This is a genomic window from Blautia sp. AM28-27, from assembly GCF_003480905.1.
GTDB classification, from domain to species: domain Bacteria; phylum Bacillota; class Clostridia; order Lachnospirales; family Lachnospiraceae; genus Fusicatenibacter; species Fusicatenibacter saccharivorans.
Genome location: NZ_QUJK01000018.1, coordinates 1 through 57,671 on the forward strand (window position 1 = coordinate 1; position 57,671 = coordinate 57,671).

Genomic DNA, 57,671 nt, shown 5'->3' on the forward strand with positions numbered 1-57,671 from the left:
TAAGTTTGTGGGATAAGTTTGTGCAAAATTCGATATTTGCTCATTTATAGTTATAGAAAAGAAAATTATGCATAAAATTAAAAAAAGAAATAATGTAAAAAATAATGTCATAAAACGTCGAAAGCCGTCGTGAAGCGTCAATAATTGTCGAAAAACGTTTATCAAAAAAGAAAAAAATTTGACGATTTCTTGCATTTACAAGTGAATTAAATTATAATAAAAAAATAGCACAGATAAGGAAATGATGTAATGGAAGAACAAAGGAAAAACAGTTACGATCCGAACGAAGATATCGTGGACCGTATGTGGAAGAGGTCAAAAAACAGCATCAATCTGGTCATCGTCGTATGCAATATTCTGGTATTCCTTGCAGTCACACTGACCGGAGGGACAGAGAGCTCCAGACATATGATGGACTGCGGTGCGGCGTATGCGCCGCTGATTGAGAGCGGAGAATACTATCGCCTGTTTACGAGTATGTTTCTTCACTTTGGCATCCAGCATCTGATCAACAACATGCTGCTTCTTTTGTTCCTTGGGGATTACCTGGAACGCGCAGTTGGAAAGATCCGTTATCTGGTCATCTATCTGGGCGGCGGACTCGTCGGAAATCTGTGCTCGTATCTGCATGAACTGTCCCTGATGAAAACAGGGGAAGCACCGGCAGTTTCCGCCGGCGCTTCGGGAGCGATTTTTTCTGCTGTCGGAGCGATGCTTGTTCTTCTGGCATTTCGGAAAGGAAGGCTGGAGGATCTCACCTTCCGGAGGATGGCCGTCATGGCTGTCCTTTCGCTGCTGGTCGGATTCCAGTCTTCAAATGTGGACAACTTCGCACACATCGGCGGTTTTCTGGCAGGTGCAGTCCTGATGGCGGTTCTCTATCCGGGAATGGCAAGGATCAGGAAAAGGGGAAAACGACCGTAAAGGTGCTTCCTTCCCCGGGAACGGAAGAAACGGAAATCGTGCCGTCGTGTGCGGTTACAATTTCCTTGCAGATGGCAAGTCCAAGGCCGGTTCCGTTTTTCTTATGTGTGACAAAAAGGTCAAAGAGAGTCGGCAGATCCTCGGCGGGGATTCCGCAGCCAGTGTCCTGCACACGGATGGTCAGAAAGTCACCGTCGAAACAGAGAGAGATTTTGATCGTTCCGCCGGAAGGCATTGCTTCCGCCGCATTTCGGATCAGGTTCAGAAAAAGCTGACGAAATTGCGTGGTATCAAGGGCAAAGCGCGGAATGGCAGATTCCTTGACAAGTTCAATGGAAACCTGTTGTTTTTCGAGGAGAACGCCGGTATCGGCACAGAGATTCTGGAGCAGAAGATAAGGATTCACGTAAGCGCGTACCGCCCGATATGAATGATTATAGCAGGAGAGCTCATCGAGCAGGGAGTTCAGAAAAGCCATATTTTCCTGGATTTTCTGAAAATAGAGATCGTTGGAAAGCTCCGGATGCGCTAAAAGAAGAAGCTGATGAAAGCTGTGGATAACCGCAACAGGATTTCGAACCTCATGTGAAATCCGGGAAATCATAGCGTGACATTCTTCCGATAAGCCCTGTGAATTGGTTGTTGGTTCTTTTGACATAGCCGTATCCTCCTTATGATGCGTAGGTAATGATTTTTGATTAGGCAAAAGTTTAGCATTGAAAAGGGGGAGCGCGCAACAAAAAGCGTTCTGCATTATTTGACATTTTTCGACAAATAGTGAGAAAATAGAGTTGTTCGGAACCGTGCAGAACGGGATTCGGAACAACAGAAGAATTAAAAAAAGTAAAGGAGAAAAAGATCATGGATTGTATTTTTTGTAAATTAGCAAACGGAGAAATTCCAACCGCGACATTGTATGAGGACGATGAGTTCCGTGTCATTCTGGATCAGGGACCGGCAACGAAAGGACATGCGCTGATTCTTCCAAAACAGCATTTTGCAAACATTTATGAAATTCCGGATGAAACCGCAGCGAAAGCAATGATTCTCGGCAAAAAAATGGCGACGGCCATGACGAAAGCGCTTCATTCTGATGGCTTCAATCTGGTACAGAACAATGGTGAGGCAGCAGGACAGACGGTATTCCACTTCCATATGCATCTGATTCCAAGATATGAAGGTGACAATGCCGGTATTGCTGCATGGAAGCAGGGAACTCTCGAGGATGCGGTAAAAGAGCAGATCATTGAGAGCGTGACGGCAGAGCTGAAGGCCTGAGAAAAGGCTGTCAGCAGCCAGAAAAAGAATCAATGACAGACGAACAGGGGCGGAGAACAATGGACAAAAATAACTTTTCAGAAATATATAAAAAGTATGTAATGACAGCCTATTCAGCCGCAATGCAGGTGGTACACAATGAAGCCGATGCGGATGATATCGCACAGGAAACGATGGTGAAACTGTACCTGAATATTGATGCGCTGGATGAAGACAGAGTAGAAGGCTGGGTCCGTGTCGCTGCAAAGAATCTGGGAATTGATTATCAAAGAAAAGCACAACGTTTTGACTGGAACGAACTGGATGAGGATCTTCGGGCGGAAGAGATGGAACTTCCGACGCTTGCAGAGGAAGAAAAGCAGGAGAGAAATCATTTTTTTCGGGAAGTGATGGATGCACTGAAAGATCATGATGAATCGGGTTATTATATTACGCGTGAAATCAAGGTGCATGAGCGTTCGGAAAAGGAAGTAGCATCCGAAATGGGTATCACCATAGGAAATCTGCGGGTGAAAATGACCCGGACGAAAAAATGGCTTTGCCAGCACTTTGCTGACAAAGCCAGAGAAAGGGGATTTCTGTAGTTACTATTTGCGTTCGCATTCCTGGATCAGGGAAAGGATGCGGCCGATGGAATCGGTGTGGCTGCTCTTCTTCATCGCATTGATGTAGGTCTGACGGTTTTCGTAAACCTCACGGATTGCGGACTGAAGAGTCTGCGCATTCACGGATTCTTCTTCCAGAACTTTACTGTAACCCTGACGCTCAAAGGAACGCGCATTTAAAATCTGGTCTCCGCGGCTGGCATTGGCAGAAAGCGGAATCAGAATGTTTGGTTTTGCCAGAGCACTGATTTCGCAGATCGCATTTGCGCCGGCGCGGGAGATGATCAGATCTGCTGCGGCGAAGAGATCCGGGAGCTCATCTTTGATGTACTCGAACTGAACGTAACCTTCGGTACCATTTAAGGATGCATCCAGTTTATCTTTACCGCAGAGATGAATCACCTGGAAATCTTTCAGAAGTTCTGGTAAAATAGAACGGACCGCATTATTGACAGCGACGGAACCGAGGCTTCCTCCGATGACGAGAATAACCGGTTTTGCGGCATTGAATCCGCAGAACTTCAGGCCTTCCCGTGCATCGCCGGACAGCAGTTCCTGGCGGATTGGCGTTCCGGTCAGAACGGCTTTGTTTTCCGGGAGACATTTAACGGTTTCCGGGAAATTACAGCAGACCTTTGCAGCGGACGGAATACACAGCTTATTTGCCAGGCCAGGCGTCATATCCGATTCATGGATGAGCGCCGGGACTTTACATGCTTTGGCGGCAAGGACAACCGGTACCGAAACGAAGCCGCCTTTGGAGAAGACAACGTTTGGTTTCAGCTTTTTGAGCAGTTTTTTTGCTTCAAAGTAGCCTTTTACGACGCGGAATGGATCGGAAAAGTTTTTCGGATCGAAGTAGCGGCGCAGCTTTCCGGATGAAATTCCGTAATACGGAATGCCGAGATCTTCGATCAGCTTGCGCTCCATACCGTCGTAGGAACCGATATAAGAGATTTTATAACCTGCTTCCTTTAATTTTGGAATCAGGGCAATATTCGGGGTAACATGGCCGGCGGTACCTCCGCCTGTCAGAACAATATGCTTCATGAGAATTCCTCCCTGGAATTTGATAATATCATTTGGCTTTTATTATCCCCTCAAGAAGAAAAAAAGTCAAGAGCGGTTACAACATGGAAAATGCCGAGGAACGGAAGAAGATGAAAAAGATAGAAAAAGAAGAACAGCTGAAAAAGAAACTGGAGCAGACGATGGAAGAAAAAATGGCTGCGGATTCGAAAACGGTGGAAGGGGAATCGGCAGTTGTAAAGGCAGAGGAAGGAAACACAGCAACAGAACAGGAGGCTGCGCCTGCGCTTTCAGAGGAAGAACTGAACGCAATGTACGAGCGCTTCCAGCAGCGCCTCCAGAAGGAAGGACTCGCGGACGCGGAAGGGAATCCGACAGAAAAAACACTGGAGATCCGCCGCCAGATCGTGGAGAGAAAGGCAGAACGCGAAAAGCAGGCGGAGAGACAGAAGAAGATTGCGAAGAGAGCGAAAACAACAAAACACTGGGTACGGACGGCGAAAGCGGCTGGTGTTGTGTTGGTTGTGGGGGCTTGCGTTTTTGGAGCTAGTATGACGAGCGAGGCGAATCGGATTCGACTGGTGGAGAGTGTACATGGAGTTTGGAATGCAGGGAGTTCAACAGGAACAGACAATGGTGAGACGAGAAAATATTCGACGGGAAGTTTAGATGAAGCACAGAAGGAAATAAGGGAGAATTTGCACATAGAAGTTCCAGAATTTTATTACATTCCAAAGGGCATGGAGTATAACAGAACATACATATCTAAAGAAACTAAGCTGGCTATAATCCAATACAAATATGGTGAAAAAGAAATTTATTTTCGATTATCAGCAAATGAGAATGATTTGTCACAAAGTGATTGGCAAGATAGTGAAAATGTTGAGGTAGAAACGTTTGATAACATATTGGATATTGAAATGGGAACAATATCTGAAAATGATGAAAAGAACTATTATGTAAAGTGGCGTTATAAAGATGTTTATTATGAATTGAGTGGGCAAATTGCGAAAGAAGAGTTATTAAAAATATTGAATGAAATGCAGTATAACTTGTAATAATTATATGATTTACACGTATATAAAATGTAGATGAGGACGAGGGGAAAGAGGAAGTATGAAAAAGGTTATGAACTTGAAGAACTTACTCTTTTGTGTAATGTTTGTTTTGTCTTTAACATTAAATACCATCAATGTGCAAGCAGGAACATTGGATTATTTAGGAAATACAATAGATGGATCCATTTTAACAAATGAAGAGGAGTCATCAGGAGAATATCTTAGCGTAGCTAGAAGTACGTATTTACATCAGGGAACTGTAAGAATTACTAACAATGGAAATGGTTATGTAGGAATATTTGGTGGAACAGAATGCAATGTAAGTTGCAACACAGTAAAATTAAATGTATATTTAGAACGCTCTAGTGGAAGTGAGGATTTTTATAGTTACAAAAAATGGGAAAATGTAGACTATAATACAAATTCTCTGTATTTCAGTAAAGAAGTAAAAGTAGAAAAAGGCTATTATTATCGTTTAAGAGGATATCATTCCTGCACAAAGAATGGAGTCACTGAAAACGGAGGTAGTAGAACCAACGGTATTTATATTGGATAACGAAATATCTAAAAATTAAACAAAACAAACAAATCATTGTTTTATGAGCACAAGAGAGAACTGCAAACAAATAAAATCAATTTTTAAACCAGTAATTTGTAACTCCCTCATCCCTTTAAAACCCCACGGGGCCAGTCCCCTATAGAAACCTTATAACAATGAATATATTAAGACGAAAACGCAGATCTTTCAGGATTTTCAACGCGTCGAAATTCCTTTTTCCAACCACAACACAGATCTGAGTCATCATGTGTTACTATGTTCAGCGTGTGAGTGATCATACGGAACATCGGCTGGCCCCGATAAGTGAGGCATCGGTATTACTGCAGGAATACCGGTGCCTCTTTTCTATGCACTTCCGGCGGCCGATGCCCATAATTGAACAAAAATATCAAGATTGTTGTGCAATCTGCCTTAAAATTCCGTTGGAATCTGCCAGATATTATGCTATAATAATCAAAAAAGAGAGAATAAGCATAAAATACAAAAGGAATTTCAGATTATTTTCGCGGACAACGCGTCAAAGACCATGCTGGCATGAGAACTTGACGACTGCCGCGATAACGGGCCAAACGCATAACGCGTGATTTGACCCGCAGTGACAACATTTTGTCCCCGAACAAAACGGGAGAACAGGAGGCATCTTATGCGTCTTACATTTCTTGGAGCAACACATGAAGTGACGGGCAGTTGTTATTATCTGGAGGCTGCCGGGAAGAAGTTTTTAGTGGACTGCGGTATGGAGCAGGGACCGAATATTTATGAAAACAAGCCGATTCCGGTTCCAGCATCCCAGCTGGATTTCGTATTGATCACGCACGCGCACATCGATCACACCGGAAATCTGCCGCTGCTGTATGCACACGGCTTCCGCGGTCCAATCTATATGACCCCGGCGACGGTAGCGCTTTCGGACATCATGCTCCGCGATAGCGCACACATTCAGCTCGCCGAGGCCGAGTGGCGGAACCGCAAAAACCGCCGGGCGGGAAAAGAAGATTACGTCACACCATACACAATGGAGGATGCCCTCGGCGTGATCCGCTTACTGGAGGGCATTCCGTATCATCAGCGTGTGACACTATCGGACGGCATTCAGATCCGTTTCCTCGATGCCGGTCATCTGCTCGGCTCCGCATCCATTGAGCTGTGGCTGACAGAGGACGGTGTGACGAAAAAACTGCTCTTCTCCGGTGATATCGGAAATATCCATCAGCCGCTGATCAACGACCCGGAGTACCCAGAGAGCGCTGATTACGTGATTATGGAATCCACCTACGGTGACCGGAGCCACGGTCCGAAACCGGATTATGTACCGGAGCTGGCAAAAATCATTCAGGAAACGCTCGACCGCGGCGGCAACCTCGTGATCCCGTCGTTTGCTGTTGGAAGAACGCAGGAGATGCTGTACTTTATTCGTGAAATTAAGGCAGAACATCTGGTTCACGGCCACGGCGAATTCCCGGTTTACGTGGACAGTCCGCTTGCCGTTGAGGCAACCAATATTTTCCGCGATCATCAGAAAGAGTGCTACGATTCCGATGCAGCTGCGCTCCTTGCGCAGGGCATTAATCCGATTCTGTTTCCGGGCTTAAAGCTCTCGATTACATCCGATGAGTCGAAAGCCATCAACTTCAACGAAACCCCGAAGGTCATCATATCCGCGAGCGGCATGTGCGATGCAGGACGAATCAAGCATCATCTGAAGCACAACCTCTGGCGGCAGGAGAGTACGGTTCTCTTCGTCGGCTATCAGGCCGTCGGTACACTGGGACGGGCGCTGATCGGAGGCGCGAAGGAAGTGAAACTGTTCCAGGAAGAGGTTCATGTGAACGCGCACATCATCCAGTTCCCGGGCATGAGCGGCCACGCAGATCAGGAAGGACTGCTCAAATGGGCGGGCAGTCTGCGGGCAAAACCGGACCGCGTTTTCGTGACGCACGGAGAGGATAAGGTGACGGAACTTTTTGCAGAAAAACTGTGGGATGAATTCCGCTACCCGGCGATGGCTCCGTTCTCCGGAACCGTATTTGATCTGAAAGAAAATGAATTTATCGAGAAAACTGTCGGCATTCCGATCCAGAAGGAAACAACGGCAAACGCAGGAACACTGCGCACGAGAAGCAGCGGAAATGCCGTCTTCGATCGTCTCGTTGCGGCTGGTCAGCGGCTGCTCACCGTCATTACAAGAAACAAAGGCGGTGCTAACAAAGACCTTTCGAAATTTGCCGATCAGATCAACAGTCTCTGCGACAAATGGGACAGATAAAACTGTTTCAGCGACCGGAAGGAAGAAAGACCGCGCTATTATATATAGAAGAAAGAGCGGCAGAAAGCAGGCGGCAGGGAGGCTGTGCTGCATCAGAAAAGAAAAAACAGAAGTGCATAAATTACAAAATCCCCGGGTGAGCATTCCCGGGGATTTATTATAAAAAAGAGCAAGCGTTAAAAAGAGTTATTTCTGAATTGCCTGTTCCAGTGCTTTTGCAAGCTGGTCTGGACATGATGTTCCGCGTCCGTTGCAGTCGATGCCTTTCATGCGGGAGATGGCTTCGTTTACGTCCATGCCCTCAACGAGTCTTGCAACACCCTGTGTGTTTCCGTTGCATCCGCCTACGAACTGTACGTTGTGTACTTTACCGTCTTCTACCTCAAACAGAATTTTTCTGGAACAGGTACCTTTTGTTGTATATTCCATCGATAAGATCCTCCTTTGTGAATAAAAAATTAGAACATTATCGTGAACTTCAGCCACGATAATTCTTCGGTTCCTGCTATTATACCATAGATTACGAAAACAGCAAAGAAAAAAGATACCACAGATCCAAAATTTATTGTATACTGTAACAGGAATTACAAAGAAACCAGAAGGAAAAGAAAATGGACTCCCGGAGTTTTCCGTTCTTACTTTAGCGGCTGACCGCTGACAAAAATGATTTCATAAAAGCAAGAACAGAAAGAATCGGGGAGTACATGTAAAGTTATTGGAGGATATCATAAACATGAAGTTAATCGGAATCATCGGTGCAATGGAAGTTGAAGTTGCAAGCTTAAAGGAAATGATGACGGATGTTACAATCCGCACGAAAGCATCCATGGAGTTCAACCACGGTTACCTGAACGGAAAAGAAGTGGTTGTTGTGCGCAGCGGAATCGGCAAAGTAAATGCCGGTATCTGCACCCAGATTCTTGTAGATGATTACGGCGTGGACTGTGTCATCAACACCGGAATTGCAGGCTCCCTGCGGAATGAAATCAACATCGGCGATATCGTCATTTCGACCGATGCTGTTCAGCACGACATGGATGTGCGCATCTTCGGATACCCGCTCGGCGAGATTCCGCAGATGGGTGTTTTAAGTTTCCCGGCAGACGAGCACCTCGCAGAGGTGGCAGAGGAAGTCTGCAAGGAAGTCAATCCGGAAATCCAGGTATTCCGCGGACGCGTGGTCAGCGGTGACCAGTTTATTTCCAGCAAAGAAGTGAAAAACCGTCTGATCGAGGAATTCAACGGTTCCTGCGCCGAGATGGAGGGCGCTGCGATTGCGCAGGGCGCTTATCTGAACAAGATTCCATACGTCGTACTCCGCGCCATCTCCGACAAAGCAGACGACAGCGCAACAATGGACTACCCGACCTTTGAGAGCGAGGCAGCCCGCCACTGTGTCAACCTGCTGCAGGAAATGGTAAAACGCCTGTAATCTAAAAAAAGCAAGAAGAAAAAATCGACAAACGGGCAGGCGAAAACCAGCGAAACCACGCGAACCGGCACGAAAGCAGTCCCCTGAAGGAACGAAAAATAAAAATTCACGCGAAAAAGCACAGAATCACAAAGAATTTGACGAACGTTTTTTGTTTCCAAATTTTTCCGGCAGTGCTATACTGTGGCACATCGGAGGAGGAGACGTCCTTCTGTCCGATATGCCAGCGGAAGAATCCTGTGCGCGCAAATTCTGCCGCGGCATCCGCCGATGCACCGCAACGGAACGGGAGCACCGGCATATGATCATGACAGGCAAATTCAAAAATCATCAGGGGGAATAAGAATGCTGGAGTTTTGTGTGAAACAAAATGTGTTCTTATACGCAATGATAGCAGCAGGAATCGCCGGTGTGTGGTGCCTGTTCTGGAATAACCGTTTCTACACCCGGGCCATCCGCGATCTCGGAAGGCTGAAGGAACCAAAGTCGAAATGGACCAGGTCGGTGCTGGAAACGTGTCAGAGAAAAGCGCATCCCTTTTCGAATGCCGGGGCGTTTATGCGCAGCCAGATTGCACAGGGCAGGTCAGCGGGAATGGCAGTCCCGACGCTTCTGCGCGGAAGCCAGAATATGATCCTCACGGTTCTGGCGCTGTCGATTCTTTCGCTGTGGGCGATCTACCGATACCGTTATGGAGAGGCGGAGCTGATGCGCTACCTCGGAACGGGCATCGCGCTCGCCGGATGCCTTGTCTTTTTCCGGCTCTGTCTGGATTTCGGCGGAAAAGAGGAAATTCTGCTGAACGGCTGGACAGACTATCTGGAAAATGAGTTTGCAGCGACGAAACAGAGTGCGGTGCTGGAAACCGTACAGCAGACCGAATGGCAGCCGGTGCAGGCGGAAACCATGGCACAGGAAGGAACCGGAGCGGCGAAAGCAAAACCGCAGACTGCGGGAAGCGAGTCCGCCAAAGAGCGGAATGAACTGTTCGCAGACCCGGAAAAAGAAGCGAGGATTTCGAAAGTCAGGGAGGGCATCCGCCAGACCGCCGCGGCCGAGAGCAGGTTTGCCGGAATGCTGACGCCAGAGGAAGAGAAGCTGATGAGGGAGATTATCAGCGAATACGTGTAAATACCAGGGGATCAGGCCGGGGAGCATGGCATATCGACATGACCATATTTCCGAATCGGCAGTCCGCAGGTATCTAAGATAAAAATATTTCAGGCAGTGCCGTCTTTCAAAACAGACAGGCGGCACTGCTTTCCCGGATAAAGCAGAATCATCATCTGCAAAAGGAGGAACCAACATGAGACTTGTAATTCTTGAGGCAGAGTCACTGGGAAAGGACATGGATCTGTCCGGCTTTTCCCGTTTTGGAGAAGTGACAGTATATGAAAAAACAACGGAGGAGGAATGCCCGGAGCGTGTGCGGGAGGCGGATATTGTCATCTGCAACAAGGTGCGCATGTGCAGCCGCACCCTGTCCGGCGCGGAGAACCTGAAACTGATCTGCGTCACCGCAACCGGCATCAACAACATCGATCTCGATTATGTGAAGCGCCACAACATCGCCGTGACGAACGTCGCCGGCTATTCCACCGTCAGCGTGGCCCAGCACACCTTTGCGATGTACTTCTATCTGGCAGAAAAACTCCGTTATTACGATGATTACGTAAAAAACGGCAGCTACGCCGCCAGCAGCCTTTTCACCTGCATGGACAGACCGTTCACCGAGCTGGAGGGCAAGACGTGGGGCATCATCGGCCTTGGCGCGATCGGCAGAAAAGTGGCTTCGATTGCACAGGCATTCGGCTGCCGTGTGATCTATTACTCCACCTCCGGTGCACACGACGATCCGGACTACGAGCGGGTCGATCTCTATCGTCTGCTGAAGGATTCTGATGTGGTTTCCATCCACGCCCCGTTAAATGAGGCGACCGAGAACCTGATGAATATCGAAACGTTTGCCAACATGAAGCGGAACGCAATTCTGATCAACGTCGGCCGCGGCTCGATCGTGAATGAGCGTGACCTCTGCTGTGCCCTGCGCGAAGGCCTGATCGCCGGAGCAGCGCTCGATGTACTTTCCAGCGAGCCGATCCGCAGTGACAGTCCGTTGCTGAAAATGGCGGACGACGACCGCCTGTACATCACGCCGCACATCGCCTGGGCATCGAAGGAAGCCCGCACGCGCCTGATCGGACTGGTGCAGAAAAATATTGCTTCGTACCTGGAAGGCGGCATGGAAAACCGCGTGGTATAAAAGGGATACAAAGCCAGGGACAAAATACATAAAAAGAGCCGGACATCCGACGGAACCGCAGAGGGGACTGTAAGAACAGCCGCTCCCAAGTTCCGCCGGATGCCCGGCTTTTGCATTTGCTTTATTCGCTGCAAAAACGAGAGAACATTATTCCTCTGTAATCTGAATTTCCAGATAATCAAACTCCAGCGATTCAATAAAATTATCCTGTGTGAACCGCGTTTTCGATCTCCGTTTAAACTCCGAAATATTCGTATCGAGCCAGATCGGCTTCGCCAGATTCCAGGCATCACAGATTTCATCGAGCGCACGGAAGACCTTGTGCGTTCTGGTATCCTCATCGTCGATGCAGACGGTAAGATCCTGAAGAATATGATTGTTTTCCACTAATTTTCCCCACATCTGAAACATATTAAAAATCCTCCTGAAAAGTACAAAGTGAACAGTGCATTTGGAACGACCGTGTTAATCGCTGGTAACGGTATGCAGTTCTTTAAAATCCTTCGGCGAGATTCCGTACTCTTTTTTAAACGCGCGGTAAAAACTCGAATAGTCGTGAAATCCGAACAGCAGATACACCTTCGTGACCGGTACATCGCCGAGCAGCGCTTCACGGCACCTTGCCAGCCGCTTTTTGGAAATGTACTGGTGGATCGACATGCCGATTTCATCCTTGAAAACGTGTGCAATGTGATATTTGCTCACAAAAAGTTCCGCCGCCAGCCGTTCGAGCGACAGATTCTCGGACAGGTGCTCATCAATATAGAAACAGAGCTGTTCATACAGCGAGAGCTGTGCTTTCCGGGTGAGCGGGTGATGCTGCTCATACACCGTTCGGTTGATCTGCATCAGCAGGTCGCTGACGTAGAGAAAAATCTGCGTCTCTTTTCCAAAATGATCGGACCGCATTTCTTCGATCAGGCGGATGGTGCGGTACTGGATCGTGTTGAACTCGACGGAATCGAGCGGGAACAGATATTTCTGATTTTCGGCAGCGTATTCCATCAGGTAAACGTAGTCGGCGGAACGGGCGCGGAGCTGCTCTGCAAAAGCGGCGCTGACCCAGAACACAAAGCGGCGGTACGGCACAGACAGGTCGTGCATCACCAGATGATGCGGCACGCCGGGCGGAATCAGAAGAAGATCGCCGGGCGTCGGTGTGTAGAGCACTCCGTCGATTTCTAGTGAGATCGCCCCTTCGAGAAAGAGATAGAACTCATAATGCGTATGCGTATGTTCTTTTACGCCGGGCACATCGTCGGTGCTGTAATAGTATAACTCAAACGTATCCGAAATCATGTACTGCCGGGTGGCAAATTTCGTCTGCAGTTTTTCTTTCATAATAAAAGCATCCTTGCAAAAAAATGATATTTTTGAACCATAACAACAATTCCCAGCATATCACAAAACAGCAAGTTTTACAATGTATTCGGCAATTCGCACAATAGAAAAAAACAACTTGTCCGGTTATGATACAAGGGAATAAAATAAAAACAGAATGCAGAATAAATTTCAGATAAAGATCAAAACGGAGGAACAGCTATCATGAATCAGATTCTCGAACAGCTTGGAACATACGGCATTGTGCCGGTTGTCGTTTTACAGGATGCAGCAAAAGCAGAGCCGCTTGCCGAAGCTCTCTGCAAGGGCGGACTTGCCTGCGCCGAGGTGACCTTCCGCACCGATGCGGCAGAAGAATCCCTCCGCATTATGAGCGAAAAATTCCCGGAGATGCTGGTGGGAGCCGGAACTGTGCTCACAACCGAGCAGGCGGACCGCGCCGTGAAAGCCGGAGCAAAATTTATCGTCAGCCCGGGCCTCAACCCGGAGGTAGTAAAATGGTGCCAGGCACACGAAGTACCAGTGATCCCGGGCATCGTGACCCCGACTGAGATGGCGCAGGCAATCGGTCTTGGGCTCACCATGGTGAAATTCTTCCCGGCAGAACCGGCAGGCGGACTGAAATACATCCGTGCCATCGCAGCACCGTACACCATGATGAAATTCATGCCGACCGGCGGCATCAACCCGCAGAATGTAAGAGAATACCTGGCATACGACCGCATCGCAGCATGCGGCGGAAGCTGGATGGTAAAAAATACGATGATTGAAAACAACGAATTCGACCGCATCGAAGAGCTGGTGAAAGAGGCGGTTGAGATCGTAAAGGAAAGCCGGACGTGACGATATCCTTCCCGCAGCCGCTGGGCACCGACCGTTGACCTCGAGCGTGATCCGAGATGGGGAAGAAACGAGGAGGGCTACGGCGAGGACCCTGTGCTGACCGGAAAAATGGCCGGCGCTTACATCGAGGGAATGCAGGGCGACGATCCAAAATATCTGCGCTGTGCATCAACCCTGAAACACTTCTATGGAAACAACACCGAGGTCGGCCGCGGCTGGAAGAACTCTTCGATTGACCCGCGGAATAAATATGAGCTGTATCTCGAGCCGTTCCGCAGATGTATTGAGGAGAGCGGTGCAGAGGGCATCATGACGGCGTACAACAGAATCAACGGCACCGTCGGCGGAATGGTCCGGGAAAACATGGAAATCTCGGAATCCGTCATCATGAAACAGGCGGACCAGAAGATGTATGAAAATAAAAAAAGTTCACGGTGAATCGCCGCAATGGATTGTCCCCGCGGGTCTTTTCGTGGTACAATGAAACATAACCGATAAAAAGAAAAACGAGGGCAGAACATGAACGAATTATATGAAATGATTGAAAAGAAAATCAAAGAATCCGGCTATCCGCGGCCGATTTCGGGAAGCGATGTTTACGATGACATCTGCGACCAGATCGAGGGAAAAGAGAACGGTTCCTATGTGGTATTATCGAAATTTGATGATGATGTGATTTTCGAGTACCACATCACGGTGATGGATGATGAATTCAACCTCGGCGTGCTGACGATGCGCACCCCGGAGGGCGTGTTTGAGACTGATTTTGACCAGTAAAAGAGAAAAGAAAGAGGTTGTTACTTATGCCGAATGTTGAAAAAATCACAAAACAGACGGAAAATCCGTTCGTAAATCTTTACCTGGTGGAAGGGACAAACAAAGTAAACCATCACTTCCGCTATTACGTGGCTTCCCGCGCAAAATCCATCGAGCAGATGAAGATTAAAACAAGGAAAAATACGCCGGACGGTGTGCTGATGTACAGTCTGTACGGGGAAAAACGCGACAAAATTGTCCTGGTGCGCCAGTACCGCGTTTCCATTGATGACTACATCTACGAATTCCCGGCAGGCCTGGTGGAACCGGGCGAGGAGTTCCATGAGGCTGCCGTGCGCGAGATGCATGAGGAGACCGGTCTTACGTTTCACCCGTTGAAAGTAGATCCCTGCTACGAGAAACCGTTCTTCACCACAATCGGCCTGACCGATGAAGCATGCTCTGCCGTTTACGGCTGGTGCGAGGGCAAGATCAGCCGCAAATACCTCGAAGAGAGCGAAGTGATCGAAGTTGTCCTTGCTGACCGCGAGGAGGCAAAGAGAATCTTAAAGGAAGAAAATGTAGCAATTATGTGTTCTTATCATCTGATGCATTTTATTCATGATGAGGAGCCGTTTGCATTCCTGAAATAAGTGGAGGGGAGCCAGAAAAACACAACCCCTGGAAGTTCTTAGCACGAACTGCCAGGGGTTGTGTTTTTCTGACTCCCATTTACGTTGTGGGGGACGGGATGGTGAGGACTCAGGTGTAGTATTGGGCCTGGGTTTCGTAAAGATTGGCGTAGATGCCGTGGTTTGCGAGGAGGGTGTCGTGGGTTCCGTCTTCGGCGATGCGGCCGTGGTCGAGGACGATGATGCGGTCGCAGAATTTGCAGCTGCTCATGCGGTGGGAGATGTAGACAGCGGTTTTGCCGGCGGTCATCTGGCTGAACTGTTCGTAGATTTCAGCCTCAGCGATCGGGTCGAGGGCTGCGGTCGGCTCGTCGAGGATGACGAACGGGGCATCCTTGTAGAGGGCGCGGGCGATGGCGGTGCGCTGGGCCTCGCCGCCGGAAAGGTCGACACCGGAGCCGTTGTTGTTGTAAAGGCGGGTGCGGACGCCCTGCGGGAGTTGCTGTACACGGTCGGTGAGACCGACTTTTGCAAGAGAGGATTGCAAAGCAGCTTCATCAATCTCGGTTCCGGCGGCGATGTTTTCGTCGAGCGGGAGGGAAAACAGGTGGAAATCCTGGAAAACGACGGAGAATGCCTGCGTGTACTCTTTGTAGCTATATTTGCGGATGTCAATGCCATTCAGGGTGATGTAACCTGAAGTTGGCTCATACAGGCGGCAGAGCAGCTTGATGAGTGTTGTCTTTCCGGCTCCGTTACGGCCAACGAGGGCGGTTTTTCCGCCGACGGCAAAGGACAGTGTCACATGTTCGAGTACCGGAATATTCGTACCGGGATAAGAGAATGAGACATCGTGGAACGCAAATTCGTACTGGCCGTCGTCGCGTTTCTCAATCGGCAGTGTACCGTCGTAGGCCATAGACGGCTGCGCAATGAAATCCTCATAGGTCGAGAGATAGGAATTGATATAGTCGAACTCCGATCCGGTTGCGAGAAATGTCTGAAGATCACTCATGGCGCGTGTCACGGAACCGGCATACAGAAGAACATCCCCAATGGGGAGAACGCCGTACAGAGCCCTGGCGCCGATCACAAGGTACGCAGCGAAATTGGAAAGGAGCGAAAGCAGCGCGTTTTTTCCGTCTGTGATGGCGGAGAAGCGGGCGAAGTCGAGGTACATCGGCAGAAAGTGTTCCATGGCTTTTCCAAACTGTACGTCGAGAAAATGATCGAGATGACCGATGCGGATATCGTCCGCGCGCCGTTCTTCAAGCATCACATTAACGAGATAATTGGCAACCGAGTTGGAATGGTCGTTGCCCTGGTTCAGCTCTATCTTTTTCTGCGTACTCCTGCGGTTGATGCGGGAGGAAAGTGCAAGCTGCACACCACAGAGCAGGAGCAGTGCAAGCATCGAAAACGACGAGGTGAAAAAGTTATTCCTGCTGCTGTCGGACAGAAGAAACAGACGGAGCAGGAAAAACAGGGCATAGAGAACCGAGAGCAGGGAAGTGATCAGCGTATGAATGACAATGAGCTGGTCACCCACATTTCCCGATCCCATGGAGGAGACGTTGGTGCGCCGGATGGCATCCATCGTCTCTGTTTTTTCGAATTTCTCAAACTCCAGCTCCAGCGCCTTTGCGGTGATTTTCTGTTCCGTGCGTGCAAGACAGAGCTCCTTCTGGCCGTTGAGATACTGGCGGCAGATTTTTTCAAACAATCCCAGCCCATACTGCGTAAGCAGAAAGACGACAACAGTATACAGACAGGCGCGGTACGACTTTGCAAGCAGTAAATTCAAAATTCGCGCCGAGAAAAACAAGGAGAGATACGGCAGCGTTGCAGCTGCAAAAGCGCTTCCGAGAAGCCAGAACAGCACGCGGTGATTGCCCTGGCTCACCATAGTTAAAAAGCGGCAGATGGCATGAAACCGTTCTTTCATTTTCATCAGATATCTTCCTCCGTTTCCTGATAATACTGGCTCTGCACCTCAAACATATGCGCATACGATCCGCCAAGGGCAATCAGCTCATCGTGGGTTCCGCATTCTTTGATCTTTCCGTTTTCGAGAAACAGGATCGTATCGCAGAAGCGTGTCGATGCAAGACGGTGCGAGATGAAAAGCGCAGTCTTATTTTTCAGCAGTGTGCTGTAGGTTTCGTACATTTTATTTTCCGAGATTGCATCGAGCGCAGCCGTCGGCTCATCGAGCAGGAGCAGATGGCAATTTTTATAGAGTGCCCGCGCCATCATCAGTTTTTGCATTTCACCGCCGGAAAGCGTAATGCCGTCGTCCGCCATATCCTTGCCAAGATAGGTTTCTTCTTTCTGCGGCAGACTTGCAATTTTTTCCCAGAGTCCGGCGCGGATGAGTGCTTCTCGGCAACGGTTACGATCGGTCTCTTCCAGTGGGGAGCAGCTCACATTTTCTGCAATCGAAAACGAGAGTGCAAACGGGTCCTGAAAGACCGCCGCGATTGCTTTGTAATACTGTGCCGGATTCAGACTGCCAAGGGGAATGCCGTTGATGGTGATATTCCCTTCCGTTGGCTGATATAGCCCGCAGATCAGCTTGACAATGGTGGATTTTCCGGCGCCGTTGATGCCGACAAGTGCCGTATGCTCGCCCGCATGGAGTGTAAAACTGACATCATCGAGGATCCTTTTATCGCCGCCCGGATGGGAAAACGAGACGTGGGAAAAGCAGATTTCCAGCGGTTTTTCTTCCGCAAGTTCCGGCCGGAACGGCAGCGTGTGGCCTGCAGGGAACGGGAGATCGAAGAATTCCCGCAGCCAGCGGATCTGCTCGAGACAGAGCACGGATTTGGAGAGCGCGGCGGTGATCTCGTTAAAATATGAAGAAAAACCGGAGACGGCACCGAGCGCAAGCACAAAGCCGGATACGGTCATCGTGCCGTGGGATAGACGGTAAATCAGAAAGCCATAGCAGATTCCGTCGCGCAGAAGCTGTAGTGTAAGTGTCAGCAGATCATTTGCAAAGTAGGCGCTGCGGATGCGGAACAGAATTTTCTGATACCGCTTGTTGAGCTGGCGATAAACACCATCGAGCCATCCGTTCAGCTGATACAGACGGATATCCTTTCCGGCGGATGTGTTGTACGACTGTTTCTGGAAATAGCGCTGCGATACTTCAATTTCAGACAGATCGTCTCTGCGGCGGACTTCGTAAGAAGCCGCGCGGCGGTAGCTGAGAAACTGCAGAACCGAGAGCACAAGCAGCAGAAGAATGATAGCCGGATGGACGGTTCCGATCAGTCCTGCGTAGAGAATCAGCCCAAGAAACGAAGAATAAATTGTGACATCGTATCGGAACATGCCTTCCACGCCGACCCAGTTGCTGCAGGTGGCTCCGACGGCTTTTTCGGCGAGCTGCAGCGTTTTTGGTTCTGTCAGAACCGCATAATCTATCTGCATGAAATGACAGAGAAGGCGGCGCGTAAAAAAGCCGGTCCGGAATTCGGTATACTGCCAGGCGTTCCGCGATTGCAGAAAGGTGTGGCTGACAAAAACAACGGCATAGCAAAGAAAGAGAACGAGCGTTCCAAGTGCAAATCCGGAAAAGCCGCTGCTCTGTTCCAGAAACAGGAGAATCCCGGCAGGAAGCAGAATCCCGAAAAAGCCGGTGAGCACCTGTGAGACGATTTCGAGTGCCTGAAAGAGAAACGGCTTTTTGCTGTAATGCCACAGCTCCCGATGAATATAAATGTAGTTAGACCATAATGAATACATAAAGACCTCCTCTGTCACATGTCTTTCGTGAACTGTAGTTATCCTACCATATTCATGCAAAACACGGGGGAAAAGTACGTAAATGGAACAAAAAAGAACGCGAACAGCAAAAAAAGTGTTCACGTTCTGCAAAATTTTTCTGTAGAATCATCGGACAAAATCAAAAAATTCTGGAAAGAGCTTTTTACAGCGGCAGCATAATCTCCGTCACGAAAACGCCGGGCTCGTTCTGCCGGTTGATATATCCTTCGTACTTTTCCACAACAAGATTGATCCGTTTCAGCCCATGCCCGTGATTTCCGCGCTTCGTGGTGATATACTCGCTGTCCAGCTTCCGCACAGTATCCTTTGTTGCATTCGTAACGGAAATATACAGCTGGTTTTTCAGCACACCAATATAAAGCCGGATATAGGGATCCGCAAGGCCCTCGCATGCTTCCACCGCATTGTCAATCAGATTTCCGATCAGCGCGCAGAGATCAATATCACTCACCGTAAGATTGGCCGGGCAGGCTGCCTTGTAATCCACGCGGATGCCGTTCTTTTCGGCGAGTGAAATTTTGGAATTTAAAATCGCATCGAGATTCACATTCCCCGAGTCGCAGAGCTGGTTGACCTGATCGAGATCATTTTCGAGCAGCCCGAGATATTCCTGCAGCTTATCATACTGTCCCATCTCAACATATGCCTTCATTGACTGCAGATGATTGTGGTAATCATGGCGCCAGCCGCGCATTGTCAGATAGATATTCTGCACTTCCTCGACCTGGCGGGCGAGAAGCTGGTTCTGGTATTCGATATTTTTGCGTTCCAGATAATGGGATAAAAATGGAATGTGCGCCATGAAACATCACCTCGGTTCGTTCGGAATTGGAAATTAAAAAATGCAAAACCTTTAAAACGCATTCGGCCGGTAAAACTGCAGGAACGCATGGTTGAGTGATGCATAGCATCCGCGGCTGACCGGAATTTTTGTTCCGTCCGACAAGAGACATTCCGTCCGCGTGATCCGCTCCACATGAGCGAGATTCACAAGATAACTCCGGTGTGCGGCCGCAAAACATTCCCCCGTCTCACCAGAAGCCTGCCATGCGGCAGAAAGTTCTTCGCGGAACTCCGACAGATTTTTCTTAAAAGTTTCCATTCCGGCGGCTGTATGCAGCGTCAGATAATGATTATCGGATTCCACAAAAAGCAGGTCGGAGAGAAACAGCTTCTGCGTCTCCCCGCCAAGTGAAAGCAGCAGATGCGGCTTTTCCTGTCCGCGCATCGCCTGCAGCTCCTCGAGCAGCGGAAACAGTGTATCCTCTGTCACCGGCTTTAAGAGATACCGGAACGCCTGCACCTCATATCCTTCGAAAACATATTCTTTATGATTCGTCAGAAAGAGAATCGGCACCTCACTGTCCGTTTCACGGATTTTCCGCGCCAGCGCCATGCCGTCCATTCCGCCGAGATCAATATCGAGAAAGATGAGATCAAACGGATACGAGCCGGGATACTGGAACAGAAAAGCGGCGGAGTCTGAAAAGGCTTCCACGGTCAGAGGAAGCCTTTTTCGCTCCGCAAAGGTGCGGAGCAGCAGTTCCATCCGGGAACGCTGCGCCGGTTCATCTTCGCAGTAAGCAATTCTCATGTTATTCACCCAAACATTTTTTGAAGAAGTTATCGTAAACGGTAATCATTTCCTCGGTCCAGAATGCGGCACCGCCGTGGTCTGCGCCGCGAAGAAGATACAGCTGTACATCTTTTCCGGCATCCTTTAATGCGTGGTAGAGATCGACACTCTGCTGGCAGAACACCATCGTGTCCTTGGTGCCGTGTGCGATCAGCATCGGCGGGAAATCCTCGTTCACGTATGTTTTGGAGCAGGCTGCCTTAGCCTCCTCAAGATGCTCGGTAATGTCATAGCCCATCAGCATGCCCTCCGGGCTGTCTGGTTTCTGATGGTTCAGCGTTATCGGATAGCCGTACGGCAGTGTCACATCAACAGCTCCGTACAGATCGATAATACCGCATACCTCGCAGCTTTCCTCATTGATCGGCTCGTCAAGTTTTCCGCTCTTTGCGGTCATGCCGGCAACGGAAGAAACCTGTCCGCCGGAAGAATCTCCCATCAGGAACATCTGCGATGGATTCAGCTTGTATTCCTCCGCATGCGCACGCAGAAAACGTACCGCATTTTTTGCGTCGATGATCTGCGCTGGGAAATGTGCGATTCCGCTGTGACGGTATTCGACGATTGCAACAACGTAGCCGCGCTGCGCCAGACGGGCGATCATGCCGACCTTCTGGTAGACATACTGTTTCATCCAGGCGGATCCCTGAATAAATGTGATGCACGGCCAAGTGCGCTCCGGGTGCGCCATCTGGAATGGTGTGAAAATTTCCAGATGAAGATTGTGCGCCTCGTCGTAGACAACTTCATGCGCATAGCGGATCTCAATTTCCTCTCCGGTCACCGGAATTTCCACGGCGCCGTCTACCGCGTCTGTGTAGTCCGGCATTGTCTCATACGTGTAGTTTGATGGTTCAATGATCATGTGTAAAAACCTCCTTTTTCAAAAACCCATTTTTCGGTCCGAAACAGCAATCCACAGGATTTACGATTTCTTCGACTCCTCATATGATTTTAACTCGGAAAGCGCCTCACCTGCAAGTGGATACAGTGCAATAATGTTGAAAATTGTCATCAGCCCGATGCCGACATCACCAAGATCCCACACAAAAGTGTATGCGGCAATACCGCCGATAAACAGCATTACAAGTGCAAGAACCTTGTAAGCGGTCTGGAAACACCACTTGTCACCGAACAGGTAGGCAACGTTGCTTCTGGCATAGAACAAAATGCCGAGGAACGTGGAAAAGCTGAACAAAAACAGCGTAAGTGCAATGAAAATCACACCGAATTTTCCCAGATGATACTGCATGGCGGTCTGCAAGAGATCCATGCCGGAAAGGCCATTAATCAGATCCTTTGGTGCAAGCAGCATAATCATTGCGGTGCAGCTGCAGATGACGATTGTGTCAACAAAAACGCCGAGCGCCTGTACAAGGCCTGCTTTGGCCGGGCGGTCACATTCTGCGGCGGCAGCGGCGCATGGAGCGGAGCCGGAACCGGCTTCATTCGAAAACAGACCACGCTTTACACCGTTCATCAGAACAGCACCAAAACCGCCGGCTGCCATCTGACGAAGTCCGAAGGCTTCCTCAAAAATGCGTGCAAACACAGAAGGAATCTGACGGAGGTTGACTGCGATGATAAACAGTGTGATAAAGAAATAGCAGACTGCCATGACAGGAACTATAAAATCCAGCACCTTTACGGTTGCATTTTTCCGCAGTACGATGATTGCAGAAAGAATCACCAGCATGATACTGGTGTAAAGCGGCGGAATGGAAAATGCATTTTTAAAAGAAGAAGCCACGGAGTTGCTGATTACCTGACTGATACCGCACCAGCAGATCAGACCGGCAATGGCAAACAGAACAGCCGGCAGAACGTATCGTTTTTTCTTCTTGAGGTGGTCTTCAACCAGATCGTGAATGTAGTAGGCAGGACCGCCGCGGTAGCCGCCGTACAGAGGATCTTCTTCTTTGTGAAGCTGTGCGAGCGTAGCTTCGATAAACGCGGTAGACGAGCCGATGATAGCCGTCACCCACATCCAGAACACAGCACCTGCGCCTCCGGCGGAGACTGCAGCGACAACGCCGACCAGATTTCCCATACCGACACGCGTTGCGGTGGAAACGATCAGTGTCTGAAAAGAAGAAAGGCTGCTTTTTTCATTTTTCTTTTCCGACAGGGCACGGATCATGTCCGGGAACAGACGGATAGGAAGAAAACGTGTCCGGATCGTAAAATAGATGCCGGTTGGGATCAGCAGAAGAATCAAAAGGGAGATTCCGAGACTGCCGCCGCCCGGGAGCGGAATCGTAAAAAGATCGCCCCAGAGAAAGTTGTAGACTGTGGTGATGAGATTGACAATCATGTTTTCAAAAACCCTCATTTCAAAATATTTGCGGCACTGTGAAACGTCAAAGCATAAAAGCACCGTTACCTGCTATTATATCGGTTTCTGTTTGGAATGTAAAGAAGGGAAGAGAAAAGATAAGAGGCAAATATCAGCTTTTTCCGAAACCAGAAAAAGTTGATATCTGCCTCTTAAAAATTTTTCAGTCGTATCAAAAGATCAGCCTGCGAGATGCAGCATCTCGATCAGGAACAGCCAGCTCAGGCCATAGAATGTAACGACAGCGACAAGGTCGTTGACCGTCGTGATGAGCGGACCGGAAGCAACCGCCGGATCGATGTGGATCTTTTTGAAGAACAGCGGAATGCAGGTGCCGACGGCACTGGAAATCAGCATTGCCAGCAGCAGTGCGATGCCGATGCAGGCGGAAACGGAAAATGCGAACATCATGGTCTTTCCCTTGAATAAGAAGATGAAAAGTCCGATGACAGCAAAGGACAGAACACCAAGCAGAAGACCATTGCAGAAACCGATGCGCATTTCCTTGAAAACAAGCTGTAATTTCTGTTTTCCGGTCAGGGACTCATCCATCAGGACACGGATGGTAACAGCCAGGGACTGGGTACCAACGTTTCCGGCCATGTCAAGGATCAGGGACTGGAAGGTCATGATGATCGGAAGGGTTGTGACAACCTGTTCGAAAATACCGACTACAGAAGAAACCAGCATGCCAAGACCGAGCAGGATGATCAGCCATGGAAGACGTTTTTTCATACTGTCTTTTAACGGCTCTTTTAAATCCTCCTCTGCGGTCAGACCTGCGAACATCGCGTAGTCCTCACCCATCTCATCATCAACCAGGTCGATGATGTTTGATGATGTGATGACACCGAGTAGGCGGTTGTCATTGTCGAGGACCGGAATAGAATCCTCGGAATAATCCTTCAGTTCTTCGATACACTCGTTGATCGGCTCCTCTGCATATACGTACGGGTAAGAAGTTACGGTCAGATCCTCGAGCGTCTCGTCGCGTCTTGCGATGATCAGGTTTTTCAGATCGATCGCTCCGTAAAATTTCTGCTGCGCATTGACAACAAAGATGGTAGAGATGTTGTCGTTCTTTGCGGCCTGATCGATCAGGCTGCTCATCGCCTGTTTGACATTCAGATCCTCGCGGATGATGATGCAGTTTGTCGTCATGCGGCTACCGATTTCATCTTCATCGAAGGAGGCGATCATCTCAATATCGTGGCGTACTTCCGGATCGAGCAGTTCGATCAGAAGTTTTTTCTTTGCTTTGTCGAGTTTCTGCAGAACCTCGGCCAGTGCATCGGTCTCCATTTTGGAGAGGATGGAAGCGGCTTTTTTGACATCCATCTCTTCGAGGTACTCGGCTACGTTGTCGGATTCAGCATACTCAAAAATATCGGACAGCATGTCCGTGTCCAGAATGCGGTACAGTTTGCATCGCTCCGGAACCGTTAAAAGCGGCAGAACATCTGCCAGGTCATTTTCGTGGTAATCTTCCAGGCGGCTGCCCATGACAGCCGGAGAAGAGTTACTGCGGATTGTATCCAGGATCTCCTGGGTATAATCCTGTACTCGTTTTTCCATTTTTTCGTTATCCTCCATTCTTTTTTTGACAGCAGAAAAAAACATGCGTGCTGTCGGTGCGAAAAAGCATGTTGGAACCCTCACAGGGCAGTAAAAGCACACGAAAAAAGAACCAGAGAATTACGTTTCAAAACTGGTTTGGATCATGTGTCTTACTTCGGGTTTTCATAGGATAAGAAGGGAAAATATTTAAGATTAAAGCAGGACAGAAGGATGGCCGTCATCCTGCATATTTTCCGGTTCCCGTCCTATGCTGGTACTTCGCCCATGAGAATCACAACTATCCATTCTGTTCACCTGCCTTTTTTTAGAAATTTTTTGATCAAACAGCCGTTTTTGCCGGTCTGTTTCGCTTGAAATACGGGATTCAAAAATCATCCCTCAAGTATTCTAACTGCTTTCCAGAAAAAAATCAATTCCTATTTTGGTAAAATTTTCGCAACATTCTTATCTCGTTTCTGTTTCTCCTCGTAAAGCATTGCATCCGCATGCGCGAGCATCTCCGGAAGTGTGGAATCCATGTCTTTCGGAAGCAGATAAAAGCCGGTGGAAACGGTAATATTATATGCTTTTTCGCTCGTTCTATTAAAAATGTCGAATGCGGAGTGCAGCGTCCGGTACAGATCCCTGGACATTGTTTCGTCGGAACACGGAACAAGACATGCGAATTCATTGCCGCCGATGCGTCCGCAGACACCGCGTTTGCCGATGGAATCCTGCAGAAACTGTCCGACAAGGCGGATGGAGAAGTCCCCTTCTTCATGCCCGTACCGGTCGTTGATGATCTTTAAATTATTGCGATCCGCATAGACGGCAAGCAGGGATGTGCTAAGAAAATAATTGCAATTGTCTAAAAAATGTTTGAGCTCTGAATTCACAGACAAAACTTTATAGAAACTTAAGATTTTCCTTTGCGGACCTAAAGATTCCTTTGGTACAGTAAGGATGAAAACAAAAGACATCTGGCAACTTGAGGGAATTTGCGGTACAATCATCTTTGAATCATGTGGGAGGTCCGGCGCGGAAAAAAAGTGCCGGAAAAGAAAAAATGAAAGGTGGAGAAAGAAGAAATGTACAACATTTTAGTATGTGATGATGATAGAGAGATTGTAGACGCCATTGAGATTTATCTGACCCAGGAGGGCTATCATGTGCTGAAAGCATATGACGGCATGCAGGCCATCCAGATGCTCGAGAGGGAGGAGATTCAGCTGCTGATTATCGACGTCATGATGCCGAAACTGGACGGCATCCGTGCGACGCTGAAAATCAGGGAAAAGAGCAGTATTCCGATCATTATTCTGTCCGCAAAATCAGAGGATGTGGACAAAATTCTGGGACTGAACATCGGCGCGGATGATTACGTGACGAAGCCGTTTAACCCGCTCGAGCTGGTGGCGAGGGTGAAATCTCAGCTGCGGCGCTACACGAAACTTGGAAATCTTCCGGCGGACGACGGAGAAAATGTGTATCAGGTCGGCGGGCTTCTCGTCAATGACGATTTAAAAGAAGTCAGCGTCGAGGGCGAACCAGTCAAACTGACCCCGATCGAATACAACATTCTCCTGCTGCTGGTAAAAAATCCAGGCAAGGTATTTTCGATTGAACAGATCTACGAGAGCATCTGGAACGAGGAGGCGATCGGTGCGGACAACACCGTTGCGGTCCACATTCGTCACATCCGTGAGAAAATCGAAATCAACCCGAAGGAGCCGCGCTATCTGAAAGTTGTATGGGGAATTGGGTATAAGATTGAGAAACAATAATAAGGAGTGAATAATTGTGAAAGAACGAAAACTCTACAGCCTGACGGGGAAGCTGATCGTTTTTCTTCTGCTGATCGTTTTTGCCGCCAGTGCGCTGTTCGGGGGCATTCAGACACTGATGCTTTCCAGCGTCGGCCTGACGCCGAATGCGGCAGCAAAAAAGTATGCGTTTGAAGAAACCACCGCATGCGGCACACTGGTGCAGCGGCAGCTTCATAACGTCATGAGCTACTATAATGATATGAGTAAATTCGGCACAAACGGTCGATACGACGGAACAAAAGAGATTGATTACCGTGCCTTTGCAACCGATGGAGAGGGAAGCGGCGGGATAAGTACAACGTACACCATTGACCAGCTTGTCAAGATGTACGATGACGGCAGCAGCGCAGACCTCAATGAGGTGGCAGCGTATACTGCGGACAATTATGCGACGAACGATGCCGGAATTGACAAAGAAGCCTATCTTGCATACGAAGATGGAACTGACGTGAGCCAGGAAACAGAAGAGACGGATGTAGCCGCACTCACCGAAGAAGTGAGCGCGGCAGATGCAGAGACGTTTGACAGCTTTTCCCCGGACGGCGAGGTCTACTTTCCTTCCGATAATGCAGTGAAAAGCCTGAAAGAGAAAAAAATTGATCCTGCTGATGTTTCCTCCCAGTTTTTGTATCTATACGATCAGGGAATGAGCCTGGAAACGCAGAAAACGAAAGCGGGAACGTACCTCTATGAGTACGCGGCGGCAAATCTGAAAAAGGTATCCATCCGCGATCTGTATATGACACTTTCCGGGGTCACGGAAGAAGTTGCTGCTTTTAAAAACCAGGAGAGCGGCATCAGCGTCGATGCGGACGATGACAATCTCTGGTACTGTCTGGAGGATAAAGAAGGAAATATCTATACGAATGTGGATTCCTGGAAAAATAGTTACACAACAGCCATTGCGCAGAAATCGCCCTATCCGTTCGCCTTTGCTGTTGACCGGACCGGCGGTGCCGACAAAGTCCGTTCTTATGCAACAAGAAAAAACAGCCCGGCCGTGGAAGCAGCGAGAAGCTATCTACTGAACAATCAGATTGCAGATAATTATCAGAAGATCTTTGTTGCACTGGATCCGGATCTGGCAGCAAGCGACTATTTCTCCCAGTACAGTGAGATCTACAGCCAGTGGCTTCCGAAAATGCAGCTCCTTCTTCTGATGATTGCAGTTGGCGGAATCGGAACGCTGGTCTGCCTGGTCCTGTTCACACTGCAGGCAGGAAGAAATGGAAAAAACAAAGAAATCCGCCTTTACTTTTTCGATCAGTGGTACACGGAAATCGCAGCTGCAGCCGCCATCCTGATTGTGATGGGAGCAGTTGGAATCGTTGCTGTCTGCATCGAACTTTCCTACGGCGGCGTTCATTATATCCAGAATTTTGACGGAAACTACATCTACAGCGGATCCTATGGAAATGAAGCAGATACATGGCGAAGCCTGGTGGCCGCATCGGGCATCCTCGCCGGATTTCTGATCACACTGATTCCGTACTGCTCACTGGTGCGCCGGATCAAAGCACGCAACGTCTGGAAACAGTCGTTTTTGTACTGCGTCGGCCACCGGATCGTGTCTGCCGGAAGAACCTTCTATGAAGGCAGACAGGAGTCGGAGCGAACGATCCTTATGTTCTGCGTTTTCTGCGGCGTGCAGATCATTCTCTGCTGCGGCTTCGGAATGTTCGGCGTATTCCTTACCCTGGTGATGGATGCCGCAGTGCTGCTTCTTCTGCTGCGCGAGGCATCCGGAAGAAAACAGATTGAACATGGCTTAAAAGAGATTGCTGCGGGCGATCTGGATTACAAGATTGACCTGACGGAGCTGCAGGGGGAAGACAACCTTCAGCTTGCCGGAATTGTCAATTCGCTCGGAGAGGGAATGAAAGCGGCAGTGCAGGAGCAGATGAAGAGCGAGCGCTTAAAAGCGGATCTGATCACCAACGTATCCCACGATATCAAGACACCGCTTACTTCTATTATTAATTATGTCGATCTGCTGAAACGGGAAAATATTGAAAACGAGAAAGCGAAAGATTATATCCGCGTACTCGACGAAAAATCACAGCGCCTGAAACAGCTGACGGAGGACCTTGTCGAGGCATCGAAGATCAGTTCCGGAAATATTAAACTGGAATTCATGAACCTGAACCTGAATGAACTGGTACAGCAGGTGAACGGAGAATTTGCGGAGCGGTTCGAAGGCCGCAATCTCGACCTGATCTGTATTCTCCAGCCGGAACCGCTTCTGATCCGTGCGGACAGCCGCCGCATCTGGCGCGTGCTTGAGAACCTGTACGTAAATGTCTGCAAATATGCCATGCCGGGAACACGGGTTTATGTGGATGCCATCAAAAAAGACGGAAAGATTCAGCTCTCGATCAAGAACATTTCCGAGAACCCGCTGAACTTCCAGGCAGATGAACTGACGGAGCGTTTTATCCGCGGCGATGTCAGCCGGAGCACCGAGGGCAGCGGCCTGGGTCTTTCAATCGCAAAGAACCTAACGGTATTGCAGCATGGAAGCTTCAACATTTATCTGGACGGCGACCTGTTCAAGGTTACGATTACGTTTGATGAAGCTGTAAAGGAGAAAAAACCGATGCCTCCGATGATCGTACCGGAAGCGGTACAGGAGGAAGCACAGCAGGATGCCTGAGAAGTGTTGAAAAATAAAAGAGAATAGAAAACGACAACTCCCCGCCGGGAAACACGCAGCAGATGCGGTTCCCGGCGGGGAGTTGTTTATGAAATGCAGTTTATTTATTCGTTTGTTTCGTCTGTTTCTGTCTGTTCAGCCGGGCTTGCAGATTCCTCTTCCGAAGCAGTTTCTGCAGCATCGGTAGTTTCAGCCGGAGCAGCGTCATCGGAACGTTCAGTCAGCGGGCTTGGTCTGTCCATTGCTTCGAGTGCCCGTAAGGATTCTTCTTCCGGTGTCAGAACCTCGTTTTCTTCCTCAGGCATATAGAATGGGAAGATTTTGTTTACGAAGAACCAGGAGCATCCAAGCGCTACCGTGGAAAAGCCCAGAAGGAACATCAGAAGAATCAGATAGCTGACAATCTTTGTCGTGGAGAATACATAGATCAGCAGCGGACAGAGATTGACGAGCAGGATCATGATGGTCCACGGCAGGTGGCGGATTGCCATCAGGATGGAGTTCTTGATCGTGTTTTTTACAGTATTGTCAAAGCGGCTCAGTACCGGAAATACATAGGAAAGTACCATGGCCTCGAAAAAGATCAGTACCAGGAAAACAAAACGCAGGTAGGTGATGGTACCCGGCATTCTCATGACCAGCAGAAGATCAAGAATCAGAACAATCAGAACCGCCAGCAGGATGAGCCAGATGGCAGTTGCCTGCTTGAAGTTTTCGCGGAAGGATTTCCAGTAGGTACGGAAGATATACGTCTCCTCATTTTTGATCATCTTCAGCGTGACGTAGTACATTGCTGTGAAATTGGCGCCGATTGTCACAATCGGGATACACATAATAAGGAAAATAATGTTCAGCATCATCAGGTCGAAGACACGGCCCATAATCTGCGAGAACTTACTGTCCAGGCTGAAAAAACTCATAATTTGTTCCTCTTTTCTGTTGAATTAAGTGTGCCGCCGATTAACGTTCCGGCTGGCAGACATCATAGAAAAGTATAGCGAATTTTTCAGAAAAATGCAATGAAGAGAATATAAACTTTTCGTTTCGTCATTTTGTATAAGAGTGAACATTTTGTTTGTGCAAAGTGGACAGAAGAGAACGGTTCGAGAAAATCCGAAAGCAGAATTGCCAATCTGCCGGAGGAAAGTTTGTGTAATTGTGGCATGGTCGAATGCGGGTAGAAAAGGTATACTAATCCCATAAGCAAGAGAGATGCAAATGCAAAACTCATAATAAAACGCATGATGTTCATTTAGGGAGGATTCAAAAATGGCAAGTTTATCTTTACAGCACATTACAAAAAGATATCCGAACGGTTTTGAAGCAGTAAAAGACTTCAACCTGGAAATCGCTGACAAAGAGTTTATCATCTTCGTAGGACCATCTGGATGTGGTAAATCTACAACACTTCGTATGATCGCAGGTCTTGAGGAGATCTCCGATGGTACTCTGAAAATTGACGATAAAGTAGTAAACGATGTAGAGCCGAAAGACCGTGATATCGCAATGGTATTCCAGAACTACGCTCTGTATCCACACATGACCGTATATGATAACATGGCATTCGGTCTGAAACTGAGAAAAGTTCCGAAAGATCAGATCGACAAACAGGTTAAAGAAGCAGCTAAAATCCTTGACCTGGAGAAACTGCTTGACCGTAAACCGAAAGCTCTTTCCGGTGGTCAGAGACAGCGTGTTGCTATGGGACGTGCAATCGTACGTGATCCTAAAGTATTCCTTATGGACGAGCCTCTGTCAAACCTGGATGCAAAACTTCGTGTACAGATGCGTACCGAGATTTCCAAACTGCATGAGAGACTGGGCGCTACCATCATCTACGTAACACATGACCAGACCGAGGCTATGACACTTGGTACCAGAATCGTTGTTATGAAAGACGGAGTTGTTCAGCAGGTAGATACCCCGCAGAACCTGTACAACGCACCGGGCAACCTGTTCGTTGCAGGATTCATCGGATCTCCGCAGATGAACTTCCTGGATGCAAAAGTAAAAGTTAACGGAAACGACGTTACTCTTACTGTTGGTAAATACAACATGAAACTGCCGGCTTCCAAAGCAAAAGCTGTTATCGACGGCGGATATGACGGAAAGACCGTTGTTATGGGTATCCGTCCTGAGAACGTACATGATTCTCAGATGTTCATCGAAACTTCCAAAGACAGCGTAGTTGAGTGCAAGATCAACGTATACGAGCTGTTAGGTGCAGAAGTTTACCTGTACTTCGATTGCGAAGGCTTCCCAATGACAGCCCGCGTAGATCCTCGTACAACTGCAAGAAGCGGTGATACCGTTAAATTTGCTCTGGATATGGAGAAAGTTCATCTGTTCGACAAAGAGACAGAGATCACCATTACCAACTAATCCATATGAACATCAGCGCGTATGCGCAAACATAGAGAAAAGGATCGGCATCCGTTCGGATGCCGGTCCTTTTTGCATATGCACCGCCCTCCTTTTGCGAAGCAAAAAATAGTTGCCAATGAGAAAAAAATAAGCTATAGTTATAGATAAGACGCACCCTGGAGTAAAATACGCCAGGAGAAAGGAAGTGGCAGATTTGGTATCAAGTCAGGTATTACAGAAAACCCTTGATGAATTAAGAAATATTACGAGAATTGATTTATGTGTGACGAATACGGATGGTGTTCTGCTGGTGACCACATTCCCGGAAACCGCGATTGATGCAGAAAGCATCCGTTCTTTTGTATTATCCGCTGCGGACAGCCAGATTGTACAGGAATATCATTATTTTAAAGTATATGACAACCAGAATGTGGAGTATATTTTGATTTCTAAAGGAAGCAGCGACGATGCATATATGATCGGAAAGGTTGCCGTATGTGAGATTCAGAATCTTATCATTGCATACAAAGAGCGTCTGGACAAAAACAACTTTATCCAGAACCTTCTTCTCGACAATCTTCTTCTGGTGGATGTCTACAACCGCGCGAAAAAGCTTCGCATCGACACAGATGTGCGCCGCGTTGTTTACATGGTAGAGACGAAGCTGGAAAAAGACATCAGCGCACAGGAGACAGTAAAGAGCCTCTTTGCTTCAAGACCGAGAGATTTCATCACCGCAGTCGATGAGAAGAGCATTATCATTGTAAAAGAACTGAAAGACACCGACACCTTCGAGGATATGAACCAGACCGCAAGAATGTTGGTGGATATGCTGAATGCGGAGGCCATGTCCCAGGTGCGCGTTTCCTACGGAAATCCGGTCAACGAGATCAAGAGTGTATCGCGTTCTTACAAAGAGGCGAAGATGGCACTCGAAGTAGGAAAAATTTTCTACGCAGACAAAAACGTGGTACCATACAACAACCTCGGCATCGGCCGTCTGATCTATCAGCTCCCGATTCCGCTGTGCGAAATGTTTATGACCGAAGTCTTCGGCGAAAATCTGCCGGATACGTTCGATGAGGAAACACTGACCACAATCAATAAATTTTTTGAAAATAACCTGAATGTGTCCGAGACATCCCGTCAGCTCTATGTACACAGAAATACTCTGGTGTACCGTCTGGAGAAGCTCGAGAAGAGCACAGGACTCGACATTCGTAAATTTGACGATGCGCTGACCTTTAAAATTGCCATGATGGTCGTAAGCTACATGACGTATATGAACAACAGCGAAAATCTGTAAAACCGTTCAGAGCCGTACAGGATTGCGGGAGTGCAAAGCACGGAGCAATCCGGGTATCGAAGGGGTCAAAAGACTTTTTGACCCTAACATTTTATCAACAACAAGAGGAGAGGAACGACATGATTGAATTACTGAACACAGGTGCATACCTTGTCAACGGAATCGATATCATCCCGGATACAGAAGAAGGCCGCGCGGAACTCAAAGCGCGTACCGGCGCTGTGCCGTGTCCGGCGGATGCTGCAAAAGAAACCATTGCCTATGGAATCTTAAAAGACCACAATGTTTCCGGCAACATGGAAAATCTGCAGATCAAATTTGACAAACTTACATCGCATGACATTACTTTTGTTGGAATCATTCAGACCGCGCGCGCGTCAGGACTGGAAAAATTCCCGGTACCGTACGTGCTGACCAACTGCCACAACTCCCTTTGCGCAGTCGGCGGAACCATCAACGAAGATGACCACATGTTTGGTCTTACCTGTGCGAAAAAGTACGGCGGCGTCTATGTACCGCCTCATCAGGCAGTAATTCATCAGTTTGCCCGCGAGATGCTTGCCGGCGGCGGAAAAATGATCCTCGGATCCGACTCCCACACCCGTTACGGTGCACTCGGAACCATGGCCATGGGCGAGGGCGGACCGGAGCTGGTAAAACAGCTTCTCTCCAAAACATATGATATCGCTATGCCGGGAGTGATCGCAATTTACATGACAGGCGCACCGCAGCCGGGCGTAGGACCGCAGGATATTGCACTTGCCATCATCGGTGCAGTCTTTGCAAATGGTTACGTAAAGAACAAAGTTATGGAGTTCGTAGGACCTGGCGTATCTTCCTTAAGCGCAGATTACCGGATCGGTGTGGACGTTATGACAACCGAGACAACGTGTCTGTCCTCCATCTGGAGAACCGATGAGAAGATCAGCGAGTTCTATCAGATCCACGGCAGAAGCGCAGATTACAAAGAGCTGAATCCTGGCGCGGTTGCTTACTATGACGGCGTTGTAAAAGTAGAACTCGACAAGATCAAACCGATGATCGCGATGCCGTTCCATCCGAGCAATGTTTATACCATTGAAGAGCTGAAAGCAAACCTCGATGACATCCTGAACGATGTAGAGAAGAAAGCAGCCATCAGCCTCGACGGAAAAGTTCCGTTCACTCTGAAAAATAAAGTACACGACGGAAAACTCCTGGTAGACCAGGGAATCATCGCAGGATGCGCCGGCGGCGGATTTGAGAACATCTGCGACGCAGCCGATATCCTGAAAGGCCACAGCATTGGCGACGATGCGTTCACCTTAAGTGTTTACCCGGCAAGTACCCCGATCTATATGGAGCTGGCAAGAAACGGAAAACTGGCAGACCTTTTGGAAACCGGTGCGATCGTAAAAACCGCATTCTGCGGACCGTGCTTCGGCGCAGGCGATACTCCGGCAAACAATGCGTTCTCAATCCGTCACTCCACCAGAAACTTCCCGAACCGCGAGGGATCCAAGATCCAGAACGGCCAGATTTCTTCTGTTGCCCTGATGGATGCACGTTCCATTGCAGCAACCGCAGCAAACAAGGGATTCCTGACCGCAGCAGACGAGTTCACCGGAACATACACGAAACCGGCATACCACTTCGATAAGAAGATTTACGAGAACCGTGTCTTCGACAGCAAGGGTGTGGCAGATCCGTCTGTAGAAATCCAGTTCGGACCGAACATCAAAGACTGGCCGGCTATGCCGCAGCTTGCCGAGAACCTGATTCTGAAGGTTGTTTCCGAGATCCACGATCCGGTTACGACAACCGACGAGCTGATTCCATCCGGCGAGACTTCTTCCTTCCGTTCCAACCCGCTCGGACTGGCAGAGTTCACCCTGTCAAGAAAAGATCCGGCTTACGTGGGACGTGCAAAAGAAGTACAGGTCGCAGAGAAAGCCATCCAGGAAGGAAACTGCCCGGCAGAGGCACTTCCGGAACTGAAACCGGTCTTCGCAGCCATCCATACCCAGTACCCGGATATCGACAAGACAAACGTCGGTGTCGGATCCACCATCTTCGCTGTAAAACCGGGCGACGGCTCTGCGCGTGAGCAGGCAGCTTCCTGCCAGAAGGTATTAGGCGGCTGGGCAAACATCGCCAACGAGTATGCAACGAAGCGCTACCGCTCCAACCTGATCAACTGGGGCATGCTTCCATTCCTGATCCCGGAGGGAGATCTGCCGTTTACAAACGGAGATTACATCTTTGTACCGGAGATCCGCAAGGCAGTGGAAGAGAAAGCCGATGTGATCAAAGCGTACGTTGTAAAAGACGGAGCACTTGTTCCGTTCGAGATGACGTTAGGCGCGCTGACCGATGATGAGAGAGAAATCATCTGTAAGGGATGCCTGATCAACTATTATAGAGGATAAGTATTTGAGAAAGAGCTGTGTGGCAGGAGAAAAGTCTGTTTCATAGCTCTTTTTCTGCGCACTTATTTGAAACAAAATATCAGAAAACAATATAAAATTCAGAAAATAAACACAATAATTAAGAAAAGGAAAAGTGATATAAAAAAACAGTAAAAATATTTTAAAAATGTGTTGACAAATGCTGGCGGATCTGTTATATTAAAATCACAAAGAAACAAGAAAACAAAAACCTAACCAAGAGGTACAAAGAGAAAGACTTGGGACCCCCTTTTCAAGAGAACAAACCATTTTCATAGAAAGAGACGAGAAATCTTCTATAGAAGAATGGAAAAAAAGGGAAAAGGAAGATGTTCTTAAGATGAGAGACTTCCGAAAGGAAAGAAAACCTGAGATAAAGATCCATACAAAAGAAGTTCGAAAGAAAACCTTTTGATAAACATGAGATCAGAGCAGATCTTAGGAAATCCTAAGGAAAAGATTTTCGGAGTGGAAATTTTAACCGCAAAGGAAAAGCCTCTGAAAAAGAACATCTTCCCCAAAAAAGAAAATCTACAACAGGGAAATGGAAGAGAAACGATCTTTGAAATATCAAACGAAAGCGAAAACAAAGATCACAGATCGGTAAAGAAAGAAAACCAGTGAAAATCCTTGAAAGTAGAGAAAAAACTGAATATGGAAAATGAAGAAAAAGCGGTCGCTGTATCAGAAAAAATGATTGGTATGGCGATCGCTTTCTGTGTTGTGTAATTCGTCAGCCGGGCATGTTTTTCTTGACAGATGCGGCGGAAATGGTGCATACTTCTTAAAGCATAACAGCGGAGAAATCCGTGTATCGAAAATAAGAAGTCAGGACAGGAGAAGAAAGTGGCTGGATTTTGCAGAGAAGATATTTTAATGGAAGATAACGATATTCTTGTTGTTCACAAGCACGCGGGTATGGCAGTGCAGAATGCGCGGATGGGACAGATGGATCTGGAGCATGCGCTGCTGAATTATTTGGCGAAGCAGGCAAGGGCGGAAACACCGGGTCAGGCGCGGACTCAGATTCCATATCTGGCGGTCGTTCACCGGCTCGATCAGCCGGTTGAGGGCGTGCTGGTGTTTGCAAAAAACAAAGACGCCGCAGGAAAACTGGGACGGCAGGTGAAGGACGGGACGATGAAGAAAGAGTATCTCGCCGTCTGTGAGGGAAAAATCGAAAAACAGGGCGTGCAGAAGTTTGAGGATTTCCTTGTAAAAGACGGACGGAGCAACACATCCCGCGTCGTACAGCCAGGCACCGCCGGAGCGAAAAAAGCGGTGCTGGAATATGAAGTGATAAGGACACAGGAGAACCGAACCCTGGTGCGGATCCACCTCGGAACGGGCCGCCACCATCAGATCCGCGTCCAGTTTTCCCATGCGGGATATCCGCTGGCGGGGGATGCAAAATATGGGGCGAAAGAGAAAGGATCTCTGGCGCTGTGCGCGCATCATCTCGAGCTGAAGCATCCGCGGACAGGCAAACGGCTTTCGTTTACCGTAAAACCAGAAGGTGAAATCTTCCACAGCTTTGTGTAACTATTCAGAGCTATGTGAAATTGCAAAAAAGTTCAGAAAATCATAAGAAAACAGGACTGGACTATTTTTACGGTTTGTGTATAATAGAGAAAGGTTATGTAACAAAACTGTAAAAAGTAATGGAAAATGATTCATCAGGCAAAGCAGAAAGGGAGAATTATGAAACGCAGAATGATTGCAGTACTGCTTTCCGGAATCCTGCTGTGCTCGGCAGCTGGATGCGGAAAAGAAGCAGTGACAGACAAGAGCACCGCAGCATCGTCGTCTCAGGAAGTGACAGAAACTCCGGCGGCAGAAGAAAGCCCGGAGGCCTCATCGTCCAGCGCAGATTCTACAGCAGAGTCAGCCAGTGCATCCACATCTTCTGAAAGCTCTGGAGATGAAGGAAAAGAAGCAGACAAAAAACGAATAGAAATCACCGTTCCGCACAAAGACGGCATGGAAGCATTGTACGACACCGTGGATGGACTTACCGTTGAAAAAGGCTCTTACATCGCCGTGGTTGCAAAAGACTTAAGTGCCGGTTTTTGGAAAGCCGTAAAAGCCGGTGCGCAGCAGGCACTTGACGATCTGAACGCCTCGCTTGGCTACACCGGAAACGACAAAGTTTATATGACATTTGAAGGCCCGGAAAATGAAAGTGACACCAACTCTCAGATCAATATCATCGACTCTGTCATTTCGGAAAATCCGGACGCGCTGATCCTTGGCATCATTGACCAGCAGTCGGGACAGGCACAGATGGAAGAGGCTTCCGACAGCCAGATTCCAGTCATCATCGCGGATTCCGGCATCGAGAGTGATCTGATCACCTCGACATGTGCGACTGATCACGCAGCGGCAGCAAAGCTTGCGGCAGATCATCTCTGCGAGGCCATCGGCAACAGCGGAGAGGTTGCGATTGTTGCACATCAGTACAACACCGAGAGCAGCGTAGAGCGCGTGGAAGCATTTAAAAAAGAGATCGAAGAAAAATATACCGACGTGAAAGTGGTTCAGGTGAATTACGGAGATGGAGAAGAATCCATCGCGGACATGCTGAAGAATACACTTGAAACCTACCCGGCTCTGAAGGGCATCTTCTGTACGAACGAAGACATGGCAGACCAGACGCTGGATGCGCTGGCAGATATGGAAAATACTGAGCAGATTCAGATTGTCGGTTTTGATTCCGGTGAAAAACAGCAGAAAGCGATCCAGGAGGGACGCGAGTACGGTACCGTAACGCAGAATCCGTACGGTCTTGGCTATGCGGCAATCGTGGCGGCCGTCCGCGCGATTCAGGGACTTCCGGTAGATCAGAAGATCGATACGGGATATCAGTGGCTCGACAAAGACACGATCGATCTGGAGACAAATCAGAAGTATCTTTATAACTGAAAATCAGGATAAAAAATGAACCCGGCAGACAAGGGAATGTTCCTTTGCCTGCCGGGTTTTCTGCGCTGCAGTGCGGATTACGAGTTCTGATCGTCTTCGTAAATTCTCTGTACCTCTTCGGAAATCTGCTGCCGGATCGCGGAGAGATCGACATCCGGGATGCCGTCCTCGGTGATCTGCGGTTTGGAAGGAGAGGTATACGGCTTCGTGTCGCCCATGGAAGCTTTTGGGGATGTTTCTTCTTCGTCAAACTCCTCCGGAGCGGCCGGTTTTGCGGATGGCCGGCGGCGGATGATTTTCGGAAGATCTTTCTCATCGTCGTCATCGTCAGGTTCTTCCGGAACAAAACGGAAATCGTACATGGTGTTTTGCGAAACACGGGTACGGTTCGACGGTTTCTGATAGCTGCGGTACGGATCTCTTGCGTTGCCGGAAGAAGAGGAAGAGGAGCCGCGGCGTTTCTTTTTCTTCTTTCTGGATGGAAGAGGATCGAAACCGGATCTGCGCTTCCGTCTGGCGCGCGCTTTTGCACGGTGTGCGCGTTCTTCATCGTCGTCATCCTCCCAGTAGTCCGCCTCTTTCCACGGTTTAAACTGGAAGAGCATGCCTGCTGCGGCGAGAATGGCAGAGACAATCCAGAACATCATGTTCAGATCGAGGTCCTTGAAGAAATATGCCATGCGGGTCGTCGTGAGGGCGCCGCAGATGGAGGTGACCAGGATTACGGAAATGCGTTCGAACGGAACGCAGATCAGGCCGATCACGAAAGCGACGAGGGCGACGAGTCCATAACCTGTGATATCGTTTGGATTAACGAGATGCCAGAGGCAAAAGCCGACGAGCCCGCAGATCAGAAGAAAAAGTCCGATCCGGTAGAGGACGAAGGCAATGATTGCGGTCAGAAGACCGGTGCCGACGGCAAGCGCCAGGGTGATCGTCGTGGTCTGATTCGTGTAGGTACCCGCTGCATAACCGGCGGCCGCGCCGAGAAAAAATCCGGGAATGACGCTCCAGAGCTTGCGGAGCGTATAGCCGAAGAAACAGTTCAGCAGGGCAAAAACAATCACAATCAGAAGAAGCTGCTGCTGGTAAACACCCATGACGTCCCGGACTTTATCGAGACCGCCAAGCAGCGTGTTGATGTTGAAAGCTTGCATATTCAGATTCATGATATTCACTCCTATATGATGTATCGGAAAAATAGATACAGGTTGTATTTTAGTACGGAACGGCGGTTTTGGCAAGTGAAATTGTGTTTGAGATCTGGGAAACGGCAGAATGGCGGCGGTGTGCATATGGTATAAGGAAGAGCAAAAAGGAAATAAAACAGGCATGAATCAGGATAGAGTGTATGAAAATAGAAGAAATTCCTATCAGGGAAATCCGATGGAGCGGCCGGAGCCGTTTTTTGCGGCACAGCCCTTATGGGGAAGAAGTATGGAGGAGCAGCAGGAAGCGCGGGAACGGCAGCGGATGCAGTCGTATTATTCCCGGACGGCATCTGATCTGCAGCGGCTGGTGGAGGCAGAGTGTGACCGCATGGATTACCGCGGCAGCATGATGTACGACGAATTCCCGGACCGGCTCATGATGGAGCACACCTGCCGGAATATCGCACGTCAGTACAGCAGGGAAAACGGCGGGAAGGATGAGAAAACGGCAGAAGAGGAACTGCTCGATTTGATCGGCGTTCTTTTTTATAATGAAATGTTCCGGAGGCGGAGCAGGAGGAAACATTATTACAATCTGTGGCTTTAAACCGCGCCATAAAGTAATAAGAGGGTAACACATTTTTAATAATTTTTCTGTTGTGGTTTTGCGGAAAACAGATTACAATATTAGCGGGGTTGTAAGGGGCTTTGTTACACATGTTTACAAACGATTCAGAAAGTTTGGAGAGTATAAATGGAATTACAGAAATTATTACAGGATGAAATCCGGGAAGGGCTGTATCGTATCACGATCAGCGGCCCAAGAGGGGACAGTGAAGTGTCCAAAGTGAGAATACGCCCGGTTGAAATAAAAGGAAAACTGCTCTTTCAGTGCCAGGAGACCGTCGGCACGAAGGAGTTTCATAAAAATATGACAAAAGACGATGTGATCACCCGGATCAGCGACTGGATGAACGGAACATTCAAGCAGATGCAGCTCGAATCCGACACCTGCACAGCATCCGTTCTGGTCAGCAAAAAGGGAACGATGACGATCAAAAAGAAACCGCATATGAAAGGAACCGGCAAACCCGTCAATCTGGCGCACAACCGGAAGAAACGGTATATTCTGGAAGAAGGAATCCCGGTTCCTTTTTTACAGGATCTCGGTGTTATGACAAAAGAAGGCAAAATCGTGCGGACCCGCTACGACAAGTTCCGCCAGATCAACCGCTTTCTGGAGTTCATCGAAGATATCCTGCCGCAGCTCCCATCGGACCGCGAGATCACGATTCTCGATTTCGGCTGCGGAAAATCGTATCTGACGTTTGCGATGTATTATTACTTCCGCGAACTGAAAAAACTGGATGTCAATATCATCGGACTTGACTTGAAAGAGGATGTCATCGCGATCTGCAACGGACTGGCGGAGAAATACGGCTATGAAAAGCTGCATTTCTATCAGGGCGACATCGCTTCTTATACCGGCCGCGACGAGGTCGATATGGTGGTGACGCTGCACGCGTGCGACACGGCGACTGACTATGCGCTGGAAAAGGCCGTCAAATGGAATGCAAAAGTTATTCTTTCCGTTCCGTGCTGCCAGCATGAGCTGAACCGCCAGATTGCAAACAAAGAACTGTATCCGATCATGGATTACGGCATCTTAAAAGAGCGCATGGCGGCGCTTCTGACCGACGGAATCCGGGCAAAGCTTCTGGAGAATGCAGGCTATGAGACACAGATTCTTGAGTTCATCGACATGGAGCACACGCCGAAGAACCTTCTGATCCGCGCGGTAAAACGCCAGGAAGGCTCGAAAAAACTGCCGGAAGAACTGAAAGCGTACCATGTGAAGCCGACACTGGCAGACCTCCTCACAGAAAAGGAGGAGCCGTGATGAATAAAAGAGCAGCAAGGATTCTGATCCTTTTTCTTGTTTTTGCCGCATCAGTCGGTGTGTTCACACACCTGATGAGCCACGAGACGACGGAGAATGCGACCGATCTGGACGCAGCGAGTCTTCCGGTGCTGTACATGAAGACCGCGGACACGACAGTGAACCGCATGTACGGATACCGCCAGGAGATGAACGGCGTAACGACAAGAGAAAACCTGACACCGCTGCCGATGGACCGTTCGCTTACGCTGGAAATTGATGCGAAGGGACAGAAAATTAAAAACGTGACCTATACGGTGGAAAGCACAGACGGCGGAGCGCTGATTGAAAACTCGGTGCTGAAATCGTTTGACGAGGACGGAAGCTATCTGAAAGCAGACTTCCAGTTAGAGACCGCGATTCTGATGAATCAGGAATATACGCTGAAGCTCGAGGTTGCCTACGGAAACGGCCAGTCTGCCTGGTATTACACCCGCATTGTACAGCGCAACGGCGTGGAGGTCGGCGATTATCTGGCCTACACGCAGATGTTTGCGCAGACATGCCTGGATAAAACGCAGGCGGAAGCGCTCGTTCCGCAGCTTGAGCCGGATGAGACGGGGGATAATTCTTCGTTCCTCAATGTCAACATTCATTCCAGCCTCGACCAGATTTCCTGGGGAAGCCTCGCACCGACGATCGTACAGCAGCCGGTGCAGCAGATCAAAGAAGCGAATGAGACGACGACCAGCATCAAACAGGAGTACATGATCAGTGCGCAGGATGAGAACGGACAGACGGAGTATTATACCGTAAGCGAGTTCTACCGGATGCGAGAGTCCGACGGAGAGATTATTCTGCTGGACTTCGAGCGGAGCGCACAGCAGATCTTTGATCCGGAGCTTGGTGTTCTGACGAAATCCGGCATTAACCTCGGTGTGACCGGCGAGGATACCAAGTATGTGACGAATACGGCAGGTGATATTGTCGCATTTGTAGTAAACGGTGATCTCTGGTGCTACAACCGCAGCGCCAACAAGACGATCCGCGTTTTCAGCTTCCGTGAGAACGGCAGCATGGATGACCGGGAACAGCACGGAGAGCATGATGTCAACATTGTACGTGTGGATGATGCGGGCGATGTGACGTTTGTTGTTTATGGCTATATGAACCGCGGAAACCACGAGGGTGAAGTGGGAGCAGCCGTTTACTATTATCGCGCCGAGCGGAATGTGGCAACCGAGGAGATTTTCGTTCCGGCGGATATTTCCTACGAGATGCTGAAAAAACAGCTCGACCGCCTCTCCTACGTCAACAAGCAGAGAGAGATGTATCTCTATCTGAATGAGAACCTGTGCAAGGTTGATATTGGAACCGGCACGACGACGGTGGTCCGGGAAAGTATCCCGGAGGACTGCTTTGTAGTATCGGAAAGCCAGGAGAGCATCGCGTGGATGGATGCGGACAATGCAAGCAGTGCGATGAACATCACAGTGATGAATCTGGAGAGCGGGGAAACGCAGCGCTTTGCGGCGGATGACGGACAGAAGATCCGGGCACTTGGCTTTATCAATGAAGACTTTGTCTATGGTATGGCAAACGACAGCGATATTTTAAAAGATATTTCCGGCAATGAAGTTTTCGCTATGCATACGGTGCGGATTGTCAGCATCGACGGAACCGTGAAAAAAGAGTATCACCAGAACGGCTATTATGTGACAGGCGTGTCGATTTCGGACGGCCTTCTGGAGCTGGACCGCGTGGTACGCCAGGAAAACGGCTATGCGGATGCGCCGGAGGATCACATCATGAACGGCGAGCAGCAGAGCCAGGAACTGGTGACGGGCCGCCTGGCAACGGTGGACGACAGAAGAGAGCAGCAGTTCCTTCTGGAATTCTCGACGAGCGGCAAAACACAGTCGCTTCTGACACTGACACCGAAATATATCTATTCAACCTTACGGACCGATCTTACGATGTCGTACGAAACAGGCAGCGCAGATCTTTACTATGTATATGGAAAAGGAAAACTGATCGCCATTTTAAGCTCCCCGGCCGAGGCCGTACAGCTTGCCGATGAGAATGTCGGCGTTGTGCTGAACAGCAGCCAGTCCTATGTGTGGGAGCGCGGAAACCGCCAGCAGGGCATGCGCCTCGACGAGACAACGATGCCGTCGGGATTCCAGAGTGCATCTCTGGACGAAAACGTGCTGAAGGAGTCACTCGGTGATGATTACGAACTGCTGAACCTGACGGGCTGCACAAGAGAAGAAATTCTCTACATGATCAGCAGCGGCTACGGCGTTGTTGTAAAGACCGGCGAGAACGAGAGTCTGCTTCTGACCGGATACGATATTTTCGGAAATTCCTGGCTGTACAATCCGGCAACGGGCGAGACAACCGCACTTTCCGACGATGACAGCGATGCATTATTCGCACAGTACGGCAACGTATTCATCAGTTATATCAAAAAAGTAAAGATCGAGTGATTTGCGGGGTTTTCTAATGACGCAAAAAGTGCTAGAATAAAGAAAGTACTATGAATATTTAGGGAGAAAAAAACAATGAAACTTACAACCATCCGAGAGATTTATAAAAACCGGGAAGCATACCTGGACAAAGAAGTAACCGTAGGCGGCTGGGTCCGCAGCGTACGTGATTCCAAAACCTTTGGTTTCATCGTTCTGCACGACGGAAGCTATTTTGAAACACTGCAGATTGTGTACCACGATGAGATGGAAAACTTTGCTGAGATTTCGAAAATGAACGTTGGCGCAGCCATCATCGTAAAGGGTACCCTCGTTGCAACACCGCAGGCAAAACAGCCATTTGAAATTCAGGCAGCAGAAGTTACCGTAGAGGGCGTTTCCGCACCGGATTACCCGCTGCAGAAAAAACGCCACTCCATGGAATACCTTCGTACCATTTCCCATCTGCGTCCGAGAACCAACACCTTCCAGGCAGTCTTCCGTGTTCGTTCCCTCTGCGCCTATGCGATCCATCAGTTCTTCCAGGAGAGAGACTTCGTTTATGTCAACACCCCGCTGATCACCGGAAGCGACTGCGAGGGAGCCGGCGAGATGTTCCAGGTAACCACCATGGATCTTGACAATATTCCGAAAACCGAGGACGGCGCTGTTGATTTCACACAGGACTTCTTCGGAAAGAAGACAAGCCTTACCGTAAGCGGACAGTTAAACGGCGAGACCTTTGCACAGGCATTCCGCAATATCTACACCTTCGGACCGACCTTCCGTGCAGAGAATTCCAACACCACCCGCCACGCAGCTGAGTTCTGGATGATCGAGCCGGAAATCGCATTCGCTGATCTGGAGGACGATATGGAGCTTGCTGAGGCAATGCTGAAATATGTCATCCGCTACGTTATGGAGCATGCACCGGAAGAAATGCAGTTCTTCAACAGTTTCGTGGACAAGGGACTGATCGAGCGTCTGAACCATGTCGTAAATTCTGAGTTCGGCCGTGTAACCTACACCGAGGCTATCGAGCTTCTGGAGAAAAACAACGACAAATTCGATTACAAAGTATACTGGGGATGCGATCTGCAGACCGAGCATGAGCGTTATCTGACCGAGCAGATCTTCAAGAGACCGGTTTTCGTTACCGATTATCCGAAGGAGATCAAAGCGTTCTACATGAAGCTGAACGATGACAACAAGACCGTTGCCGCTATGGACTGTCTGGTTCCTGGCATCGGAGAGATCATCGGCGGAAGTCAGCGTGAGGACGACTACGAGAAACTGCTTGGCCGTATGAAAGAGCTGGGACTTGCTGAGGAAGATTACGGATTCTATCTGGACCTCAGAAAATATGGTTCTACCCACCATGCAGGATTCGGACTGGGATTTGAAAGATGCGTCATGTATCTGACCGGAATGGGCAATATCCGCGACGTCATCCCGTTCCCGAGAACAGTAAACAACTGCGAGCTGTAAAAAAAGAAAAGCAATATAGAAAGTGAAAAGTACGGATGCCGGGTGCAGTGGAATCCCATGTGGATTGGGTGCGCCTGACGTCCGTATTGTAGTAAACGGAGAAAATAAAGGCAGAAAGGGGTGTGCGTATGCGTTTTCTTCATATTGCGGATGTACATCTTGGCATGCAGCCGGATGCAGGATTTCCGTGGAGCAAAGAGCGCGGGGAGGCGATTTGGGAGAGTTTCCGGCGGATCATTCGCCTTGCCGGCCGGGAAAAGATGGACTTTCTGCTGATCGCAGGAGATCTGTTCCAGCGCCAGCCGCTTTTGCGGGAACTAAAAGAGGTCAACGATCTCTTTGCTTCTATCCCGGAGACGATCGTCGTGCTGATTGCGGGAAATCACGATTATGTGAGGCGGGAGAGTTTTTACCGTGGATTCGACTGGGCGGACAACGTGGTGATGCTTCTGTCGCCGGAGCCGGAATGTGTCGAAGTTCCGGAGAAAAAGACGGCGGTATACGGATGCAGTTATGATAAAAAAGAGATTCTGGAAAACCGGCTGGACGGTTTGAAACCGAACGGGAAGATGAAGTATCATCTGCTGCTTGCACACGGCGGAGATGCGCGCCACATGCCGTGGAATCCGGGCCGCATGGCACAGGCGGGGTTTGATTATATTGCGTGCGGGCATATCCACAAGCCGGGGATTCTGATCCCCGATAAAATGGCGTATGCAGGCGCACTCGAACCGACCGACGAAACGCAGATGGGGCCGCATGGATATATCCGCGGAACGGTGGACGAGCACGGAACGAGGATTTGTTTTGTGCCGTCTGCCGGATATGAGTACGAGGATCTGGAACTGAACGTGACGGAGGATCTGACGCAGTATGCGCTTGAGACAAAGCTGAAACAGGAGCTGGCGCTGCGGGAAGATGAGAAGATTCGAAAAATCCTCCGTCTGAAACTTACAGGACACCGTGCTGCGGAAATGGAATTTTCTCCGAAGCGGCTGATGGACTGCGGCAGGATCATCTCAGTAGAGGACGAAACGCGGCCGGCGTACGATCTGGAACAGTTAAAGAAAACGTATGGTGCGAGTCTCATCAGTGCATACATTGAAGTGTTTGAAACAAAGACGGACACGCAGTCGCAGAAAGCGCTCGACTATGGACTCGAGGCACTGCTGGCGGCACGCAGGAACAGTTGAAAAAAATTGCGGGAGGGATAGAAAATGAAAATAGAAAAACTGGAAATCCGCAATTTTGGAAAAATGCAGAACCGTACACTGGAATTTTCCGACGGGATTCAGCTGATCAGCGGGGAAAACGAGAGTGGAAAGTCGACGGTGCACACCTTCATCCGCAGCATGCTGTTCGGCATGACGCGCGGCCGGGGACGGGCGGCGAAAAATGATGTGTACAGCCGTTATGAGCCATGGGAAAACCCGGCATACTATGCGGGGGAAATGGTGTTTGAAAGCGGCGGCAAACGATTCCGTCTGACACGGAATTTTGGACGGCAGAACGCGGATGCAAAACTGGTGTGCCTGACAGACGGCGAGGTGCTTTCGGTGGAGGACGGCGATCTTGGCATGCTGCTCGGCGGTGTCAGCGAGACCGTTTATGATAATACGGCCTCGATCGGTCAGCTGAAAGGACGAACGGAAGAGGGCCTTGCGGATGAGCTGCGGAACTATATGGCAAATTACCAGGGAAGCAGCGATGGAGAGCTTGATGTGTCGGCAGCGCTCGATCTGCTGAAGCAGAAGAAAAAGCGCCTGGAGCAGGAACAGAAAAAAGCGCTGGCAGGACTGGAAAAACAGAAGGAAGAACTCGAGACAAAGATTTCCGTTTTTGAGGAGGAATGCCGCCGGAGTGAGGAAAGCCTGCTGCAGGCAAAAGAGCAGATGAAGCGGGAGATTTACCAGAAGGACGTACCGATAGAGCGGGTGCGTAAGATGAAAAAAGAATCCCGGAAGAGCCGGAAATGGGGTGCTGCGTGTGTGGCGATTGCAGGTTTTCTGCTGTTCCTCTGTATTCTGCAGTTCTTCCATATAGATTCCATGCTGACCAGAACGGGTCTCGGCCTTGCGATTGCAGGTCTTTTGTATCTGGCGTACAGTCTGTTCCGCCACCGGAAAACGGAGGTCGAACAGATCGTGACAGAGCCAGAGGAGCAGGCAATCCGCCGCCAGCAGTGGAATGTGGACCGCCTGAAACAGGAACTTGGGCAGAAACAGACGGTGCTGTCGAATCTGCAGAGTGAATACGAGGAGCTCTGCATTTCCATGACGGAAAAAGATCATCTGCAGGAGGAACTTGACGCGCTTTCCCTGGCGGGAGATACGATCCAGTCTCTCTCCGTGCAGATGCAGAGCCGGATCGGCGGCCGCTTAAAACAGCAGATGTCAAAAACACTTTCGGCGCTGACGAACGGCCGTTATCTGCAGGTGAATATGGATGAAAATCTGCGGATCGGACTTCACACTGCGGACGAATATGTGCCGCTTGAGCAGGTCAGCCGCGGTACGATTGAGCAGGCGTATTTTGCGCTCCGTATGGCGGCGATGGATGTACTCTGCAGCGAGGAGGAGCTGCCGGTGATTCTGGATGAATCGTTTGCGTTTTATGATGAAAACCGGTTAAAAGAAACCCTGAAATGGCTGGCGGAAAACCGGACGCAGGTGCTGCTCTTTACGTGCCAGAAGCGGGAGGAGGAAGCACTTCGAAAGATGGGAATTCCGTACCGGAAAATTGTGTTATAGAGGAGAATGTTATGCTGACAATAGGATGTCATTTATCATCGTCCAAAGGATACCTTGCCATGGGAAAAGAGGCGGTGTGCATCGGGGCGAATACATTTCAGTTTTTTACGAGAAACCCGCGGGGAAGCAAGGCGAAAGCCATCGATGAGGCGGATGTCGCAGCGTTTCTTTCGTACAGCAAAGAGCATGGAATCGAACGGATTCTGGCGCATGCGCCGTACACGCTGAACCCATGCTCGAAGGATGCGCATACAAGAGAGTTTGCATGGATGACGATGGAGGATGATCTGAGACGGATGGAGTACACGCCGGGAAACTGCTATAATTTTCACCCGGGCAGCCACACCGGCCAGGGAGCAGAAGAGGGAATCCGCCTGATTTCTGAGATGCTGAATGAAATTTTAAAACCGGAGCAGACGACAACGGTGCTGCTCGAGACGATGGCAGGAAAGGGAACCGAAGTCGGCCGTTCTTTTGAAGAGCTGGCGGCGATTCTGGAGCGTGTGGAATTAAAAGACCATATGGGTGTCTGCCTGGATACGTGTCATGTGTACGATGCGGGATACGATATAGTACATCAGCTTGATGATGTGATTGAGGAGTTTGACCGTGTGGTTGGACTTTCGAAGCTGAAAGCGATTCATCTGAATGACAGCAAGAATCCGTTTGAGAGCCATAAGGACCGCCACGAGAAGATCGGGGAAGGATCGCTTGGGCTTGCTGCGTTTGAGCGGATCGTGACGCATCCGGCACTTACAGGGCTGCCGTTCTATCTGGAAACGCCGAACGAGCTGGATGGATATGCAAGAGAGATCGCGCTGCTGCGCGGGTATGCGAAATAGAAGGAAGAGGGTAAGGAAACGTGGAAAACAAAAAAGAGAGGAACAGGCAAATGGCCGGAGAGAAAAAGACATTTTCCGGAAAGAAAAGGGAAGAGTTCCAGGGCGCGGGAAAGAAAAAAGAAACCGGTAAACAGGAAAAACCGGGACAGGACAGAAAAAAGAAAAACCGGAACAATGCAGCGTCGTCGAAATGTCCGTATCAGAAAAAATGCGGCGGCTGTACGTATTTGAAACTTTCCTACGAGGAGCAGCTCGCGAAAAAAGAGCAGTTCCTGAAAAAAACACTAAAAGGCATCGTTCCGGTCAAGGGGATGGTTGGCATGGAACATCCTTATCATTACCGGAATAAAGTAAACTCTGCTTTTGCGCGCAAAAAAGACGGAACAATAATATCCGGTATCTACGAAAAAGGAACACACAAAGTAGTCTCGGTTGATGAGTGCCTGCTCGAGGATCCGCGTGCCGATGCGATCATCCGCGATATCCGCAGCCTGCTGAAGAGCTTTAAAATCATGATTTACAATGAGGACAGCGGTTACGGTCTCCTGCGCCACGTCATGGTGCGCACCGGCTTTGTCTCCGGCGAGATCATGGTTGTCCTTGTCTGCGTATCGCCGGTATTTCCATCAAAAAACAACTTCGTGAAGGCACTGCGGAAGCTTCACCCGGAGATCACAACGGTTGTTTTGAATGTGAATGACCGAACCGACAGCATGGTGCTTGGAAAACGTGACATTGTGCTGTACGGGCGCGGCTATATCGAGGACGAACTCTGCGGCTGCACCTTCCGCATCTCCCCGCAGTCTTTCTACCAGGTCAATCCGGTACAGACGAAAAATCTGTACGAAAAAGCCATTTCCATGGCTGGCCTTACTGGAAACGAGCGCGTCATGGATGCTTACTGCGGAATCGGAACCATCGGTCTGATTGCATCCCGCAACGCGAAAGAAGTCATCAGCGTTGAACTGAATCCGGACGCAGTGCGTGATGCGGTAACCAATGCAAAACGAAACGGAATCAAAAACGTTTCCTTCTACCAGAACGACGCAGGCGCTTTCATGGTTTCCATGGCAGAGAAAGGGGAAAAAGCGGATGTTGTTTTCATGGACCCGCCAAGAGCCGGAAGTGATGAAGCCTTTTTATCTTCTGTCGTGATGCTGGCACCGGAGAAAATCGTCTATATCTCCTGCAATCCGGAGACACTGGCAAGGGATCTTCGTTACCTGACGAAACACGGTTACCGGGCAGAAGAGGCGTGGGGATATGACATGTTTGCGTGGTCGGAACATGTGGAAACAGTCTGCCTTCTGTCAAGAAAAGCCCAATAAATCAAAGGATTTCGCCATTTTGGGAATAAAATAGATGTGTGTTTCTGTTTCCGCAGAGTGATGATATATCAGGAGGTTTACCCCAGGGGATAGGCTTTGGAGAACGGGAGATATACATTTTGGCGAAAGAATACTTTTTCGCAAAAGCGGTTTTGTTAAAGGAGCGTATGATGAAGGAAATTGAACAGTTCGCAACCCAATTTCGAAGAGCGATTGACTTGGCTTTGGAAGCAGGGGAGTTTGATAACGACAGCATATATCGCAGATTTCCACGTGCTTGCTGCGGAGATACGAGTGATTTGTTAGCTCAGTATTTATTGGATAAAGGTATCAAAACAGATTATGTCTGTGGAACATATTGGGGTAAACCGGATGGAAACGGACAATCTCATGCATGGCTGATGGTAGACAAATATATTATTATAGATATCACAGGTGACCAATTTAGTGGCAAGTCTACTTTTCTTAATTATGACAAATCAGTTTATGTAGGTGAGGGAGATGATTTCCATAGGCTCTTTGAGGTTGAAGATAGAGATGTTCATGAGCATCGTGGATTGAGTGCTTTGGGTGGTTTTTGTGGACCGAGGCTGTGGGATTTATATAGAAAAATTCTAAAATACATTTAGTCAACCACTTTTTATGGGGATAAAACCATTACCCCACTTTGAAAACCTATTGCATACTTTCGCTATGCAGTATAAAATAAATGTTCAGGGGAATATTGAAACCGTATGTCTGCTTTCAAAGAAACCTTGATTTTCTGCGGTTTGTGGGATATTAAGGAACGAAAATGGATATGTGTTTTGTAGCCTTATGAATGAACCATTTGAATATCGCAGCAGTGGGGTGTTTTGAAACTCTGCTGAATAATAGGCTTTTGCTAAAAGGTATCACTTTTGTGAAAATGTATGATACTTCCTGGCAGAAGCCTTTTTATATAAAGATAACTTGACTTCTAAATCTTACTGATGTAATATTTAAACAAGTGCAGTAGGATTGCGGACGAAATTTTTTTGTTGCGAAATCTTACGCATGTAATAAAAGGAAGGAGGAATGCATAGTACGATATACCCAGCAAAGAGAAATTTTTTTACTTCAAAATCTTACGAGTGTAATATTTTGAAGATATAGCGTACATTGAAAATAGAATATGACCATATCAGCAAAGCAAAATGAATGGAGGTCAATATGAAGAAAGGAAAAAGCAGAAACAAGCGAAAGAAAACAAGAAGCAGGCTCCTATGGATTGCGATTGCTGTTATAGGAATAGCTGCGGTAATTTCTGCAGTATGTGTGGCAGGAATGTTGGCAACAAAGGAAAATGCCTGGAAGACACCGGAAGAACTTCTGGTGGAGTACATGGATCATATTCCAAAACAGGAGTATGAAGAAATGTATGCAATGCTACATATTGAGGCATCGGGAAATGTCAGTCAGGAGGATTTTGTAACTCGAAATTCAGCTATTTATGAAGGTATAGAAGTCCAGAATATAGCTGTCCAGATTATTGCATATGACGAGGAGCAAATGACGGTAACCTACCAGACTTCTTTCGATACAGTTGCAGGAACTATCAGCTTTGAGAATAAAGCACTTTTCCTAAAGGACGAAGAAGGATATCAGTTAGTTTGGGATGATTCCCTGATTTTTCCGAATCTGGCATCTACAGATAAAGTAAGAGTTTCCACTACACAGGCAGAACGAGGAGAAATTCTGGATAGGAACGGATGTGTCCTTGCAGGAAAAGGTACAGCATCTTCGGTTGGAATCGTTCCGGGCAAGTTGGAAAACAGAGAGGAAGCAATCGCACAGATTGCAGAACTAGTGGAAATCACACCGGAAGCGATAGAAAAGAAACTGTCTGCAAAGTGGGTAAAGGATGATTCTTTTGTTCCCATTAAAACAATTCCAAGAGTGGAAGAAATTGAGTTAATGTCTATCAGTCCAGATGAAGAAGTCCTAAAGGAGAAAGAAAGGCATGAAAAGTTGCTGGAGATTCCCGGAGTGATGATATCTGATGTTGAAGTGCGTGAATACCCATTAGGAGAAGCAGCGGCACATTTGGTCGGATATGTTCAAAGTGTTACTGCGGAAGATTTAGAGGAGCATGCAGGAGAAGGCTATACAGCCAATAGTGTAATCGGCAGAAGCGGAATGGAGAGCTTGTTCGAGAGTGAACTGAAAGGCCAGAACGGTTGCAGGATTTACATTGTAAACTCGGAAGGCAAAGAGAAGGAGGAACTTGCTTGTATCCTGGTACAGCATGGGCAGGACATCCAGCTTACGATAGATACTGATTTACAGGTTTCCTTGCATGAGCAGTTTAAGGAAGATAAAAGCTGCTCGGTAGCCATGAATCCTTATACCGGAGAAGTATTGGCTTTGGTCAGCACACCGGCCTATGACAATAACGATTTTATTATGGGATTGTCGAGTGAGCAGTGGACTGTACTTAACGAGGATGAGAATAAGCCAATGTATAATCGCTTCCGGCAAGTGTGGTGTCCGGGGTCTACATTCAAGCCAATTACCGCAGCGGTCGGCTTGGAATCAGGAGCAATCGATCCAATGGAAGATTACGGCAACGTAGGCTTAAGTTGGCAAAAGGATGCATCGTGGGGTTCCTATCATGTAACAACACTCCATGCATATGAACCAGTCATTTTAGAGAATGCCCTAATATATTCCGACAATATTTATTTCGCAAAGGCAGCATTAAAGATTGGCTCAGAAGAGATGGAGAGTTCTTTGACTGGACTTGGTTTTAATGAGGAACTGCCATTTGAGATTAAGATGGCAGAGTCGCAGTATTCTAATTCAGAGGGAATTGAAACAGAAACACAGTTAGCAGACAGCGGTTACGGTCAAGGGCAGGTTTTGGTGAATCCATTACATATGGCATGTATCTATTCTGCTTTCTGTAACGAGGGAAATGTTATAAAGCCGTATTTAGTATATCAGAAAGACGCAGTAGCTGAGTATTGGATTCCGGGAGCCTTTTCTAATGAGACAGCAAGCCGTGTATTGGAAGGAACAAAAAAGGTTGTGAATGATTCTAATGGAACTGGATATGCAGCCCATCGGGATGACATTCTTTTAGCAGGAAAAACAGGTACGGCAGAAATCAAGGCATCGAAGGATGATACTTCGGGTACGGAATTAGGATGGTTTGCAATTTTTACAGCAGAAGATACGGTAGAACGTCCTATATTGATTATTAGCATGGTAGAAGATGTGAAAGGAAGAGGAGGAAGCGGATATGTTGTTAAGAAAGACAACCTGGTTCTGGAAGAGTGGTTTGGCAGCAATTAGCTTTGTATTAATACTTAGTATTTCGGGGTGCAGTGATGCACCCCCGGAAGAAAATACAGTTTCGGAAACGGTAATAGATGTTCAGGCTATTCAGGAAGAATCAGAGGAGGATGCAGATGAAATTATAAGCGTCTGCATTGATCTTTATGAGAAAGCAGAAGAAGAAAATAAATTAGCGGATTTGGAAACAATCCGTAGTATTGTAAATCGTCTTGGAGAAAATGGTTATTCGGCAGTTGACAGCAGAAACCAAATTAACATGACGGAACCAGAGAAGGTAGTGGAATTCTGCGAAAAGGTGGATGCACAGGAGGAAGCAGAAATAACGATTTTTGAAATCAGTTATTTGGGCGGATTTGTAAAATACGATTTGCACACAAAAGGCGGAAATGTGGATGTGGTCAGAAGCTATTACAAGTATGAAAATGGAAATATGAAAAGAGAGGTTATAGGAAACTATCAAGCGGAGTATTGGAATTATACAGAAGAAGGTTACCTGATGTTTTCCGGTGTTTGGTTTTCAGAAGAATTATATGTTCTTACATTGAGTGGAGCAGAGGAACATACCGCATTACGGGTACAGCCATTGGATGAAACATATAGGGAGTTGAGTCGGAAATATCTCAACCCAATCAGCTTTGAACGGAATAATATGTTCATTGTGGATTGGAGTGAGGAGGATTTCGGGGATTTGAATTTCTATGATATGTATGACATTCTTTATCCAAAAGTGAATGGTCAATATGCTCCCTATGTTGCTGATGACAACTTATCAGTCAGTGCAGTTTATCAGATTCCAAAAGAAGAATTTGAAAGTGTTATTATGAAATATTTCAACATTGATAGTGAAACGCTACAATCAAAAACCATCTATGATTCGGAGAATTTGACTTATGAATATAAGCCGAGAGGCTTTGAAGAAGTAGAGTACCCCGAATATCCATATTCAGAGGTAGTAGGTTTTACAGAAAACAATGATGGGACAATTACACTTACAGCCAATGTAGTATTCCCTTATGCGGGTAATTCCAAGGTATATGCTCACGAGGTTGTGGTTCGCCCTTTAGAGAATGGACGGGTACAATATGTATCTAATCGAATTATACCATCCGAAGACAACTACAGAGAAACTTGGCATACGCCACGGTTGACGTTAGAAGAATGGGAAGAATTGTACGGAGGAGAATAATGGAGGATGTGAAATGGCTGCTTAGAAAATGTGGACTTCTAATTTTACTGCTGTTGATTTTCGTGATAGTTGGGGGAAAATGCATGAAGAAGAACAAAAGGTGGCAGAAGAAGTATGGGAGCCACCTGTAGAAATCGAAAATAGCGAAGCAGAAACAGAAGAAGCCGAGAATGCGGAAACTTCCACAGAGTCAGCATATTGGTTTATTCCGCAAGCCAGTGATTGTCTTATCTCAGATGAGGAAAAGGAACAATTGCAGAGTATGGTTTTGTCAGCGGCAGATTCGGTAGCAGAAATCTATAAGGATATTGTAATTGCAGATGCACCAAGTTATTCTTCCGGCATTAGCGAATTTACCAACGAGCAGAGGAAAACTGTGGTGGAGCAATTGGGCAGAAGCGGTCTGGTAAGTGTTGAAGAAGATACTGCCATGCAAAACCATGAAGCAGTCGAAACATTTTATGCAGATTACTTGGATGGACGGGACTCAATGGTTACGGTATTCGAAGTACATAGAGATGGACTGATTGGAGCAGTTACTTTTATTTACCGGAAAGGTGAGTTGCAGACTTATTATATAGGTGTTCGTTGGAAGGAAGGTGGAGTGCCTGAAATACAGGGAACTTCGGTAAGTAATGTGGCTGAAATCAAACTTACGGAAAAAGGGTATTTTATCTACGCATATGAATATGTGATTGCACATGCAAGTTTGAGACAGTATTGGAGAATAGAACCGCTTCCGGAAGACTGCCAGGAACTGACGGAGAAATACATATCAGGACTAAGTTATGTGAATTACAATGTGCTTGTCACAAACTGGAACAGTAGCAATGTAAAGGATATTTTGATGCCTTGCATGTATGAAGATATTTACCGAATTTCCACGGGTGAAAATCTGAAAACTGAGGATTGGAAGATTCCGGCAGAGGAATATGAAAGGATAATGACCACCTATTTTCCAGTATCGATAGAACAGTTAAGAGAGTATTGTGGGTATGATGAAGGGAGTAACAGCTATGAATATGAGATGATTTATGCCAGCCCATACCCACCTTTTGGAGAAGTAGTTGACTATACAAAAAATGCGGATGGAACGATTACACTTATCGTGGATGGAGTATGGCCGGATTATAATTCTGATCTCGCTTTTCGGAATACGGTTGTGGTCCAGCCATTTGAAGACGGAACTTTCAGGTATCTTTCCAATTCTATAGAACAAATTGAATTGGAACTGCCGCCAATAGCAAGAACGAAAGGATGATTTTATGGTATTAAGGAAAAAGAGCATTCTACTGATCATGGTATTTCTGATTGGGGGTTTCGTGTGTGCCTGTGGAAAAGAAGATAGTGTTGCGGGAGAATCTCTTGTGGAAGATACGGAAGAAGTATCTTCCACGGAGGAAACAAAAAATACTGAGGAAGAGGCTGCAGTACAATGGGAAAAGGGCTACGATCTTCCGGTAGATGAACAGGAAAGGGAAGAAGCTGAGACTGACTGTAAAAAGCTGATGGAACTTTATCTTGACATTTATGAAACAGCAGATAAAGGGATAGCATCTAATGTTGTTTTGGATGATCAAACGGTTCTTGAAATTCAGAAGAAGGTAAAGGACGCAGGATATCCAATTGCTACGATGGTAACGTATTCTAACATGGAGAATTATGAAAGTGTTGACAGTTTTCTGAAAGAATGTATGGAAGGGAAAAGAGGCTCTGTGGTGATTTATGAAATCCACAATGATGGTGGACTGGGCAGAATGAAATTCATTTTTGATGGAACGGATATGTATGTTGTGAGTACAAGAGGAATCTGGAATGCTGACAACAAGCCGGGAATTTCGTACATTTCTTATACGAGACTCAAAGAATGGAAATACACGGAAAAAGGATGGTTCTGCTATGAGCTGTGTGTGCCAGAGCCGCCAGAGGTTAGTGAAATTATGGATGGAAGCTGCCTGATCAGAATAAAACCTATGACAGAGGAACAGTGTGAAATGTCTGAACGTTGTGTTCGGGGGCTTGGATATCAGGGACAGAACCTTTTGTGTTCCAACTGGAATGTAGAAAATATGAGTGAGTTGGATTATAACGGAATGTTTGAATATCTGTATGGAATGAAATATGGAGAAAAGTTCAATTCTGAAGATTATCCAAATGGCATTCCTAAAGAAGAGTTCGAAAGTCTGATTATGGAGTATCTTCCCATAACAGCGGAGCAGATACGAGAGTACGCAGTATTTGATGAGGAAAACCAGACCTATCTTTGGGCGAGACTTGGGTGCTTCAATTATGCGCCTACCTTCTTTGGAACTTCTCTGCCGGAGGTTGTCGACATCAAAGAAAATCAAGATGGAACAGTCACATTAACAGTTGAGGCGGTTTGTGACATGGTCATTTGCGATGATGCAGTCATAACCCATGAACTTACGGTAAGGTTTGCAGAGGATGGCAGTTTTCAGTATTTGGGGAATGAAATCCTAAATGACGGAATTATGCATATACCAGATTACCAATACCGTATTAAAGAATGATTTGATAATACTGGTGTTTTATGGTATTTTTACAGATATGAAGAAAGGAGACTTACATGAAATATATTTATAAAATCACGGGAAAAGTAAGTTTAATACTATATATATTTATGTTGTATCAATTCTGGCATCTATGTCAATATGGTGGCTTGAGAAGGCATATACCGATGTTGGCGTTAGGTATAATAGGATTGGTTGGCACAGTGGTTCTCTGGCTGATTTCGAAAAGGCATAATCAAGAAGTTAATTCAGGAGATAATGGAAATAAGAAACTTTTCTATACGGAAATGATACTCCTTATAGCAGCAACTTTATTCTTTGGTGGACGTATCGTTTATTCTGCAGTTCCGTATCACGGGGCACTGTCTTGGAAACTTGATGAGTGGATGCGTAAAAAAGAAGTAGAACTGGAGCATAATAATCTTTTTGAGGATGGTGTAGAAGGGATTCTGATGGATTTGGATGAAGCATTGCAACTGCCGGAAGAACTCTATATTGCAAATAAATATCAGGTGTCATTTGATGAAAACGGAACGATTCAAAGGATTTATGCATTCATATATGGAAAAAATGAGGCTGGAGAGAAAAAAACGTATCTTATTGATTATGACGCAGACAGCAGTAATGATATGACTGTTTGGATAGATGGTAATGTGAATGGAGAATATAGTGACGATATGCGTTTGTCTCCAATGATTGAAATTTTGAACAATTCAGACTGGACGAGTCAGGTAGAGGCGTGGGCTGAAACATTTGAAGAGCAGCAGATTTATGAAATACTCTATATGGGGCGAAGATCTTTTAGTTCAGAGGAAGGCTTACAATATATTTCGGGAGATGCAGATGGTGATGGAACTGAAACAGGAACCGGCAATTTTACTCAGCTTAGAAGCGGTGGAGAAATCGTTGGGTTTGAGGTATCTT

48 protein-coding genes and 1 pseudogene (1 of these 49 running past the window's edge) are annotated in these 57,671 nt (G+C 47.8%); 34 read left to right on the forward strand and 15 right to left on the reverse strand.

The window, feature by feature from the left end; all coding sequences use genetic code 11:
• Window positions 1-249: 249 nt before the first annotated feature.
• Window positions 250-924 (forward strand): rhomboid family intramembrane serine protease, encoded by a 675-nt coding sequence (locus DW743_RS15285; protein ID WP_226906363.1) that lies wholly within the window; start codon window positions 250-252, stop codon window positions 922-924.
• On the opposite strand, the gene DW743_RS15290 is transcribed toward DW743_RS15285, so the two are convergent.
• Window positions 899-1,582: a two-component system sensor histidine kinase NtrB gene (locus DW743_RS15290; RefSeq protein ID WP_055219129.1), complete on the reverse strand. Its 684-nt coding sequence runs from the start codon at window positions 1,580-1,582 to the stop codon at window positions 899-901. The two genes, DW743_RS15285 and DW743_RS15290, sit on opposite strands and share 26 nt — an antisense overlap.
• A gap of 203 nt (window positions 1,583-1,785) precedes the next feature.
• Between DW743_RS15290 and DW743_RS15295 the strand changes: the two genes are divergently transcribed.
• The gene (locus DW743_RS15295) at window positions 1,786-2,202 is read left to right on the forward strand and encodes an HIT family protein (protein ID WP_172680766.1); all 417 of its coding nucleotides are present in this window, start codon (window positions 1,786-1,788) and stop codon (window positions 2,200-2,202) included.
• A 59-nt stretch (window positions 2,203-2,261) separates the two neighbouring features.
• Window positions 2,262-2,786 carry an RNA polymerase sigma factor gene (locus tag DW743_RS15300; protein ID WP_158568584.1) on the forward strand — a complete coding sequence of 175 codons (525 nt, stop codon included), beginning with the start codon at window positions 2,262-2,264 and terminating at the stop codon, window positions 2,784-2,786.
• A gap of 3 nt (window positions 2,787-2,789) precedes the next feature.
• Here DW743_RS15300 and DW743_RS15305 read toward each other — a convergent pair whose 3' ends face one another.
• On the reverse strand, window positions 2,790-3,857 hold the full coding sequence (locus DW743_RS15305; protein ID WP_022461936.1) for an undecaprenyldiphospho-muramoylpentapeptide beta-N-acetylglucosaminyltransferase: 1,068 nt from the start codon (window positions 3,855-3,857) through the stop codon (window positions 2,790-2,792).
• Window positions 3,858-3,940: 83 nt separating this feature from the next.
• Between DW743_RS15305 and DW743_RS15310 the strand changes: the two genes are divergently transcribed.
• From DW743_RS15310 to DW743_RS15320, 3 genes are all read left to right on the forward strand, one after another.
• On the forward strand, window positions 3,941-4,894 hold the full coding sequence (locus DW743_RS15310; protein WP_117762037.1) for a DUF4367 domain-containing protein: 954 nt from the start codon (window positions 3,941-3,943) through the stop codon (window positions 4,892-4,894).
• Between the two features lie 58 nt (window positions 4,895-4,952).
• On the forward strand, window positions 4,953-5,450 hold the full coding sequence (locus tag DW743_RS15315; protein WP_117762038.1) for a DUF6147 family protein: 498 nt from the start codon (window positions 4,953-4,955) through the stop codon (window positions 5,448-5,450).
• A 646-nt stretch (window positions 5,451-6,096) separates the two neighbouring features.
• Complete coding sequence (locus tag DW743_RS15320) at window positions 6,097-7,719, forward strand: MBL fold metallo-hydrolase RNA specificity domain-containing protein (protein WP_117762039.1); 1,623 nt, start codon at window positions 6,097-6,099, stop codon at window positions 7,717-7,719.
• Between the two features lie 186 nt (window positions 7,720-7,905).
• Here DW743_RS15320 and DW743_RS15325 read toward each other — a convergent pair whose 3' ends face one another.
• Window positions 7,906-8,148: a TIGR03905 family TSCPD domain-containing protein gene (locus tag DW743_RS15325; RefSeq protein ID WP_022461364.1), complete on the reverse strand. Its 243-nt coding sequence runs from the start codon at window positions 8,146-8,148 to the stop codon at window positions 7,906-7,908.
• A gap of 304 nt (window positions 8,149-8,452) precedes the next feature.
• Between DW743_RS15325 and DW743_RS15330 the strand changes: the two genes are divergently transcribed.
• From DW743_RS15330 to DW743_RS15340, 3 genes are all read left to right on the forward strand, one after another.
• Window positions 8,453-9,151, forward strand: coding sequence for a 5'-methylthioadenosine/adenosylhomocysteine nucleosidase (locus DW743_RS15330; protein WP_117762040.1), 699 nt, complete (start codon window positions 8,453-8,455; stop codon window positions 9,149-9,151).
• Window positions 9,152-9,496: 345 nt separating this feature from the next.
• Window positions 9,497-10,282 (forward strand): hypothetical protein, encoded by a 786-nt coding sequence (locus DW743_RS15335; protein ID WP_117762041.1) that lies wholly within the window; start codon window positions 9,497-9,499, stop codon window positions 10,280-10,282.
• 175 nt (window positions 10,283-10,457) lie between these two features.
• Window positions 10,458-11,414, forward strand: a complete 957-nt coding sequence (locus DW743_RS15340) for a D-2-hydroxyacid dehydrogenase (protein WP_022461361.1) — start codon at window positions 10,458-10,460, stop codon at window positions 11,412-11,414.
• Between the two features lie 147 nt (window positions 11,415-11,561).
• Here the strand turns inward: DW743_RS15340 and DW743_RS15345 are convergent, their stop codons facing one another.
• Both DW743_RS15345 and DW743_RS15350 read right to left on the reverse strand, forming a co-directional pair.
• Complete coding sequence (locus tag DW743_RS15345; RefSeq protein WP_055219147.1) at window positions 11,562-11,825, reverse strand: hypothetical protein; 264 nt, start codon at window positions 11,823-11,825, stop codon at window positions 11,562-11,564.
• 54 nt (window positions 11,826-11,879) lie between these two features.
• The gene (locus DW743_RS15350) at window positions 11,880-12,755 is read right to left on the reverse strand and encodes an AraC family transcriptional regulator (protein ID WP_117762042.1); all 876 of its coding nucleotides are present in this window, start codon (window positions 12,753-12,755) and stop codon (window positions 11,880-11,882) included.
• 204 nt (window positions 12,756-12,959) lie between these two features.
• On the opposite strand from DW743_RS15350, the gene DW743_RS15355 reads away from it, so the two are divergent.
• From DW743_RS15355 to DW743_RS15370, 4 genes and pseudogenes are all read left to right on the forward strand, one after another.
• Window positions 12,960-13,598: a bifunctional 4-hydroxy-2-oxoglutarate aldolase/2-dehydro-3-deoxy-phosphogluconate aldolase gene (locus DW743_RS15355; protein WP_117762043.1), complete on the forward strand. Its 639-nt coding sequence runs from the start codon at window positions 12,960-12,962 to the stop codon at window positions 13,596-13,598.
• A 30-nt stretch (window positions 13,599-13,628) separates the two neighbouring features.
• Window positions 13,629-14,036: pseudogene (locus tag DW743_RS15360) on the forward strand (glycoside hydrolase family 3 N-terminal domain-containing protein); the annotation flags it as partial.
• 81 nt (window positions 14,037-14,117) lie between these two features.
• Window positions 14,118-14,375 (forward strand): hypothetical protein, encoded by a 258-nt coding sequence (locus DW743_RS15365; protein WP_055265559.1) that lies wholly within the window; start codon window positions 14,118-14,120, stop codon window positions 14,373-14,375.
• 26 nt (window positions 14,376-14,401) lie between these two features.
• Complete coding sequence (locus tag DW743_RS15370) at window positions 14,402-15,007, forward strand: NUDIX hydrolase (protein WP_117762044.1); 606 nt, start codon at window positions 14,402-14,404, stop codon at window positions 15,005-15,007.
• A gap of 109 nt (window positions 15,008-15,116) precedes the next feature.
• On the opposite strand, the gene DW743_RS15375 is transcribed toward DW743_RS15370, so the two are convergent.
• From DW743_RS15375 to DW743_RS15410, 8 genes are all read right to left on the reverse strand, one after another.
• The gene (locus tag DW743_RS15375) at window positions 15,117-16,937 is read right to left on the reverse strand and encodes an ABC transporter ATP-binding protein (protein WP_117762045.1); all 1,821 of its coding nucleotides are present in this window, start codon (window positions 16,935-16,937) and stop codon (window positions 15,117-15,119) included.
• Window positions 16,937-18,739 (reverse strand): ABC transporter ATP-binding protein, encoded by a 1,803-nt coding sequence (locus DW743_RS15380; RefSeq protein ID WP_055219157.1) that lies wholly within the window; start codon window positions 18,737-18,739, stop codon window positions 16,937-16,939. Before DW743_RS15380 ends, DW743_RS15375 begins: the two co-directional genes overlap by 1 nt.
• Before the next feature lie 184 nt (window positions 18,740-18,923).
• On the reverse strand, window positions 18,924-19,583 hold the full coding sequence (locus DW743_RS15385; protein WP_055219159.1) for a sensor histidine kinase: 660 nt from the start codon (window positions 19,581-19,583) through the stop codon (window positions 18,924-18,926).
• 51 nt (window positions 19,584-19,634) lie between these two features.
• A complete protein-coding gene (locus tag DW743_RS15390) occupies window positions 19,635-20,375 on the reverse strand; it encodes a LytR/AlgR family response regulator transcription factor (protein ID WP_055219161.1) in 741 nt (246 codons plus the stop codon).
• A 1-nt stretch (window position 20,376) separates the two neighbouring features.
• A complete protein-coding gene (locus DW743_RS15395; RefSeq protein ID WP_055219163.1) occupies window positions 20,377-21,282 on the reverse strand; it encodes an alpha/beta hydrolase in 906 nt (301 codons plus the stop codon).
• A 60-nt stretch (window positions 21,283-21,342) separates the two neighbouring features.
• Complete coding sequence (locus tag DW743_RS15400; protein WP_055219316.1) at window positions 21,343-22,731, reverse strand: alanine/glycine:cation symporter family protein; 1,389 nt, start codon at window positions 22,729-22,731, stop codon at window positions 21,343-21,345.
• A 201-nt stretch (window positions 22,732-22,932) separates the two neighbouring features.
• Window positions 22,933-24,327, reverse strand: a complete 1,395-nt coding sequence (gene mgtE / locus DW743_RS15405; RefSeq protein WP_022461398.1) for a magnesium transporter — start codon at window positions 24,325-24,327, stop codon at window positions 22,933-22,935.
• A 419-nt stretch (window positions 24,328-24,746) separates the two neighbouring features.
• A complete protein-coding gene (locus DW743_RS15410) occupies window positions 24,747-25,205 on the reverse strand; it encodes a GGDEF domain-containing protein (protein ID WP_158568585.1) in 459 nt (152 codons plus the stop codon).
• 192 nt (window positions 25,206-25,397) lie between these two features.
• Here DW743_RS15410 and DW743_RS15415 point away from each other — a divergent pair, with 192 nt between their 5' ends.
• Complete coding sequence (locus tag DW743_RS15415; protein ID WP_022461396.1) at window positions 25,398-26,093, forward strand: response regulator transcription factor; 696 nt, start codon at window positions 25,398-25,400, stop codon at window positions 26,091-26,093.
• A 16-nt stretch (window positions 26,094-26,109) separates the two neighbouring features.
• Window positions 26,110-28,788 (forward strand): sensor histidine kinase, encoded by a 2,679-nt coding sequence (locus DW743_RS15420; RefSeq protein ID WP_117762047.1) that lies wholly within the window; start codon window positions 26,110-26,112, stop codon window positions 28,786-28,788.
• A 104-nt stretch (window positions 28,789-28,892) separates the two neighbouring features.
• On the opposite strand, the gene DW743_RS15425 is transcribed toward DW743_RS15420, so the two are convergent.
• Window positions 28,893-29,708, reverse strand: coding sequence for a YesL family protein (locus DW743_RS15425; RefSeq protein ID WP_070100805.1), 816 nt, complete (start codon window positions 29,706-29,708; stop codon window positions 28,893-28,895).
• A 349-nt stretch (window positions 29,709-30,057) separates the two neighbouring features.
• Here DW743_RS15425 and DW743_RS15430 point away from each other — a divergent pair, with 349 nt between their 5' ends.
• The 5 genes from DW743_RS15430 (at window position 30,058) to DW743_RS15455 (ending at window position 37,806) form a co-directional block, all read left to right on the forward strand.
• Window positions 30,058-31,170 carry an ABC transporter ATP-binding protein gene (locus DW743_RS15430; RefSeq protein WP_055219170.1) on the forward strand — a complete coding sequence of 371 codons (1,113 nt, stop codon included), beginning with the start codon at window positions 30,058-30,060 and terminating at the stop codon, window positions 31,168-31,170.
• 196 nt (window positions 31,171-31,366) lie between these two features.
• Complete coding sequence (locus DW743_RS15435; protein ID WP_117762063.1) at window positions 31,367-32,458, forward strand: PucR family transcriptional regulator; 1,092 nt, start codon at window positions 31,367-31,369, stop codon at window positions 32,456-32,458.
• Window positions 32,459-32,577: 119 nt separating this feature from the next.
• Window positions 32,578-34,866, forward strand: coding sequence for a hydratase (locus DW743_RS15440; protein ID WP_191892617.1), 2,289 nt, complete (start codon window positions 32,578-32,580; stop codon window positions 34,864-34,866).
• 894 nt (window positions 34,867-35,760) lie between these two features.
• Window positions 35,761-36,426, forward strand: coding sequence for an RluA family pseudouridine synthase (locus DW743_RS15450; RefSeq protein WP_117762049.1), 666 nt, complete (start codon window positions 35,761-35,763; stop codon window positions 36,424-36,426).
• A gap of 159 nt (window positions 36,427-36,585) precedes the next feature.
• Window positions 36,586-37,806, forward strand: a complete 1,221-nt coding sequence (locus DW743_RS15455; RefSeq protein ID WP_158568586.1) for an ABC transporter substrate-binding protein — start codon at window positions 36,586-36,588, stop codon at window positions 37,804-37,806.
• Between the two features lie 77 nt (window positions 37,807-37,883).
• Here the strand turns inward: DW743_RS15455 and DW743_RS15460 are convergent, their stop codons facing one another.
• Entirely contained in the window at window positions 37,884-38,975 is a 1,092-nt protein-coding gene (locus tag DW743_RS15460) for a TM7S3/TM198-like domain-containing protein (RefSeq protein WP_158568587.1), read from the reverse strand.
• Window positions 38,976-39,138: 163 nt separating this feature from the next.
• Between DW743_RS15460 and DW743_RS15465 the strand changes: the two genes are divergently transcribed.
• From DW743_RS15465 to DW743_RS15530, 14 genes are all read left to right on the forward strand, one after another.
• Window positions 39,139-39,564 (forward strand): hypothetical protein, encoded by a 426-nt coding sequence (locus DW743_RS15465; protein WP_117762052.1) that lies wholly within the window; start codon window positions 39,139-39,141, stop codon window positions 39,562-39,564.
• Between the two features lie 147 nt (window positions 39,565-39,711).
• On the forward strand, window positions 39,712-40,857 hold the full coding sequence (locus DW743_RS15470) for a class I SAM-dependent methyltransferase (RefSeq protein ID WP_117762053.1): 1,146 nt from the start codon (window positions 39,712-39,714) through the stop codon (window positions 40,855-40,857).
• Window positions 40,857-43,325: a hypothetical protein gene (locus DW743_RS15475; protein ID WP_117762054.1), complete on the forward strand. Its 2,469-nt coding sequence runs from the start codon at window positions 40,857-40,859 to the stop codon at window positions 43,323-43,325. The genes DW743_RS15470 and DW743_RS15475 overlap by 1 nt, the downstream gene beginning before the upstream one ends.
• 75 nt (window positions 43,326-43,400) lie before the next feature.
• Window positions 43,401-44,792, forward strand: coding sequence for an asparagine--tRNA ligase (asnS, locus tag DW743_RS15480; RefSeq protein ID WP_117762055.1), 1,392 nt, complete (start codon window positions 43,401-43,403; stop codon window positions 44,790-44,792).
• A 128-nt stretch (window positions 44,793-44,920) separates the two neighbouring features.
• Window positions 44,921-45,985 (forward strand): metallophosphoesterase family protein, encoded by a 1,065-nt coding sequence (locus DW743_RS15485; RefSeq protein WP_117762056.1) that lies wholly within the window; start codon window positions 44,921-44,923, stop codon window positions 45,983-45,985.
• Window positions 45,986-46,009: 24 nt separating this feature from the next.
• Window positions 46,010-47,542, forward strand: coding sequence for an ATP-binding protein (locus DW743_RS15490; RefSeq protein ID WP_117762057.1), 1,533 nt, complete (start codon window positions 46,010-46,012; stop codon window positions 47,540-47,542).
• A gap of 11 nt (window positions 47,543-47,553) precedes the next feature.
• On the forward strand, window positions 47,554-48,384 hold the full coding sequence (locus tag DW743_RS15495; protein WP_117762058.1) for a deoxyribonuclease IV: 831 nt from the start codon (window positions 47,554-47,556) through the stop codon (window positions 48,382-48,384).
• Window positions 48,385-48,434: 50 nt separating this feature from the next.
• Window positions 48,435-49,712 carry a 23S rRNA (uracil(1939)-C(5))-methyltransferase RlmD gene (rlmD, locus tag DW743_RS15500; protein WP_117762059.1) on the forward strand — a complete coding sequence of 426 codons (1,278 nt, stop codon included), beginning with the start codon at window positions 48,435-48,437 and terminating at the stop codon, window positions 49,710-49,712.
• 119 nt (window positions 49,713-49,831) lie between these two features.
• On the forward strand, window positions 49,832-50,341 hold the full coding sequence (locus tag DW743_RS15505; RefSeq protein ID WP_049889967.1) for a hypothetical protein: 510 nt from the start codon (window positions 49,832-49,834) through the stop codon (window positions 50,339-50,341).
• 562 nt (window positions 50,342-50,903) lie between these two features.
• Window positions 50,904-53,027 carry a penicillin-binding transpeptidase domain-containing protein gene (locus DW743_RS15510; protein ID WP_117762060.1) on the forward strand — a complete coding sequence of 708 codons (2,124 nt, stop codon included), beginning with the start codon at window positions 50,904-50,906 and terminating at the stop codon, window positions 53,025-53,027.
• Entirely contained in the window at window positions 52,975-54,216 is a 1,242-nt protein-coding gene (locus tag DW743_RS15515) for a DUF6070 family protein (protein ID WP_117762061.1), read from the forward strand. Before DW743_RS15510 ends, DW743_RS15515 begins: the two co-directional genes overlap by 53 nt.
• A gap of 100 nt (window positions 54,217-54,316) precedes the next feature.
• Window positions 54,317-55,477, forward strand: a complete 1,161-nt coding sequence (locus DW743_RS15520; RefSeq protein WP_227094100.1) for a DUF6070 family protein — start codon at window positions 54,317-54,319, stop codon at window positions 55,475-55,477.
• Between the two features lie 4 nt (window positions 55,478-55,481).
• Window positions 55,482-56,747, forward strand: a complete 1,266-nt coding sequence (locus DW743_RS15525) for a DUF6070 family protein (RefSeq protein ID WP_117762062.1) — start codon at window positions 55,482-55,484, stop codon at window positions 56,745-56,747.
• 56 nt (window positions 56,748-56,803) lie between these two features.
• A protein-coding gene (locus DW743_RS15530; RefSeq protein ID WP_117514080.1) for a WD40/YVTN/BNR-like repeat-containing protein crosses the window boundary here: on the forward strand, window positions 56,804-57,671 show its 5' portion. Its footprint extends 644 nt past the window's final position; 868 of the gene's 1,512 nt are visible here — the first part of the coding sequence; its start codon is at window positions 56,804-56,806; the stop codon falls past the right edge of the window.

What these genes read in the sequence shown, in the direction of transcription:
- DW743_RS15285 (WP_226906363.1), top strand. Translation starts at nt 250, where the DNA reads ATGGAAGAACAAAGGAAAAACAGTTACGATCCGAACGAAGATATCGTG.
- DW743_RS15290 (WP_055219129.1), bottom strand. Translation starts at nt 1,582, where the DNA reads ATGTCAAAAGAACCAACAACCAATTCACAGGGCTTATCGGAAGAATGT.
- DW743_RS15295 (WP_172680766.1), top strand. Translation starts at nt 1,786, where the DNA reads ATGGATTGTATTTTTTGTAAATTAGCAAACGGAGAAATTCCAACCGCG.
- DW743_RS15300 (WP_158568584.1), top strand. Translation starts at nt 2,262, where the DNA reads ATGGACAAAAATAACTTTTCAGAAATATATAAAAAGTATGTAATGACA.
- DW743_RS15305 (WP_022461936.1), bottom strand. Translation starts at nt 3,857, where the DNA reads ATGAAGCATATTGTTCTGACAGGCGGAGGTACCGCCGGCCATGTTACC.
- DW743_RS15310 (WP_117762037.1), top strand. Translation starts at nt 3,941, where the DNA reads ATGGAAAATGCCGAGGAACGGAAGAAGATGAAAAAGATAGAAAAAGAA.
- DW743_RS15315 (WP_117762038.1), top strand. Translation starts at nt 4,953, where the DNA reads ATGAAAAAGGTTATGAACTTGAAGAACTTACTCTTTTGTGTAATGTTT.
- DW743_RS15320 (WP_117762039.1), top strand. Translation starts at nt 6,097, where the DNA reads ATGCGTCTTACATTTCTTGGAGCAACACATGAAGTGACGGGCAGTTGT.
- DW743_RS15325 (WP_022461364.1), bottom strand. Translation starts at nt 8,148, where the DNA reads ATGGAATATACAACAAAAGGTACCTGTTCCAGAAAAATTCTGTTTGAG.
- DW743_RS15330 (WP_117762040.1), top strand. Translation starts at nt 8,453, where the DNA reads ATGAAGTTAATCGGAATCATCGGTGCAATGGAAGTTGAAGTTGCAAGC.
- DW743_RS15335 (WP_117762041.1), top strand. Translation starts at nt 9,497, where the DNA reads ATGCTGGAGTTTTGTGTGAAACAAAATGTGTTCTTATACGCAATGATA.
- DW743_RS15340 (WP_022461361.1), top strand. Translation starts at nt 10,458, where the DNA reads ATGAGACTTGTAATTCTTGAGGCAGAGTCACTGGGAAAGGACATGGAT.
- DW743_RS15345 (WP_055219147.1), bottom strand. Translation starts at nt 11,825, where the DNA reads ATGTTTCAGATGTGGGGAAAATTAGTGGAAAACAATCATATTCTTCAG.
- DW743_RS15350 (WP_117762042.1), bottom strand. Translation starts at nt 12,755, where the DNA reads ATGAAAGAAAAACTGCAGACGAAATTTGCCACCCGGCAGTACATGATT.
- DW743_RS15355 (WP_117762043.1), top strand. Translation starts at nt 12,960, where the DNA reads ATGAATCAGATTCTCGAACAGCTTGGAACATACGGCATTGTGCCGGTT.
- DW743_RS15365 (WP_055265559.1), top strand. Translation starts at nt 14,118, where the DNA reads ATGAACGAATTATATGAAATGATTGAAAAGAAAATCAAAGAATCCGGC.
- DW743_RS15370 (WP_117762044.1), top strand. Translation starts at nt 14,402, where the DNA reads ATGCCGAATGTTGAAAAAATCACAAAACAGACGGAAAATCCGTTCGTA.
- DW743_RS15375 (WP_117762045.1), bottom strand. Translation starts at nt 16,937, where the DNA reads ATGAAAATGAAAGAACGGTTTCATGCCATCTGCCGCTTTTTAACTATG.
- DW743_RS15380 (WP_055219157.1), bottom strand. Translation starts at nt 18,739, where the DNA reads ATGTATTCATTATGGTCTAACTACATTTATATTCATCGGGAGCTGTGG.
- DW743_RS15385 (WP_055219159.1), bottom strand. Translation starts at nt 19,583, where the DNA reads ATGGCGCACATTCCATTTTTATCCCATTATCTGGAACGCAAAAATATC.
- DW743_RS15390 (WP_055219161.1), bottom strand. Translation starts at nt 20,375, where the DNA reads ATGAGAATTGCTTACTGCGAAGATGAACCGGCGCAGCGTTCCCGGATG.
- DW743_RS15395 (WP_055219163.1), bottom strand. Translation starts at nt 21,282, where the DNA reads ATGATCATTGAACCATCAAACTACACGTATGAGACAATGCCGGACTAC.
- DW743_RS15400 (WP_055219316.1), bottom strand. Translation starts at nt 22,731, where the DNA reads ATGATTGTCAATCTCATCACCACAGTCTACAACTTTCTCTGGGGCGAT.
- mgtE (WP_022461398.1), bottom strand. Translation starts at nt 24,327, where the DNA reads ATGGAAAAACGAGTACAGGATTATACCCAGGAGATCCTGGATACAATC.
- DW743_RS15415 (WP_022461396.1), top strand. Translation starts at nt 25,398, where the DNA reads ATGTACAACATTTTAGTATGTGATGATGATAGAGAGATTGTAGACGCC.
- DW743_RS15425 (WP_070100805.1), bottom strand. Translation starts at nt 29,708, where the DNA reads ATGAGTTTTTTCAGCCTGGACAGTAAGTTCTCGCAGATTATGGGCCGT.
- DW743_RS15430 (WP_055219170.1), top strand. Translation starts at nt 30,058, where the DNA reads ATGGCAAGTTTATCTTTACAGCACATTACAAAAAGATATCCGAACGGT.
- DW743_RS15440 (WP_191892617.1), top strand. Translation starts at nt 32,578, where the DNA reads ATGATTGAATTACTGAACACAGGTGCATACCTTGTCAACGGAATCGAT.
- DW743_RS15450 (WP_117762049.1), top strand. Translation starts at nt 35,761, where the DNA reads ATGGAAGATAACGATATTCTTGTTGTTCACAAGCACGCGGGTATGGCA.
- DW743_RS15455 (WP_158568586.1), top strand. Translation starts at nt 36,586, where the DNA reads ATGAAACGCAGAATGATTGCAGTACTGCTTTCCGGAATCCTGCTGTGC.
- DW743_RS15460 (WP_158568587.1), bottom strand. Translation starts at nt 38,975, where the DNA reads ATGAATCTGAATATGCAAGCTTTCAACATCAACACGCTGCTTGGCGGT.
- DW743_RS15465 (WP_117762052.1), top strand. Translation starts at nt 39,139, where the DNA reads ATGAATCAGGATAGAGTGTATGAAAATAGAAGAAATTCCTATCAGGGA.
- DW743_RS15470 (WP_117762053.1), top strand. Translation starts at nt 39,712, where the DNA reads ATGGAATTACAGAAATTATTACAGGATGAAATCCGGGAAGGGCTGTAT.
- DW743_RS15475 (WP_117762054.1), top strand. Translation starts at nt 40,857, where the DNA reads ATGAATAAAAGAGCAGCAAGGATTCTGATCCTTTTTCTTGTTTTTGCC.
- asnS (WP_117762055.1), top strand. Translation starts at nt 43,401, where the DNA reads ATGAAACTTACAACCATCCGAGAGATTTATAAAAACCGGGAAGCATAC.
- DW743_RS15485 (WP_117762056.1), top strand. Translation starts at nt 44,921, where the DNA reads ATGCGTTTTCTTCATATTGCGGATGTACATCTTGGCATGCAGCCGGAT.
- DW743_RS15490 (WP_117762057.1), top strand. Translation starts at nt 46,010, where the DNA reads ATGAAAATAGAAAAACTGGAAATCCGCAATTTTGGAAAAATGCAGAAC.
- DW743_RS15495 (WP_117762058.1), top strand. Translation starts at nt 47,554, where the DNA reads ATGCTGACAATAGGATGTCATTTATCATCGTCCAAAGGATACCTTGCC.
- rlmD (WP_117762059.1), top strand. Translation starts at nt 48,435, where the DNA reads ATGGCCGGAGAGAAAAAGACATTTTCCGGAAAGAAAAGGGAAGAGTTC.
- DW743_RS15510 (WP_117762060.1), top strand. Translation starts at nt 50,904, where the DNA reads ATGAAGAAAGGAAAAAGCAGAAACAAGCGAAAGAAAACAAGAAGCAGG.
- DW743_RS15515 (WP_117762061.1), top strand. Translation starts at nt 52,975, where the DNA reads ATGTTGTTAAGAAAGACAACCTGGTTCTGGAAGAGTGGTTTGGCAGCA.
- DW743_RS15525 (WP_117762062.1), top strand. Translation starts at nt 55,482, where the DNA reads ATGGTATTAAGGAAAAAGAGCATTCTACTGATCATGGTATTTCTGATT.